The sequence below is a fragment of the Sphingobium chlorophenolicum genome, assembly GCF_000722875.1.
GTDB lineage: Bacteria > Pseudomonadota > Alphaproteobacteria > Sphingomonadales > Sphingomonadaceae > Sphingobium > Sphingobium chlorophenolicum.
Genome location: NZ_JFHR01000044.1, coordinates 1 through 46,581, shown reverse-complemented (window position 1 = coordinate 46,581; position 46,581 = coordinate 1). Strand labels below are relative to the sequence as shown.

Sequence of the window (46,581 nt, the reverse complement as noted above, 5' to 3'; positions counted from 1 at the left end):
TTTTGGGTTAGGGGTGGGCGCGAGCGAAGCGAGCTTCTGACTTAGCCGTTGCAAAACGACGCAGATGTCACGCCAACCCCCCCCTAACCCCCTCCCGCCTGCGGGAGGGGGAATGCGGTATACACCACGCTAAGGCCTCACCCTCAGCGTAGCCGCAGGCGCTTCGCTGGTCAGCGGCGTCACCTTCCAGACGATCCGCTTCCCCTGCGGCGTGCTCTGCGCGCCGTCCTCCTGATTCTGGCTGACGATCTCCGCATCGGTGGTGAGTGTGAACACCCCATCCAATGCCTTCGCCGCATCCTCGCCCGCACCGCCGCCGCCCATCGGATTCTGGCTCTTGTCATAACCGTTGGAATAGCCCGGCGCCTTCACCCGCACCCGATCCTCCCCGCGCAGTTCCACCGCGACGAAGGGCAACACGATCTGCGCATCGCTGTTGAAGGGAAAGAGAAAGGCGTGGGTCAGCCTGCCGCTGATCGCATAGTCGATCTCGAACCGGTGATTCCCCATATAGCGGGCTGAACGAAACCCCTTTTCCCTGGAAAGCGCCGCCGCAATGGCCTGCATCTGCTGCTCGTCGCCCTTGTCGCCCTTGGCGTCGAACTGCTCCCCCTGCTCCTTCGATTGAAGCGCGGTGCGCAGGCTGCTCTGCTGGTCCTTGGGCGGTGCGCCGTCGATGGGATCGTCGCCGGAGGGCATGGAGCCAAGCCCCTTGCCGACATCCGACGCCAATATCTCCCCCTTATAGGTGAAGCTGAAACTCCGGTCTGCGCGGATATCCAGCGTCGATTCGAACTTGCCCGGCGTCACCAGACAGGCCGAGAGCAGCAGACTGACCGCCAGCACCCCGGCAACGCGAAGAAAAGCGGCCATGCCCACCCCCTATAATCCCCTACCGGCTGGCAGCCGCATAAAGAGCGATCGCCGCCGCATTGGACACGTTCAGGCTTTCCATGCGCGGACTGATCGGCAGTTTAGCCAAAATGTCGCAATGCGCCATGCTGTTGTGCCGTAGCCCTTCGCCCTCGGCCCCCAGCACCAGCGCGACCCGCGACGTGCCAATGGCCTCGCCCAAAGACTGGTCCGCCTCGCCATCCAGCCCGATGCGCCAGTAACCGGCTTCGGCAATCTCATCCAGCGCGCGGGCCAGGTTCACCACCCGCACCCACGGCACGATCTCCAGCGCGCCGGAAGCCGACCGCGCCAGCACCCCCGATTCGGGCGGCGCATGCCGGTCCTGCGTCACGATGCACAGCGCATCGAACGCCGCCGCCGACCGCAGGATCGCGCCGACATTATGCGGGTCCGTCACCTGATCCAGCACCAGCACAGGCCGGTTGTCGTCCTGCCCAGCCTCCAGCACGTCGCCCAGCCACACATCGTCCAGCGGCTCCACCTCCGCCACGATGCCCTGATGCGGCGCGTCCGACGGTACCATGCGGCCCAGATCGGCCACATCGGAATAGACGATGGGCAGGACCGGCGGCAGGTCGAGCGCGTTCAGCGCGTCCCGCGTCCCCCATATCTTGCGCACCACCCGGTTGGGATTGGCCAGCGCGGCGATGACGGCATGCCGTCCATAAAAGCGGGGGAACTGGCCTTTGGCCTTCCCGGTGCGATTTCCTCTTTTCATGGGAAGCGCTCTTTTCACATTGAGCCATTGACAGGCAAGTCTCCTTTCGCCATTGGGTCGCCCTCCAGCCGATCGGGGCTTCCCCGAAACGGTGTGGCGACTGGACAGGTGGCCGAGTGGTTAAAGGCAGCAGACTGTAAATCTGCCCGGGTTTCCCGTACGCTGGTTCGAATCCAGCCCTGTCCACCATCGTCGCCCTCCGGCCGGATTGTCGGCCCCACGGCTCCGCCCATCTCTCCGCCGGTTGCATGCGCGCTTCGACGGGATAAGTGCGGTTCATCCGACATCTGCTACACTCCCCCCGATGACATTCGACCGCCGCGCCGTCCTGACCGCAGCCCTTTCCGGCTTCCTGACGCTCCCGCTTCCCCGCCGCGCCTTCGCGGCGAGCGAGGTGGAGCGCGTCGACGACCTGATCGCCCGCATGACCATAGAGGAAAAGGCGGGCCAGATGACCTGCCTTGCCGACAGTTTCCGCCCCTACAACCCGCCCAATCCGCAGGTCGGCATCCAGAATGAGAAGGATCTGGCCAACGAAATCCGCAAGGGCCGCGTCGGTTGCCTGTTCAACGGCATCGGCGTAGCGGGCGCCCGCCGCGCCCAGGACATCGCGCTCAAACAAAGCCGCCTCGGCATTCCCCTGCTGTTCGCGGGCGACGTGATCCACGGCCTCAAGACCATCTTCCCTGTGCCCCTCGCCGAATCGGCCAGCTTCGATCCTGCCCTTGCCGAACGCACCGCCCGCGCCATGGCGGTGGAGGCGACGGCGGCGGGCCTGCACCTGACCTTCGCGCCGATGGTCGACGTCGCCCGCGACCAGCGCTGGGGCCGGGTGGTGGAGGGGGCGGGGGAGGACGTCACCCTCGGCAGCCTCTTCGCCGCCGCCCGCGTGCGCGGTTTCCAGGGCCGCGACCTGCGCCGCGACGACTCCTTGCTCGCCTGCCCCAAGCATTTCGCCGCCTATGGCGCGGTCGCGGGCGGCCTGGAATATGGCAGCGTCGACATCAGCGACGAGACGCTGCGCGAAACCCATCTGCCGCCCTTCGGTTCGGCCTTCGCGGCGGGCGCGCTCACCACCATGGCGGCGTTCAGCGAAATCAACGGCGTTCCAGCGACAGCCGACCGCGATCTCCTCACAGACCTGCTGCGCGGCGAGATGAAATTCCGCGGCTTCGTCTTCTCCGACTATACCGCCGATGAGGAACTGGTCGCCCACGGCTTTGCGGAGGATGAACGCGACGCCACCCGCCTCGCCATATTGGCGGGCGTCGACATGTCGATGCAGAGCGGCCTCTATATCCGCCACATCCCCGATCTGGTGAAGAGCGGCGCGGTGCCGATGGAAACGGTCGACGTCGCCGTCCGCCGCATCCTTTACGTGAAGACCGCCATCGGCCTGTTCGAAAACCCATACCGCTCACTGAATGAGGAAGCGGAAAAGACCCGCATCTTCACGCCGTCCCATCGCGCCCTTGCCCGCGAAGCCGCCACCCGCTCCATCGTGCTGCTCCAGAACAGCGGCGTCCTCCCCCTCGATCCCGCCAAGGGCCAGACCATCGCCCTCATCGGCCCCTTTGCCGAGGACAGGATGAACGTCTACGGCCCCTGGGCCTTTTACGGCGACAAGGGGAAGGGCGTCGACATCGCCACCGGCCTGCGCGCCGCCATGCCGGACCCGGCCAAATTGCTGATCGCGCCGGGCAGCGGCATATTGACGCCCATCGACGGCGGCGTCGCAAAAGCGGTGGAAACCGCAAAGGCGGCTGATGTCGTCATCCTTGCCCTCGGTGAATCGCAGGACATGTCGGGTGAAGCGCAATCGCGCACCGCCATCGAAATTCCCGTCGTGCAGCAGGTGCTGGCCGACGCCATCGCCGCCACCGGCAAGCCCGTGATCGTCCTGCTCCGCCACGGCCGCGCCCTCGCGCTGCACGACGGCGTGGCCAATGCGCAGGCGATCCTGGCCACCTGGTTCCTCGGCTCCGAATCCGGCCATGCCATAGCGGACATCCTGTTCGGCAAGGAAAACCCCTCCGCCAAGCTGCCGGTCAGCTTCCCCTGGGAATCGGGGCAGGAGCCTTTCTTCTACGACCGCAAATCGACCGGCCGCCCGGTGATCGACAACCGCACCGAATATCGCTCCCGCTACGCCACCACCGACAATAGCGCGCGCTATCCCTTCGGCCACGGCCTCAGCTACAGCGAATTCACGCTCGACCAGCTCAAATTCTCCGACACCGCGCTTCGCTGGGACGCGGCCATCGGCATCACCGTGCGCGTCACCAACAAGGGGCAACGCAAGGGCAGCGAAGTGGTCCAACTCTACATCCGCGACCGCGTGGCGAGCCGCACCCGCCCCATCCGCGAACTCAAACGCATCGAGCGGGTCACGCTGGCGCCGGGGGAAAGCAAGACGTTCCGCTTCTCCCTCTCCCGCATCGACCTGGAATTCGTCGGCGCAGGCAACCGCCGCATCGCCGAACCGGGCGCCTTCGACCTGTGGATCGGCCAGTCGAGCGTAGGCGGCCTGCAAGGAACGTTCACCCTCTACGCGGAGGGTTAGCGATTTCAGGACTGATTGACGCGAACCCCGTATTCTCCCCCCGTTCGTCCTGAGTAGCCACTGAGCTTGTCGAAGTGGCGTATCGAAGGACCAGGCACAGCAGATGATCGAAACCCTGTCCTACACCCCCCAACCCATGCCATACCCCTCACCGGCTCTTTCCACCGTCAACCCATCCACCCCGCACCAGGCGGGCACCCTCCACGCACCCATTCCGCAAAAATTCTCCTATTGCGAAATCGATGCCCCCACTCCGCACCCACGCAAATGCGTGGGCCACAACGGCGTGAACTTCGCAACCACGGCCCTTGCTGCAAAACTCCACCTCCACGCCTTCACCACGCCTTGCCGCTCTGCTAGAGGCCCCCTCCATGCTCAACCTGAACGGCATCACCGTGCGCCTCGGCGGCCGCACCATCCTTGACCGCGCCAGCGCCGCGCTGCCGCCGCGCAGCCGCGTGGGCCTGATCGGCCGCAACGGCGCGGGCAAGTCGACCCTGATGAAGGTGATGATCGGCCAGCTCGACCCGGACGAGGGCAGTTGCGACATGCCCCGCGACACCCGCCTCGGCTATATCGCGCAGGAGGCCCCCAGCGGCACCGCCACCCCCTTCGACACCGTCCTCGCCGCCGACAAGGAACGCGCCGAACTGATGGCGGAGGCGGAACATACCGAAGACCCCGACCGCCTCGGCCATATCTACGAACGGCTGAACGCCATCGACGCCTACACCGCCCCGGCCCGCGCCGCCCGCATCCTGGTCGGCCTCGGCTTCGATGAGGAAATGCAGGGCCGCCCGCTCGACAGTTACTCAGGCGGCTGGAAGATGCGCGTGGCGTTGGCTGCGCTGCTTTTCTCCAACCCCGAACTGCTGCTGCTCGACGAACCGTCGAACCATCTCGACCTCGAAGCGACGCTCTGGCTGGAAAATTTCCTCAAAAGCTATCGCGGCACCGTGGTCGTGATCAGCCATGAGCGCGACCTGCTCAACAATGTGGTCGACTATATCCTGCATCTGGAGGGGGGCAAGGTCACCCTCTACCCCGGCGGCTACGACGCCTTCGAACGGCAGCGCGCCGAACGGCTGGCGCAGCAGGAAGCCGCCCGCGCCAAGCAGCAGGCGGAGCGCGAGAAGTTGCAGGATTATGTCGCCCGCAACTCGGCCCGCGCCTCCACCGCGAAACAGGCCCAGTCCCGCGCCAAGGCGCTGGCGAAGATGCAGCCGATCGCTGCGGCCATCGAAGACCCGACGCTGCATTTCGGCTTCCCCAGCCCGCCCGAACTGCGCCCGCCGCTCATCACCATGGACATGGCGGCGGTCGGCTATGACGAAACGCCGATCCTGCGCCGCGTCAACCTGCGCATCGATCCGGACGACCGGCTGGCGCTGCTCGGCCGCAACGGCAACGGCAAGACCACGCTCGCCCGCCTGATCGCCGCGCAGTTGAAGCCGATGGAGGGCGCGATGAACGCCTCGGCCAAGATGAATGTCGGCTATTTCACCCAATATCAGGTGGAGGAACTGGACGTCACCGACACGCCGCTCGAACATATGAGCCGCGTGATGAAGGGCGCCACCCCCGCCGCCGTCCGCGCCCAGCTAGGCCGCTTCGGCTTCTCCGGCGAACGCGCCACGCAGAAGGTCGGCAGCATGTCGGGCGGCGAAAGGGCGCGGCTGGCGCTGGCGCTCATCACCCGCGACGCGCCGCACCTGCTGATCCTCGACGAACCGACCAACCATCTCGACGTCGACAGCCGGGAGGCGCTGGTGCAGGCGCTGAACGAATATTCGGGCGCGGTGGTGATCGTCAGCCACGACCGCCACATGATCGAACTGGTGGCCGACCGCCTCGTGCTGGTCGACAACGGCACGGCCCAGCCCTTCGACGGCAGCCTGGAGGATTATACCGACATCATCCTGCGCAAGGCGGACGGCAACGGCGGCGGCGGGGATGCGCCGAAGGCCGACCGCAAGGCGGAAAAGCGCAACGCCGCCGAATGGCGCGAAAAGCAGAAGGCGGCGAAGAACGCCGTCAGCAAGGCTGAAAAGGAAATGGCCACGCTGAACGCCGAACGCAGCCGCATCGACAAGGCGCTGTTCGACCCCAAATCCGCCACCGGCGCGGAGGCGAAGATGACCATGACCGAACTGATGGTGAAGCGCGCCGACCTGGAAAAGAAGCTGGAAGCCGCGGAAGAAAGCTGGATGGAAGCCAGCGCCGCGCTGGAGGAACTCTAGGCACACCGCGCTCCTGCGAAGGCAGGAGCCCAGTTCTGACGTCACGGCATGCTTCAACCGCCCGAAGGTTCTTCCGTCAAAGGCCCCTCCAGCCCATCCGCCCCCGTCCGCATCTTCGTCACGATGTTCCAGGTGGCGATGAACAGCGCCGCGATCACCGGCCCGATGACGATGCCGTTGAACCCGAACAGGTCGATCCCGCCCAGCGTCGTGATCAGCACCACATAGTCGGGAATCCGCGTATCCCGCCCGACCAGCACCGGGCGCAGGATATTGTCCACCATCCCGATCACGAACAGCCCGCAAAAGGCAAGGATCAGGCCCTGCACCACCGCGCCGGTCACGAACAGATAGATGGCCACCGGCACCCAGACCAGTCCCGTCCCGACCGCAGGGATCAGCGAGAACGCCCCCATCAGCACGCCCCACAGCAACGCCCCTGGGAGTCCCAGCGCCCAGAACACCACGCCGCCGATGAGTCCCTGCACGATGGCGACGACGATGCTGCCCTTGATCGTGGCGCGGGTGACGATGACGAACTGCTGCATCAGCGCCTGCCGATAGGCGGTGCGCATGGGCGCCGCCCGGTCCATCATCGCCGCCAGTCTAGGCCCGTCGCGCAACAGGAAGAAGGTCAGGTACAGCATCACGCCCAACGCCATCAGGAAGCTGAACGCGCTCTGCCCGATCTGCAACGCCTGCGTCGCCACCGTGCGGAAACTGGACGCGATGCCTTCGCTCAGCATCTCGCGCACCGCCGCGAAATTGGTGATGCCCAGCCGCTCCAGAAATGCCGCGGCCCATCCGGGCAGGCTCGCCTGGAACTGGGCGAACATGCGGGCGAAATTAATCTCGCCCGACTGCACCTTGGCGGTGAAGATCGTCGCTTCCTGCACCAGCGCCGCCGCCAATATGAAGGCGGGGACGATCACCAGCGCGATGATCAGCAGCAGCGTCAGGGCCGCCGAACTGTTCCGCCGCCGCGGCATCATGCGCAGCAGCGCCTGGTTGACCGGCGCGAACAATATGGCGGCGATCACGCCCCACAGCACGGCGGCGAAAAACGGCTCGATCACCAGAGCGAAGGCGATCGAAACCAGAAGGACGAAGCCCAGGAAAACCCCGTCCTCTATATGCGCGGCTGGCGATTTTCTGTTGTCCATGACGTCGCTTTGGCAAAAATCCCGATGTAAATCTATCCGCCGGTCATTCCGTCGCGGCGCTGAAATCGAAGCTGACCGCCACCTTGGGATCAAGTCCCCCGCTGCTCTCCCCGTTGCCCACGCCAAAGGAGGCGCGCGCGATGGTGGCCGATCCGGCAACCTTCCGCGCCTTGCCCGTGCCGGACAGGGTGAAACGGATGCTCTGCGGCTTGCTCACGCCCTTCAGCGTCAGCGTGCCGGAAGCGCGATAGCTGTTCGCGCCGGTCTTTTCCGCGCCCTTGGCGGTGAAGATGGCCTTGGGATGGGCCGCCACGCCGAAAAATTCGTCGCCGGTCAGCATGCCGTCCTTGTAGCTGTCGCCGACGCTGGCGCTCGCCAGATCGATCTCCACGCGGATGTCGGCGCTGTCCGGATGATCCGGGTCCATCGCGATCTTCGCCGTCCATTTCGAAAAGCCGCCGCTGATCGTCTCGCCGCTATTGCCCACCGAAAAGCCGATATTGCCGCCCGGCCGCACCGCCCAGGAAGGCGGCGGCCCCGCAGCTTCTTCAGCTTCAGCCGCATTGTCCGCACCCTCCGGGGCGGTCGCGTTGGCGGCATTCCCAACGGCCTCGGCGACATTGTCAGGCGCTTCCTCCTCGACGGCGGCCGGTACGGTCGCGGCGGCTGCCGCCTTGGGCGCGGGCGCGGGCAGCACGATGCGTCCCAGCAGGAACCCGGCCGCGACCAGCGCGGGCAGGGCCGCCAGCAACACCGGCGAACGCGCCGGTATCATGCGCCACAACAGCCCGTCGCCGATCAGGAAATGATGCCGCAACGCGCCCGCGACATGCAGGGCGAACAGGGCGATGCCGATCCACGCCAGGATCGCATGCGCGCTATGGGCCGGATCGTTAACGCCCATCGGCAGCGGCAGGTGGGGCAGGGGAATGACGCCGAAGATCAGCGTCGGCACCTTCACCTTAGCGGTCGACACCAGCGCCCACCCCGTCAGCGGCCCCCCCAGCATGAAGACATAGAGACCGGCGTGCACCGCCTTCGCCAGCGCGCCTTGCCACCCGCCCTCGGTCGAGGCCGGACGCGGCTTCCAGTAACGCAGGACGATGCGCGCCAGCGTCAGCGCCAGGATGGAGATGCCGATCGACTTGTGCAACTGGAACAGGGAGAAACCGCGTGCGCCCAGATCCTCCAGCGCCCATCCCACGGCGATCTGGAAGGCCAGCAGGGCCGCGATGGCCCAGTGCAGGAAAATGGCAGTCCGACTATAGCGTTGCATGAAAACCCCGTCCGCGAATCCGGTGCGGAAACTATGCGGCAACCGCGCCGAAGTCCACCGGCCCCGGTGGAAACGATCCGTTACCGAACCAGAATGATCGCCTGCGCGCCTGTGTCAAAAAGGTCGCAGTTCGACCAATTTCCACCCGAAGATTGCATCCCCGCCGCGAGCGACTAAGAGCAAAGGGTAAACAGGACATATGGAAAGCAGGACATGGCCAAACCCGAATCCTGGCGCCTTCGCCCGGACGCTTATCGTTTCGTCACCAGCATCGATACCCGCTTCCAGGACATCGACACGATGGGCCACGTCAACAACGTGGCGATCTCCGGGATTTTCGAAACCGCTCGCATCCGCTTCCACCATCATCTCGGCCGCCATCCGCAGGAACAGGGCGTGCGTTGGCTGGTCGCCAATGTGAATCTCAACTTCGTCGAGGAATCGCATTTCCCCTATCCGTTCGAGGTGCATTGCGCGATCGGCCATATCGGCCGCACGAGCTGGACGATCAGCTCGGCCGGTTTCCAGAAGGGCGTGTGCGTCGCCACCGCCGACACCACGGTCGTGACCCATGGTTCGGAAGGGCGCCGCAGCATCGATGAAAGCCTGCGCGAAGCCATGGAGCGGAATTTCATCATCCGCCCGGAATAAGGATCAACGGAAGCCGTCCATGCGGCGGCTCCATTGAAAGGCGATGACCGCCGCCTTGGCCGGCTGGATCATCGCCACCGCGAGCAGGATCGCCAGCCCCGGCCACAGCAGCGCCTGCATGCCCAGCGGGATATCCAGCGCCGCATTCACCTCGATCATCAGGGGCACCAATATGTGCCCCAGCAGCAGGATCACGATATAGGCCGGGAAATCGTCCGCCCGCGACTGGTCCCACGCCTGCCCGCAGGTTTCGCAGGCGGGGCTTGGCTTCAGGAAGCGGGCGAACATGCGTCCTTCGCCGCATGCCGGGCAGTGCCCTCGCAGCGCCAGCCCCAATGCCGGCCGCAACGGCCGCGCCGCCTCATCACTGGTCGAACCGTCGGTCATGGTCCGATCCCTATGGCCGATGCCCGGCCCGCGCAACAGCGCATCGTTCCTCTTGGCCCTTCCGCCCGCGGCAAAGCCTGTTAAGAGGGCCGCCATGCGCCTTCCGGGACCGACCGAAGCCTTCGTCCTGTTCGACGACGCCCGCACGCGGGGGGCGGCGCCCGCGCGCCTTTATCGCGATCCCGTCTCGATCATCGCCGCCCACCGGCTGACGGAGGTACAGCCCGCCCTGGACCGTCTGGCCGAAGCGGCGGAGGAGGGCCTGCACGCCGCCGGCTTCATCGCCTATGAAGCGGGCCTCGCGCTGGAGGAACGACTTCACCCGCTGGCGGAACGGCACCGGCAGGACCAGCCGAAGACGCCGCTGCTCTGGTTCGGCCTGTTCGAAGGGGTGCGGCTGATCGATGCGGCGGACATGCCGGGCCTGCTGCCCGATCCCGCCGCCGGGGTCGACAGGCTCCAGCCGCTGATCGATGAAGCCGCCTACCGCGCCGCCTTCGCGCAGGTGCAGGATTATATCCGCGCCGGGGACATTTATCAGGTCAATCTGACCTTCCCCTGCGCCGCGCATTTCACGGGCGATCCGATGGCGCTCTACGCTGCGCTGCGTCCGCGTCAGCAGGCGGGCTATGGCGGCGTGCTGCACACGGGCGATCATGCCATCCTCTCCTTTTCCCCCGAACTCTTCTTCACCCATATGCGGGGTCAGTTGACCGCCCGCCCGATGAAGGGGACCGCCCCCCGCGACCCGGATCTGGTCCGCGACGCCGAACTGGTGCAATGGCTGGAGCGGGACGCCAAGCAGCGCGCCGAAAATCTGATGATCGTGGACCTGCTGCGCAACGATCTTTCCCGTGTCTCCCACGCTGGCACGGTCGCGGTGCCCGACCTGTTCAAGGTCGAAACCTATCCCACCGTCCACCAGATGGTGTCGACCGTGCGCGCCCGGCTGCTGCCCGGCCTGTCGCCGGTCGACGTGCTGCGCGTCCTCTTCCCTTGCGGGTCGATCACCGGCGCGCCCAAGGTCCGCGCCATGGAGATCATCGATGCGGTCGAAGCCTTTCCACGCGGCGTCTACACTGGCTCCATGGGGTGGATCGATCCTTCGGGCGACGCCGCCTTCAATGTTGCCATCCGCACCATTTGCGTCGAAGAAGGCAGCAGGGAGGGGCGCCTGGGTCTGGGATCGGGTATCGTCGCGGATTCGGAGGTCGCTTCCGAATGGGCGGAATGTCTGGCCAAGGCGCGCTTCCTCACGCCGGCCTGACGGACGATATCAAGGGAGTTGCAGGGTTTTTCATGGCATTGGCTGACGGACGGTTCGATCTGCTCGAAACCATGGCCTTCGACCCGGTCGAGGGCATCAGGTTGCTGGAATTGCATCTGGAGCGGTTGAAGACCAGCGCGGAGGCGCTCGATTTCGCGTTCGACCGCCATGATGTGCGCAACGAACTGCAAGCCGCGACCTTCCGCCTGAGCGAACGCAGCCGCCTGCGCCTGCTGGTGTCGCGGCGGGGCTCCATCGCCATAGAGGTGCGCGAGCATCGCACCTGGCCGCAAGCGATCATGCAGGTGGCGCTGGTCCCCCGCAATGCGCCTGCGGGAGATTCGCGGCTGGCGCACAAGACGACCGACCGGTCGATCTACCGCGACGCGTTGCAGCGCGGCGGCACCTATGAAGTGGTGATGACCGACGAACAGGGCTTCCTGACCGAGGGCAGTTTCTCCTCCATCTTCGTGGAGCGCGGCGACAAGCTGTTGACCCCGCCGCTGTCCCGGGGCGTGCTGCCCGGCGTGCTGCGCCAGAGCCTCATCGACATGGGGGAGGCGATCGAAACAGACCTGCGCCCCCGCGACCTGGAACAGGGCTTCTTCATCGGCAACGCCGCGCGCGGCATGGTGGCGGCCTCCCTAGTGCGCTAGGACCGATCGACATTCAGCCCATGGCGGCCTGCAAATGGCACTTTTCCGTGCTTCCGGTGCTCACGTACTTTGAGTACGCTGCGCTCCGGGTCACGAAAAACTACCATTTTCGGCTCGCCCTGAACTAAATGTCGATCGGTCCTAGGGACTATTGGCACCCCTACCCTCAGCATGACGGTTGTCATCATAGGCTGCGCTTACGCAATGGATGGCGGATATTTCCTCCCGGCCCCCCATAATCCGTCGTTACGGCCAATGGGTGCAAACTGGCCGGTTGCCCCTTCTTTCGTTGCGCACTAAGGAGCCTCGCGTCCGCTTCATTGCGGATCCAGGGACTCTAGAGAAAGATTGTCACAATGAGCCAGACTTCCGCTGCTCTCGGTCGCATCCAGCCCTCAGCCACCATGGCGATGAGCGCGCGCGTGAATGCGCTCAAAGCCGAAGGCGTGGACGTGATTGGCCTCTCCGCCGGCGAACCGGATTTCGACACGCCTGACTTCGTGAAGGAAGCGGGGATCGAGGCGATTCGCAAGAATCTCACCCGCTACACCGACGTGGACGGCACCGCCGACGTCAAGGAAGCCGTCGCCTTCAAGTTCAAGCGGGACAACGGCCTGATCTACAAGCGCAGCCAGATCAGCGTGAATTCGGGCGGCAAGCACACCCTCTTCAACGCGCTGGTCGCGACGGTCGACGCGGGCGATGAAGTCATCATCCCGGCGCCCTATTGGGTCAGCTATCCCGACATCGTGAACTTCGCGGGCGGCACCCCGGTCTTCATCGAAGGCCCGGCGAGCCAGGGTTACAAGATCACCGCCGCCCAGTTGGAAGCCGCGATCACGCCGCGCACCAAGTGGGTTATGCTGAACTCGCCCTCCAACCCTTCCGGCGCGGCCTATTCGGCGGCGGAACTGAAGGAACTGGGCGAAGTGCTGCTGCGGCACCCGCATGTGCTGGTGATGACCGACGACATGTATGAGCATGTCTGGTATGCACCGACCCCCTTCGCCACCATCGCGCAGGTCTGCCCTGACCTGTACGACCGCACGCTGACGGTGAACGGCTGTTCCAAGGCCTTTTCTATGACCGGCTGGCGCATCGGCTTCGCGGGCGGCCCTGAATGGATCATCAAGGCGATGGGCAAGCTGCAGTCGCAGTCGACCAGCAACCCCTGCTCGATCAGCCAGGCCGCCGCCGCCGCTGCGCTGACCGGCCCGCAGGATTTTCTGGAAGAGCGCAACGCCGCCTTCAAGAAGCGCCGCGACATGGTCGTCGCCATGCTGAACGATGCGCCGGGCCTGGATTGTCCGACGCCGGAAGGGGCCTTCTACGTCTATCCCGACGCCAGCGGCCTGATCGGCAAGAAGACCCCGAAGGGCGAGGTGATCGCCAACGACGAGGCGCTGATCGGCTATTTCCTGGACGAAGCGAAGGTTGCCGCGGTCCATGGCGCCGCCTTCGGCCTCTCGCCTGCGTTCCGCATCAGCTACGCCACTTCGGAAGAGGTGTTGAAAAAGGCCTGCACCCGCATCCAGGAAGCCTGCGCCGCCCTGAAGTAATCCACTAAATCCTCCCCATCGAAGATGGGGAGGGGGACCGTTGCGAAGCAATGGTGGAGGGGAAAGGCGCAAAGCTGTCCTTTGCCCCCTAACAAATTTGGAAACGGAAAATTTCCGCCGCGCCGTCTTGCAGATGAAGTCGCGGAGTTTATATCCCGTTTCGAACCAAAACTGGCTTTCCCCCGGTCGTCCATCGCCCCGAATGGCGCGTTGGTCGAAACTGCCGCCGCGCAGCGTTCATTCGGGATTAGGCCGCGCGACATTCATTTCCGCCAGATTGGCGGCCAAGACGACCGAAAGGCAGAACGCCATGGTGGCATTCTTGAAATCCGACCTGTTCCTGCGCTTTCTGGGCGGGTTCGTGATCGGCGTGATCGGCGTTTTCGTCCTGCAGCCCAATGACGATCATTCGGCGCTGACCAGTCCCGCCATGGCGGCTCCGGCCAGCGCGGATTCCGCCTCGACCGCTGGCGATGCGGCGCGCTGACGGCATAGCCTTGGCTTTTCTGGCGGCCCTGGCCGTCGCTTCGCCGCTGCGCGCCGAACGGCCGGTGCTTGCGCCTGTGCCGGCTGTCGACGCCACCCCTGGCCGCCAGCTTGAGACCGCCGTCTTCGCGGGCGGCTGCTATTGGGGCGTGGAAGGCGTCTTTTCCCATGTGAAGGACGTCCATCTTGCCGTTTCGGGTTTCGCCGGCGGTCCGCGTGGCCGCAAGGTCGATTATGAGCAGGTCAGCCAGGGCGACACCGGCTTCGCCGAGTCCGTGCGCGTCACATATGATCCCAGGCAGGTCAGTTATGGCACGCTGCTGCGCGTCTTCTTCTCGGTGATTGCCGACCCGACGACGCTCAACTATCAAGGGCCTGACCACGGCACCCAATATCGCAGCGCGCTCTTTCCGCTGAACGCCGAACAGGACAAGGCGGCCAGGGCCTATCTCAGCCAATTGGGCCAATCGAGTCTCTGGCCGGGGCCGATCGTCACCCGCGTCGAACGATTCACGGGTTTCCAGGACGCGGACCGCAGCCATCAGGATTTCCTGAGGAAGAACCCGCGCCACCCCTATATCCAGCGCTGGGACATGCCGAAGCTTGACGCCTTGAAGGCTATGTTCCCGCTGCTCTACAACGAACGCCCCTCCGCCTGATCAGGAATTTTTCATGAGCGACACGCACGGCCTCAAGCTTCTTTCCACCCTGCATGAAGACGGCCGTCTGGTCGTCGAACTGGCCGAAGAGACGCTCCCCGCGCCCAAGGGCGGCGACGTGCTGGTCCGGCTGGAAGCCGCGCCGATCAACCCCTCCGACCTCGCGCTGCTCTTCTCTGCCGCCGACCTCCAAAATGCCGATTATGGGGAAGGGCGGATCATTGCCAGGATGCCCGACGGCGCTCGCCGGGCGCTGGCCGGGCGGGTCGGCCAGCCCATGACCATCGGCAATGAAGGCGCCGGCACCGTCATCGCCGCGGGCGAAGCGCCCGAAGCGCAGGCCTTGCTGGGCAAGCGGGTCGCGGTGATCGGCGGCGGCATGTTCGCGCAATATCGGCTGATCGGCGCCGACGCCTGCATGACCCTGCCCGACGGCGCGACGGCGGAGCAGGGGGCTTCGGCCTTCGTCAATCCGCTGACCGCGCTCGGCTTTGTCGAGACGATGAAGCGGGGCGGGCATAAGGCGATCGTCCACACCGCCGCGGCCTCCAATCTCGGCCAGATGCTGGTGCGCATCACGCAGGAGGATGGCATTCCGCTGGTGAACATCGTCCGCAACGAAGCGCAGGCGGCGATCCTTCGCGGGCTGGGCGCCGAACATATCGTCGACAGTTCGAAGGAGGATTTCACCGCGCAGCTCCAATCCGCCATAGCCGCGACCGGCGCGACCATCGCCTTCGACGCGATCGGCGGCGGCGCCCTGATCAGCCAGATCCTCCATGCCATGGAACAGGTGGTCAGCAAGGATGAACCCTATAGCCGCTATGGCTCCAACCGGACCAAGCAAGCCTATATCTATGGCGGGCTGGACATGTCCCCGACCATCCTGACGCGAAGCTTCGGTTTCGCCTGGAATATCGGCGGGTGGCTGCTCTTTCCCTTTCTGCAAAGCACGGATGCCGAAACTCTCGAACGCCTGCGCCAGCGTGTGCGCGATAATCTGACCACCACCTTCGCCAGCCATTACAAGGCCCGCATCTCCCTGGCGGAAGCGCTGAAGCGCGACGCCGTGCTGGACTATAATGCCCGCCGCACTGGAGAGAAATATCTGATCGTCCCGCACTGAGCGGTTCGTCAAAGGACCGGATTCAGATAGAATTCTTTCAGCGCATGGGCGTCATACAAGGCGTTGTGCGGCATCTTGCTGTTGGCGGCGGCGCTGAAACCCGCGGCGTTGATCAGTTCCAGGCGAAGGCCGTTATGGTCGATGATCTCGCCCGGGCCGGTCACGAGCAGCGCGCAGAAATAAGCGAGGTCGTCCGGCCAGTCCGCCACGATCAGCGGATCGGGATCGTTCGCCAGATAGGCTTCCAGATGCCGCGCCGCGTCCACCCGGCTCAGTTGATGGTCGACGCCTTGCGGCACGAAGCGGAGATAGGGGATTACATTCTGCGCCACCCAGGGGTGGATGTCGTCGGGCAAGGGGAATGAGACGTAGAAGTCCTGGTCGCCATATTCCGGCGCGAGCGCGAGGCTGATCAGTTCGCCGCCAAAGCCATTATATTCAGTGTCGAGGAAATATCGCATGCTTCCCCCTTTGACGCCGCGATCCCCTGCCGTAAAGCCCGCCGATCAGGAATGACGACGGGCCGAGAGGTGCTGGCATGCAAACGCGTGAATTTATCGGATCGGCCCAGGTGTCCGGCGGGGCGGAACTCACCCTCTACCGGCGCGGCGGCGACTTCATGATCGTGCTCGACCGCAATGAGTTGATGAGCAGCCGGATGAGCGGGTCGGAGGAGGCGTTGGCCAATCTCACCTGCGACCGGCTGCGCGGCCGGGCGCGCCCGCATCTGTTGATCGGCGGCTATGGCATGGGTTTCACCCTGCGCGCCGCGCTGGCTGCGCTCGATGGCGGCGGGCAGGTCACTGTCGCGGAACTGGTGCCGGAGATCATCGAATGGGCGCGGGGACCGATGGCGGAACTCGCGGCGGGGTGTCTGGACGATCCCCGCGTGCGTCTGCTGCAAGCTGACGTTGCCGATGTGATCGCCGCCGGTCGCGGAACCTATGACGCGATCCTGCTCGACGTCGACAATGGGCCGGACGGGCTGGTGCGGCAGGCGAACGACCGCCTCTATTCCGCGCAGGGCATATCGGCGGCCATGGCGGCGCTCAAGCCGGGCGGCATCGTGGCGATCTGGTCCGCAGGGCCGGACCCAGCCTTCACCCGCCGCCTGTCCCGCGCCGGTTTGTTGGTGGAGGAGGTCGTCGTGCGCGCCCGCAGCAATGGCAAGGGGCCACGGCACGTCATCTGGTTCGCCACGAAGCGAGGGGCCTGAGCGCCTATTCGGCCTCGCGCCATTGCCCCTGCGCGATGCCGTCCAGCGTCCAGTCGCCGATGCGCCATCGCACCAGCCGCAATGTCGGATGCCCCACCGCCGCCGTCATCCGCCGCACCTGCCGGTTGCGCCCTTCGCGGATCGTCAGTCGCAGCCAGCAATCGGGCACGCTCTTGCGGAACCGGACAGGCGGATCGCGCGGCCACAGCGCCGGATCGCCGATGCGCTCCACCTGCGCGGGCAGGGTCGGGCCATCCTTCAGCTTCACGCCGCGCCGCAACGCCTCCAGCGCGGCCTCGTCGGGATCGCCCTCGACCTGCGCCAGATAGGTTTTCGGCGTCTTGAAACGGGGATCGGCGATCCGCGCCTGCAACCGGCCGTCATCGGTCAGCAGCAGCAGGCCCTCGCTGTCGAGGTCGAGCCGACCGGCAGGATAGACGCCGGGCCGGTCGATGAACGCCGCCAGCGTGGGGCGCGGCGGCCCGGTGCTTTCATCGGTGAACTGGCACAGCACGCCGTAAGGCTTGTTGAACAGGATCAGCGTCATCGCCGATCAATCCCCTTCGTCGAACGCCAGGCTGCCCTGGTCGATCAAGGCGGCGATCAGCCCGATGACCTCCGCCGATGCGGAAAGGCCGGGGTCCACGACCAGACTTGACCCCGCGCATAATTTTTCGGCCAGCCCGGCCAGATCGCCCGCGCAGTCGAAACAATGGCCGTCCACGAACAGCAGAATGACCTGCTCCCCTTGCCGGATGAAGGAAAAGCGACTGGCCGGGTTGCGGCTCAACGGCACGCCCTGCGCCAGCAGCCCGCGCACCTCTTGCGTGTCGACAGCCTCCTCCGGCCGCCAGTCTGTTTCGGCATATTTGGGCAGGCTGTTGTGCAGGCCGAACCAGCGGGCAAAGGCATCGCGGTCAGACAGCGCCTCCATCACCATGGCGTGCAGCCGGTCGATGGCCGGAGCTGCGATTTCGCCGGGATTGCTCTGTATTGGGAGGTCGGGATCGGCATACCGATCCTCATCCCCCAACCCGTCGACCTGATGCTCGCACCAGCCTTCGACCAGTTCGGCGCGGGACGGTGCGCGGAAACCGATCGAATAGGTCATGCAATCATCGCCGACCGCCACGCCGTCATGCGCAAAGCATGGCGGTACATAGAGAATATCGCCGGGTTCGAGAATCCAGTCGCCGGTCGCTTCGAAATCAACGATCAGGCGCAGGTCGTCATGCGGCAAAAGGGGCGTCGCGGCATCGCACCGCGGCCCCACCCTCCACCGGCGCTGGCCCAGCCCCTGCACCAGAAATACGTCATATTGATCGAAATGCGGCCCGACCCCGCCGCCATCCGTGGCGTAGCTGACCATCACATCGTCTATGCGCCAGTCCGGCACGAAACGGAATGGCTCAATCAGCCCCGCGACTTCGGGTGAATGATGGTCCACCGCCTGCACCAGCAGCGTCCAGGAGCCGTTGAGCTTGCTGAAGCGATCCTCCGCCAGCGGGCCGCTTTCCATCGCCAATCCGCCTGCATACCGCGTGACGAGGCGCGATTCCACATCCTCTTCGCAGGCCAGCCCCGCCAGTTCGTCAGGGTCCAACGGGTTGCGCCATGCGTTCCACGGATTGCGGATGAGCAGGGGTCGCTTCTGCCAATATTCGCGCAGGAACAGATCGACGTCGAAGTCACGGATTTGCATGACCCGCCCATGCGCCCGCGGGCAGCCGCTGTCAAAGGCGCGGTATTGCTTTGCGGAAGTGGCGACCCCGACAGGATTCGAACCTGTGACCATTCGCTTAGAAGGCGAATGCTCTATCCAGCTGAGCTACGGGGCCGTCGGCGCGTTCGATAGCGGGCCTTCGCCCGGCTTGCAATCATGGGCGGCATTGCATTTGCGCGTCGGGCCGATATGCAGGGCGCATGACCGATGCGGGGGTAAGAAAAATCGATGCCTATGCGCTGGGCGCCCGCCCATTGCGCTATTTCGATTTCTGCATGGCCGGTTTCGTCGCCATATTGCTGCTGTCCAACCTGATCGGCGCGGCCAAGCTGTCGACGCTGGGCGGCTTCACCTTCGGCGCGGGCATCCTCTTCTTTCCGCTTGGCTATGTGCTGGGCGACGTGCTGACCGAAGTCTATGGCTATGCGCGGGCGCGCCGCTGCGTCTGGGCGGGCTTCGGCGCGATGCTGTTCATGGCGCTGATGAGCTGGGTGGTGGTGAAGCTGCCCCCGGCGGAGGGTTGGCCTGACCAGAAAGCCTATGAGGCGGTGTTCGGCAGCACCTGGCGCATCGTCTTCGCTTCCGTCACCGCCTTCTGGGCGGGCGAGTTCGCCAACAGCTTCGTCCTCGCCAAGATGAAATTGCTGACGCAGGGCAGGCATCTATGGATGCGGACCATCGGTTCGACGGTGGTGGGGCAGGGTGTGGACAGCCTGCTCTTCTATCCGCTGGCCTTTTACGGTGACTGGACCAACGCGCAGGTCGCGACCGTGATGGTCACCAACTGGCTGATGAAGGTGACATGGGAAGCCGTGCTGACGCCCGTGACCTATGTGGTTGTCGGCCGCCTCAAGCGCGCCGAGGGGCTGGATGTGTTCGATGAGGGCACGAATTTCACGCCGTTCCGCGCAAGTCTCTGATCTTTAGGATAACGGAAACGCATCCAAAACCGTCATGCTGAACTTGTTTCAGCATCCATCGTGCCCCAAGCGCCGTGGCTCAATCTGGAGAAATGGATGCTGAAACAAGTTCAGCATGACGAGGAGGGGGGGCTTAGCCCTGCTCACCCGGATAACGCGCTCTCACGAAATACAGTCCGTCCGGCGGCGCATTTAGCCCCAGCGCTGCCCGATTCCTCGCATCCCGCGCCGCCTCCAGATCACCGATGGACCAGCGTCCCATGCCGACCAAGGCAAGGCACCCCACCATCGACCGCACCTGATGATGCAGAAAGGACCGCGCCTCTGCATATATGGCCAGCCGGTCGCCGGATCGCTCCACATCCAGCCGGTCCAGCGTCTTCACCGGACTTTCCGCCTGACAGTGGGCGGAGCGGAAGGTGGTGAAGTCATGCCGCCCAATCAGAAGCTGCGCCGCCTCCTGCATAGCATCGGCATCGAGCGGCTGGATCACCCGCCAGACCAGCCCATTTTCCCAGGTCAGCGGCGCGCGGCGATTGGCGATGCGATAGACATAGGACCGCCCGACGCAGGAAAAGCGGGCATGCCAGTCGTCCGGCACCGCCTCGCAGGCCAGGATCGCGACGGGGTGGGGCCGAAGGCGCGCATTCAGCGCCTCCATCAGGCGAAAGGGCGTCATGTCCTTCGCAATGTCCGCATGGGCGCGCATGGCAATCCCGTGCACGCCCGCATCGGTGCGGCCCGCCGCATGTATCACGGCTCGCTCGCCGGTCATCGCGAAGATCGCGTCCTCAATCGCCTGCTGGACGCTGGGGCCGTGCGCCTGCCGCTGCCAGCCCATGAAAGGACGGCCATCAAATTCCACGGTGAAGGCGAAGCGGGTCATGCGGATCAGGCGTCGACCCGGCTGCCCGCAGGCATTTCATAGCCGCGCAGCAATTCCCCCGCCGACATCGCGCCCTTGCCCGCGCGCTGGATCAGTGTCGGGCGGATCGCGCCATGGCCGCAGCCGATGAGCAGGCTGTTGTCCAGCAATTCCCCCGGCGGGCCTTCATGCTCCTCGACATGGGCGGCCAATATGCGGAAACGTTCGCCGCGATATTCGAAGAAGGCGCCGGGGAAGGGGTTGAAGGCGCGCACCTGCCGTTCGACCTGATGGGCGTCGTGGCCGAAGTCGATGCGCGATTCCGCTTTGTCGATCTTGGATGCGTAGGTCACGCCCTCCTCCAACTGCGGCACGGGCGGATGCTGGCCGATATCGTCCAGCACCTCCACCATCAGTTTCGCGCCCGCTTCGGCGAGTTCCTGCGTCAGCGCGCCAGCAGTCTTGCCTTCAACCGGGGTGACATGCTTAGCGCGCATCGGGCCGGTGTCCAGCCCCGCCTCCATGTCCATGATGGTGACGCCCGTGACATTGTCGCCCGCCAGGATGGCGCGCTGGATCGGCGCTGCCCCACGCCAGCGGGGGAGAAGGGACGCATGGATGTTCATGCAGCCCAGGCGCGGCGCATCGAGGATCTGGCGCGGCAGGATCAGCCCATAGGCCGCGACCACCGCGATATCGGCGTTGAGCGCGGCAAATGCGGCCTGCACGTCCGCGTCCTTCAGCGAGACCGGCGTGCGCACTTCGACGCCCATCTCTTCCGCCTTCGCATGTACGGGGGAGGGGCGCAGCGCCTTGCCGCGCCCGGCCGGACGCGGCGGCTGGCTGTAGGCGGCGACGATCTCATGCCCCGCCTTGGCCAGCGCGACCAGGGCCGGAACGGCGAAATCGGGGGTTCCCATATAGACGATACGCATGGCCGCACCTCAAACCCCTTGTGTCCACGACTTGCAAGCCCTTATTCCGGTTCCATGGCTTCTCCCGAAATCGAAGCGCTGACGCAGGCGCTCTCCCGCCTGCCCGGACTTGGCCCGCGATCGGCGCGGCGGGCCGTCCTGCATCTGCTCAAAAAGCGCGAATCCGCGCTGGAGCCGCTGTTGCGCGCATTGGACGCGGTGAACGACCGGCTGGTGACGTGCGGCATCTGCGGTAATGTCGACACGGTCGACCCTTGCGGCATCTGCGCCGACCCCCGGCGGGATGCGCGGGCGCTCTGCGTGGTGGAGGATGTGGCGGACCTGTGGGCGCTGGACAAGTCGCGGCTGTTTCCGGGACGCTTCCACGTGCTGGGCGGGCGCTTGTCGGCGCTGGAGGGCGTGCGGCCGGAAGATCTTTCCATCGACGCGCTGGTGACGCGGGTGGAGGCGGGCGGCGTAGACGAGGTGGTGCTGGCGATGAACGCCACGCTGGAGGGGCAGACGACCGCCCATTATCTGGCCGAACGGCTGGAACGCTTTCCCGTGCGCCTCACCCAATTGGCGCATGGCGTGCCGGTGGGGGGCGAACTGGATTATCTGGATGAAGGCACGCTGGCGCAGGCGCTGCGGGCGCGGCGGCCGCTGGGCTGAATCGACGGTCGCTTGAATTTTGCCTGCCGCCGGATTATTTTGGCTGCATGGCCATTTTACCGATCCTGGAGGCGCCTGATCCGCGCCTACGTACCATTTCGTCTCCGGTGGAGGCGATCGATGACGATTTACAGCGTCTGATCGACGATATGCTGGAGACCATGTATGACGCGCCTGGCATCGGCCTGGCCGCGATCCAGGTCGGCGTGCCCAAGCGGGTGCTGGTGATCGATCTTCAGGAACCCGAATCGGATGAGGAAGACGCGCCGTCGGTCAAAAAGCCGATGGTGTTCATCAATCCGGAAATCCTGGAAGGATCGGAGGATTTGTCGGTCTATAATGAGGGCTGCCTGTCAGTCCCCGACCAATTTGCCGAGGTGGAGCGGCCCGCGAGCATCCGGGCGAGCTGGATGGACCGCGACGGTCGGATTCATGAAGAGCGGCTGGAAGGGCTGCTCGCCACCTGCCTCCAGCATGAGATGGATCATTTGCAGGGCGTACTGTTCATCGACCATCTGTCGCGCCTGAAGCGGGACATGCTGATGAAGAAACTGACCAAGGCGCGCAAGGCGGCCTGATCCTCGCGCCGTGTCAGATGAAAAAGCCCCGGCCGGAAGGCTGGGGCTTTTTTCTTTCGGTGGCTGCTTTTGGCCAATCGGCGCAGAAATCCGCATCGATCAGACCGGCCGGTGCCCCTTGCGCCATTTGGTGAACAGGTGGCGCGCCAGCATCGCGGGCGGCATCCGCAGCCAGTGCGAGCGGAGATAGAAGGCGAAACGCAGCAGCTTGCGCCGTTCCCGGCCCCATCCGTCCCGCGCCAACAGCCGGGCCGCGACGATCCGGTCCCATGCCGTCAACCGCGCACCTTTACCATAGAGCGCCGCCGCCAGCCGCTTTGCCTGCCGCACATGGGGCCTGAGGCCATGCCGAGCCGCCCGCTCATCCAGCGCGGCGGCATCCACCCCGTCCAGCAGGCAATATATGTCCCACAGATTGCGCAGGCCCCCGGCCAGATCGCCGTCCGCCAGCAGATGCGCCGCCGCATGGCAGATCCTGTCCTCCGGCGAGAGCATGCATAACTCATTGGTGATGGGAACCGCGTCCGCGATCATCGCCGCCGCGTCCGGCGTCTGCCGCGCCGTCAGGGGCAGGACGGTGTGATGCACGTCGATCATCCGGTCCCGCCCCGCATGGATCATCGGCGGCAGTTCGTGCATCCATTGCCGGTAATAGGCGTCGTCATAGGGATCGTCCTTCACCCACTCCCACCCGGCATGGAGCAGGGCCTGCTCGACCGGGTCCATCGCCTCGCGGGGCACCAATATGTCGAGATCGCCGATGAAGCGCCCCTGTCCGGCCCGCAATCCCGCCGCCGCATAGGCCGTGCCCTTGAGCAGCACGACCGGCATATCCAGGCCCGCCAGGGCTTCGGCGGCGCGATCCGCCTCCCACAGCGCCTGCCGCGCCTCTCGATCCGCGTCCAGTCGCGCATCGTCCAGGATCGGACGCACCGCGCCGGGCACCGTCCGTTTCCCGATCCGGAAGGCCAACGTACCGATCAGCCGCTCCGCCCGCGCCGCGGCGATCAGGGCATTCCACCCCTGCGCATCGAGCGTCGCGACGCTGCCGGGATCGCGCAAGGACCGCACCAGCAACGGGGCGCTCATGCCGGTTCCTCCCACAGCCGCTCCACCAGGGCGATGGCTTCCTCCCCTGAGGAAAAATCGATGGCCCGCGCCGGAACATTCCGGACGAAATGGGTCAGGGCGTCAAAGCCCGGTTCCCCCAGGGCGACATAGTTGGTCGATGCCTGGGTCAGCCGCATGAAGACCTCCCCCTGTCCGACGGCGCGGACATCCGTCTGATGGCCGAAGCGGGGGAAGAGCAGCAGCGCGGGCATCGCGCCTTTGTCCATGCGCCGGATGGCGTCGCCGTTCGGAACAAGGTGGCGAATATCCCCCTTGGCCGTACCGGCGAGCAGCGGACCCATGCGATCTTCCCGTACTTCCGCCGCCAGCACGTCGATGGCGCGGTTCTTCAGCGAGACGAGACGCGGGAAGGGGAAAACCATGCCGGTCGCCAGGTCCAGCAACGCGAACTCGTCGCCCATCAGCCGCCAGCCCCGCTCGCCCAGTTGCGCGGCCAGGGTCGACTTGCCGGACCCGGATTCGCCGGTCATCACCAGCGCCCGTCCGTCCTTTTCCACGCTGGAGGCATGCAGCAGCAAGTGCCGCCGCCAGCCGAGCGCCATTTGCAGGTTCATGCCCATTTCCGCTGCCAGCAGCCCATGGGAAAGGCTCATCGGCGCGGCGTCGGCCAGCCCGTGATCGCCGGTGATGAAGATGGAGGGGCGCAGCCAGCGCCGCAGCGGACCCGCCGGTTCCAGCCGCACGGTGAAATCCGCCACTTCGACCGAAGGCGCGGGATAATCGGCATAGAGCGCCGCCAACGCCTCCACCGGCTGACGCCAGGCCGATCCGATGCGGAAGGTCGCGGGACCGATCTTCAGGGATAGCGCATGCTTCACGCCAGGCGGACCAGTCCCAGGGCGGCCAGTTCGGCAAGATGCGCCTCGACCAGCGGCACAGCCTCCTCCGCCGCGCCCAGATCGTAGAGCCGGGCCAGTTCGGCATGGACTTCGCCCGCCGTCAGCGCCGCGCCGTTGTCCAGCGCCGCCAATATCTCCGGCACCGGGCTGATCACCATATGGGTCTGTCCCGAAGGGCGGTGGTAGAGCAGCGCCATATCCTCCAGCACGCAGGCCGCGATGGCGTCCGGGCTGTCCTGGCAATAGCGGGGCGGCATGGTCACGAATAAGCCTTCGGATGGAATGTCGCACCATCCTTAGGGCAAAGGAGTAGCCAAGTGCCTAACGCGGCAGGCAATTTTGCGGAGCGGGCAGAAAAAGGCAGGCCGGAAATCGCTTCCGCTCAGCGCGGCATTTGCAGCGATGCGTAGCAGGTGAAGCCGCTCGTCCCCGACTGCAGGCGGCGGATATAGTTCAGATAGGCCTGATTCTGTTCATAGCCGGTGCCCGGCAATCGGCCGCCGCGCATGGCCTGGCGCACCTGATCGCCGGTGAAGCCCTGCCCCGCGCCGGGGAAGGCGCCCTTTGTCCCGGCGGGCACGACCTGGCCGTTGGCGGCGATATATTGGCCCGAACGGCCCTGATCGGGAACCGGAATCGTGCAGTTGAGGACCGACGCCGCCGTATTCGCCAGCGCCGGACGGATAGAAACGATGGCCGATGCCGCAACCGCCCCGCCCATCAGCAACTGACGTCGCGTGGGCACGGCAAGGTCCGGCCCGTCGTCCCGCGACTCGGCGTTGTTCCCAGAGGGCAATGGCTCGCTCATGTCATCCTGATCCGCTATCGCGCTTGCCAAACTGTAAAAATTGCACGCTATTGCGACGGTCTTTGCAGCAAATGCGTCAAATTTCCAGCTTGGTAACCATGAATCGCCTGACTGCTTCCCAGATCACAACCTCGCTCGCCGTCCTGCTGCTGGCCAGCGGCGGCGCGTTGATGATCGGCGCGGGGCCGCTCGATATCGTCCTGCCCGTGCTGGCGGGGCTGGCGGTGTTGGTCATCGCGGCGGGGGGAGAGCAGGAACAGACGGAAGAATCGCCCGCGACGGCCGTGGAAGTCGCCGATATCTTCGCCCATCCCGACGTCCGCAGCCTGCTGGAGGGCATTTCCGATCCGTTGATGCTGATCGAGCGGGGCCGGATCATCTCCGCCAACCGGGCCGCGCAGCGCCTGCTGGGCGCGCATATAGAGGGGGAGGATGTTCGCATCGCCATCCGCCATCCCGCCGCCGCCGAACGGCTGGCCAGCCTGGCGCCGATGGCCGAACCGGTGATGATCGAACTGGTCGGCCTGGGCACCCGCGAGCAGCGCTGGCAGATGCGGATTGCGCCGGTGGGCGAGGACGATCATGTCCGGCGGCTGGTTCATCTGGCCGACCATAGCGGCGCCCATGCGGCGGAAAAGATGCGCGTCGATTTCGTCGCCAACGCCAGCCATGAACTGCGCACGCCGCTGGCCGGGATATTGGGCTTCATAGAGACGCTGGCCGACCCCGATCTGGGCAAGGATGACGAGACGCGCCAGCGTTTCCTGAAGATCATGGATGGCGAGGCGCGGCGGATGCAGCGGCTGATCGACGATCTCATCTCCCTTTCCCGCATAGAAGCGGAGAAATATCGCGCGCCCGACAGCGCGGTCGATCTGTCCGGACTCGTGGCCGAAGTGGTCGGCGTGTTCCGCACCAGCCATGGCGAACGCGGGCGGGAGGTGGAGATGGACATAGCGCCGGACATGCCCGACGTTCAGGGCGACCGGGCGCAACTGTCGCAATTGCTGCACAATCTGATCGGCAATTCAGTCAAATATGGCAAGGCGGGCACGCCGATCCGCGTGACGCTGAACGACGGGCCGAGCGGCATGACGCGGCTTACCGTCGCGGACGAGGGGGAAGGGATCGGCCCGGATCATCTGCCGCGTCTGACCGAACGCTTCTACCGCGTCGATTCGGGACGCAGCCGCGCCATTGGCGGCACCGGCCTGGGGCTGGCCATCGTCAAGCATATCGTGGAACGGCATCGCGGTCGGCTCGACATCGCCAGCGCGCTGGGCAAGGGCACCGCCATCTCCATATTGCTGCCCCGCGTCGTCGTGGAGGAAAAGGCCGCGGCGACAAAGGCCTGAAGAAAAAATCAGCGACAGACCCGGCTTCCGGGGTCACTGTCATAAAAGTGCAATCAGACTGTCACAAAGGCGCGATGTACCGAGGTTACGGCGCGTGCCCGAAGGGGGTGGCGACGGCGAATCGCGGCCCTTTGTCGAAGGAGATTTTCCGTGAAGCATATCGCCCTGTTTGCCGCGACCACCGTGGCCGCACTTTCCCTCGCTGGCTGCGGTCAGCAGCCCGGCGGCGCGGCCGGCGGCACCCGCGACCAAATTCGCGCGGTCGGCTCCTCCACCGTCTATCCCTTCGCCACCGCGATTGCGGAGATGTTTGTGCAGGGCAATCCGGGCATGAAGTCGCCGATCATCGAATCGACCGGCACCGGCGGCGGCATGAAGCTGTTCTGCCAGGGTGTCGGGGCGCAGTTCCCCGACATCGCCGATGCATCCCGCCGCATCAAGAAGTCGGAGTTCGAGGATTGCCAGAAGAATGGCGTCAAGGACATCATAGAGATCCAGGTCGGCGTCGATGGGCTAGCCTTCGCCGAATCGAAGAGCGGCCCCGGTCTCAAGCTGACGCCCAAGATCGTCTATGAGGCGCTGGCCGCCAATCCCTATGGCAAGGGCCCGAACAAGGCTCAGTCATGGAAGGATGTCGACCCCAGCCTGCCCGCCACGCCGATTTCCGTCTTCGGCCCGCCCTCCACCAGCGGCACCCGCGATTCGCTGGCCGAACTGATCCTGACCAAGGGCTGCGAGACCGATCCGGCGATGAAGGCGCTCAAGGAAAAGAGCGAGGACGAGTTCAAGGCCACCTGCACCCGCGTCCGCGAGGACGGCAAATATGTGGATTCGGGCGAGAACGACAATCTGATCGTCCAGAAGCTGGGCGCCAATCCCAACGCGCTCGGCGTGTTCGGCTACAGCTTCCTGGAGGAGAATAAGGACACGCTGAAAGACGTCTCCATCAACGGCGTCGAGGCGACCTACGAAACCGTGTCGACCGGCCAGTATCCCGGCGCACGCCCGCTCTACATCTACGTCAAGAAGGCGCATATGCAGGCCATTCCCGGCCTTCAGGCCTATCTCGCCGCCTTTGCCGCGAACTGGAATCCCGATGGCGCGCTGACCAAGCGCGGCATGGTCGCTGCGCCGGAGGATGTGCGCAAGGTGAGCGCCGAAACCGTCAAGTCGCTTGCCGTGCTCGACGGTTCGCAGCTCAAGTAAGACAGGCGATATGACAGGCCCCGCAATCTTCCTGCTGCTGGCTGGCCTGGGCGCCATAGCCTGGGTCAGCGCCCGCGCCCGCGCCCTGCGGCTGCAAAGCGCGGCGCGCGCTTCCGGCCGCCGCGACGCCGTGCATAGCCTGCCGGGCTATCATGGCTGGTATGTCGCGCTCTGGACGCTGGTGCCCGCCGGCATCTTCCTGGCGGTCTGGGCGAATGTCGCGCCGGGCCTCGTCATGCAGGACGTGCTGGGCAGCCCGGCGGCGCAGAGCCTGCCCGCCGACGATTTCTCGCGCTCCGCCGTTCTGGGCGAAGCGCGAGCCATCGCCACGGGAATGCAGACGGGGGCGTTCAACCCGCTCTCGCAGGGGTTGGTCGAACCTTACAAGGACGCCATCGGCAAATATGGGCTGGCGGGCGCGGCGCTCGCGCTGCTGCTGGCCTTTGCCGGGGGTGCCTATGCCTTCACCCGCGTCCGTCCGGATTTCCGTGCGCGCACGCGGGTCGAGCGGCTCGTCATGGCGACGCTGCTGATCGCCTCGCTGCTGGCGATCGTCACGACGCTGGGCATCGTCGCTTCGCTGCTGTGGGAAAGCTTCCGCTTCTTCTCCATGGTCAGCCCCGTCGACTTCCTGTTCGGCGCCAAATGGAGCCCGCAATCGGCCGCGCTCGGCTATGGCAATGACGACGCATTTGGAGCCGTGCCGCTTTTCTGGGGCACGATCTTCATCGGCGCGATCATCGCCATGGCGGTCGCCATCCCGCTCGGCCTGATGAGCGCCATCTACCTGACGCAATATGCCAGCCCGACCGTGCGCAAATGGATGAAGCCGACCTTGGAGATGCTCGCGGGCGTTCCGACCGTCGTCTACGGCTATTTCGCGGCGCTCACCATCGCCCCGGCGCTGCGCGACTTCGCGGTGACGATCGGCATCCACGGCGCCTCTTCGGAAAGCGCGCTGGCGGCGGGTCTGGTGATGGGCGTGATGATCATTCCCTTCGTCTCCTCCATGGCGGACGACAGCATCGCCGCCGTGCCGCAGTCGATGCGTGACGGCAGCCTGGCCATGGGCGCCACCACCAGCGAGACGATCCGCCGCGTGCTGATCCCCGCAGCGCTGCCCGGCGTGGTCGGCGGGGTGCTGCTGGCCGTCAGCCGCGCCATCGGTGAGACGATGATCGTGGTGATGGCGGCGGGTCTGGCCGCCAATCTGACGCTCAACCCCTTTGCCAGCGTGACGACGGTGACGACGCAGATCGTCCAGTTGCTGACCGGCGACCAGGAATTCGACAGCGCCAAGACGCTGGCCGCCTTCGCCCTGGGACTGGTGCTGTTCGTCGTGACGCTGCTGCTCAACATCGTGGCCCTGCGGGTCGTGAAGAAATATCGCGAGGCTTACGAATAATGACGACCCAACGCCTCCCCACCGACTGGAAGTCGGATGCCATGCGCAAGCGGATCGCGCGGCGCTATGCTTCCGAACGCCGGTTCAAGATGGCGGGCCTGCTGGCCGTGGCGCTCAGCGCCGCCTTCCTGGCCTTCTTGCTGTTCAGCATGCTGGGCAACGGCCTGCGCGGTTTCACCCGGACGGAGATCGCGGTGAAGGTCGATTTCCCCGCCTCTCCCTTGCTGCTCGACCCCAATGCCATCACCGACCAGGCGCTCGCCAATGCGAACCTGCCGATGGTGACAGGAGAGGTCGTGAAGAAGGCATTGGGCGCGAATGCCGAGGAATGGGTGTCGCCCACCGCCTGGACCGTGCTGCGCGACGCGATCAAGGCCGATCCGAAGATCCTGGCGCAGACGGTGACTATCGACCTGCCAGCCGCGACCGCCGTGGATCTGGCCGCCAAGAGCAAGGGATCGCCGGAAGCCGAGGCTGCGGTGGATCGGCTGGAAAAGGCCGGCCTGCTTCACACCGGCTTCAACTTCGGCTTCCTGACCGCCAGCGATGGCACCGATCCGACGCAGGTCGGCATCTGGGGGGCGTTCAAGGGGTCGCTGCTGACCATGTTGGTGACGCTGGCCTTGAGCTTCCCGGTGGGCGTGGCGACCGCCGTCTATCTGGAGGAATATGCGCGCAAGAACTGGCTGACCGACATTATCGAAGTGTCGATCAACAATCTGGCCGCCGTTCCTTCCATCATCTTCGGTCTGCTGGGGCTGTCGATCTTCCTCAATTTCCTGGCGCTGCCGCGCTCGGCGGCGCTGGTCGGGGGCATGACGCTGGCGCTGATGACCATGCCGGTCATTGTCATCGCGGGCCGCAATGCCATCAAGTCGGTGCCGCCCAGCATCCGCGACGCGGCGCTCGGCATCGGGGCAAGCCCGGTGCAGGTGGTGTTCCACCATGTGCTGCCGCTGGCGCTGCCCGGCATCCTCACCGGCACCATCATCGGCATGGCCCGCGCCCTGGGAGAAACCGCGCCGTTGTTGATGATCGGCATGCGCGCCTTCATTGCCACGCCGCCGGGCGGGATCACCGATCCGGCGACCGTGCTGCCGGTGCAGATTTTCCTCTGGTCCGACGAAGTCTCCAAGGGCTTTGTCGAAAAGACCTCCGCCGCCATCATCGTCCTGCTGGTTTTCCTGCTCGCGATGAACGGCCTCGCCATCTACCTGCGCAACAAGTTCGAAAGGCGGTGGTGACCGCGATGACAGCCATGATGCATGAACAACAGACGCTGACCCCTGCGGGCGAAACCAAGATGCCAGAAACAAAGATGACCGCCCGTGACGTCAAGGTCTTCTATGGCGAGAAGCAGGCGATCAAGGGCGTGTCGATCGATGTCGACATGGACAATGTCACTGCCTTCATCGGCCCGTCGGGCTGCGGCAAGTCGACCTTCCTGCGGACGCTGAACCGCATGAACGACACAGTCGCCTCGGCACGTGTCGAGGGCACGATCACGCTGGACGGCGAGGATATCTACGCCCCCAGCATGGACGTGGTGCAACTGCGCGCCCGCGTCGGCATGGTGTTTCAGAAGCCCAATCCCTTCCCCAAGTCGATCTATGAGAATATCGCCTATGGCCCGCGCATCCATGGCCTGGCCCATGCGAAGGCGGACCTTGACGTGATCGTCGAAAAGTCGCTGCGCCGCGCAGGGCTGTGGGACGAGGTGAAGGACCGGCTGCACGACAGCGGCACCGCCTTGTCCGGCGGTCAGCAGCAGCGTCTCTGCATCGGCCGCGCCATCGCGGTGGAACCTGAAGTGATCCTTATGGACGAGCCTTGCTCGGCGCTGGATCCCATTGCGACGGCGAAGATCGAGGAACTGATCCACGAACTGCGCGGCCGCTACGCCATCGTGATCGTGACGCACAACATGCAGCAGGCCGCCCGCGTATCGCAACGAACCGCCTTTTTCCATCTGGGCGAACTGGTCGAATATGGCGTGACGTCGGACATCTTCACCAATCCGAAGCAGGAACGGACGAAGGATTATATCACCGGTCGCTACGGCTGATCCGGGGGAGAAAAAGACAATGGCTGAACATACGATCAAGGCGTTCGATCAGGAAATGGACAAGCTGCGCGGCCTGATCGCCGAAATGGGCGGTCGCGCGGAATCGGCCATCGAAAAGGCGATGCTGTCGCTGCAACGCCATGACAAGGCGCTGGCGGCAGAGGTCGTTGCCGACGACAAGCGCATCGACGCCATAGAGGCGGAGGTGGAGAAGCTCGCCATCGAGATCATCGCCCTGCGCGCGCCGATGGCCAACGATCTGCGCGACGTGATCGCCGCCCTCAAGATCGTCGGCGTGGTCGAACGGATCGGCGATTATGCCAAGAATATCGCCAAGCGCGTTCCCCTGATCGCCGCCAACCAGCGGACGCAGGAACCCATCGCGCTTCTACCCTCGATGGGCCAGGTCGCGACGGAGATGGTGCAGGATGCGCTGAACGCCTTCGCCGCCCGCGATGCGGACTTGGCCGTCGCCGTGGTCGAACGCGACACGGTGGTGGACGATTTCTACAACAGCGTCTTCCGCACGCTGGTCACCTTCATGGTCGAAAATCCCAAGACGATCAGCGAATGCGCGCATCTGCTGTTCATCGCCAAGAATATCGAGCGGATCGGCGACCATGCCACCAACGTGGCGGAGATGGTCTATTACGCCGCGACCGGCCAGACCCTGCCCGACCGCGAGCGCGGCGGCGCGCAGAGCCAGGAGGACTGATATGGCGCGGGCCAGGATGCTGCTGGTGGAGGATGACGCGGCGCTGGCCGAACTGCTCATCTGGCACTTCAAGCGCGAGGATTTCGACGTCGCCCATACGGTGGACGGCGAGGAAGCGCTGTTGCTGGCGCAGGAAAATGTGCCCGACATCGTGCTGCTCGACTGGATGGTGGAAAGCCTGTCGGGCATCGAGGTCTGCCGCCGCCTGCGCCGCATGAACGGCACGGCGAACGTGCCGATCATCATGCTGACCGCAAGGGGCGAGGAAGAGGATCGCGTGCGCGGGCTGGAAACAGGCGCCGACGATTATGTGACGAAGCCCTTTTCCCCCCGTGAACTGGTGGCGCGGGTCGGGGCGGTGCTGCGGCGGGTGCGTCCGGCGCTGGCGGGGGAAACGCTGACCTTCTCGGACGTGGAGATGGACACGGTGGGGCACAAGGTCCGTCGCGGCGGACAGGTGATCCCGCTGGGGCCGACCGAGTTCCGCCTGCTCAAGCATTTCCTGGAGCATCCGGGCTGGGTCTTCTCCCGCGAACGGCTGCTGGACAGCGTGTGGGGGCAGGACAGCGACATCGAACTGCGCACGGTGGACGTGCATATCCGCCGCCTGCGCAAGGCGATCAACGGGGACGGGCGTTATCACGACATCATCCGCACGGTGCGCTCAGCGGGCTATGCGCTGGATACGGATGGAGTGGCGTGACCACCTTCTAGATTCCTTCGCCCTCAATCCCGCTTCAATATGTTCGTCGCCAGCACCGTCATGGCTTCGCTGGCCGTGGCGATGACCTTGTCGGCCTGCGGCGCCCAGAAGGGGCTGTGCAGCGAAGGCAGGCTTATCTCGCCAGCCGCCGCCTTCGCCATATGTTCGGCCGGCACGCCGCCGACCCAAAAGATGAAGCTCTCAATGCTCTTGTCCGCACGATAATAGCGGCCGAAATCTTCGCCCGCCATGGACGGCTTGGTCTCGCTGACCGTGCCCGCAGGGAAATGCGCCTTCAGCACATCCGCCATCCGATTGGCGAAGGCGGGCGGATTGTAGGTGGAGGGGGTGAATTCATCCTTCACAGTGACCACCGGCATCCGCTCGTTGGCAACGCCCGCCGCGCTCGCTTCGCCCCTGGCGATGCGCTCTATGCCCCGGATCAGCCTTTCCCGCGTCTCGTCCGAATAGCTGCGCACGGTCAGCAGCAGCTTCGCGTCGTCCGGAATCACATTATGTTTCGCGCCGCTAACGAAGCTGCCGACCGTCACCACGGCGGGGTCGAACGGATCCTGTTCCCGGCTCACCAGCGTCTGTAGCGACGTCACGATCCGCGCCCCCAGCACGATCGGATCGCGTGTCGTCTGCGGATAGGCGCCATGGCCGCCCGTGCCCCGCACCAGCACATCTACGCTGTCCACATTGGCCAGTGCGAAGCCGGGCGTATAGCCGATCTTTCCCGCCTCCAGATTGGCCGCGTCGTGGAAGGCGATGGCGTGGGTCGGGCGCGGGAAGCGGGTATAAAGTCCATCCTCCAGCATCAGCCGGGCGCCGCGTCCCACCTCTTCGGCGGGCTGGAGGATCATGACCAGCGTGCCCTTCCACCTGTCCTTCATCGATGAAAGTAGTCGCGCAGTTTCGATGAAGGCAGTCATATGCGTGTCATGGCCGCAGGCGTGCATCACCCCGGTCTCCGTCCCGTCAGCGGTCTTCGCCTTGACCCTGGACGCGAATTCCAGCCCCGTCTGCTCGGTAACGGGCAGGCCGTCCATATCGGCGCGGATCAGCAGCACTGGCCCCGACCCGTTCTTCAGCACCGCGACGACGCCGGTGCCGCCCACCTTTTCAGTAACGTCGAACTTCATCGCCTTCAGGCGGCGGGCGAGTTTCGCGGCGGTGGACGCTTCCTGCTCCGACAGTTCGGGGTTGGCATGCAGGTCGCGGTAAAGCGTCATCAGCCCATCCATGTCCTGCGCAATGGTCGCGGCGATTGCATTGGGCGGGGCGGCACCCGCACCGGTCTGCGCATGGGCGATGGACGTGAAGCTGGCGGCGGCCATGACGGCCGTCAACGCATGACGCATTGCGATGGATCTCCCTGATGGACGCAGGAACCATAAGCGGAGGGTTGGGCAAAAGCAAAACGCCCGCCATTGCTGACGGGCGCCTGCCGATGCCATGGGAGCGGCGATCAGAAGTGGAAGATCACGCCAGCCGTCGGCCGGAAGCTGTCGAAATCATAGGTTTCGGTCTGGAAACGCAATCGGATGCCGCTGTTGCCGGTGATGCCGCCCAGGCCGATATCCTTCGGCCCCACCTCGACGCCCAGGCCGTACATCCAGTCCTTGCGGTCGGGCCAGGCGCCCTTGCCGTTGACCCACTGATAACCGGCGGAGGCGAAGAGCATGCCGCTTTCCCCGGCGCGCGCGCCGAAGCGGCCCTTGACGCCATATTCCCAGTCGATGTCGCTGAAACCCTTGGTCGCATTGCCTTCGACGCCGACGAAGACGGGGCCGAGCGGCACGTTGACCCCCGCTACGCCGCTGATGATGGCGCCGTTCATGATGGTTTCGCCCGGCACGCTGCCGAATTCGGTGCGCCGGTCGAACGTATGATAGCCGCCCAGAACGCCAACATAGGGCTCGACCCCGAAGGCGCTGGTGCCGTCGGGGGCCGTTTCATCCTGCGCCGATGCGACGGAAGGCAGGGCCGCAACAAGTGCGGCCGCGACAAGATATTTCTTCATGAGGAGTCCCTTTTTCCAGTTTGATGATTGGCTGGTCGAGGGGATAACCTGCGCGGATTGCGTCAGGTTTCCTCAATGAAAACAAATCCTTCCGACTGTTCCCTATAGGACACAATCCATGTTAAGGATGGATGGGCTATTGCGCCGTCCAACCGCCATCGATGCTCATGTTCGCGCCGGTGATATTGGCGGCGGCGTCGCTGCACAGATAGAGGGCCATCGACGCCACCTGTTCGACCGTCACGAACTGCTTGGTTGGCTGTCCCGCCAGCAGCACGTCGTTCATCACCTGCTCCCGCGTCATGTTCCGCGCCTTCATCGTGTCGGGAATCTGGTTTTCCACCAGCGGCGTCCACACATAGCCGGGCGAGATGCAGTTGGCCGTCACCCCGAAGGTCGCCAGTTCCAGCGCCAGCGTCTTGGTCAGGCCCGCCAGCCCATGCTTCGCCGTCACATAGGCGCTCTTGAAGGGCGACGCAGTCAGCGAATGCGCTGAAGCCGTCTGGATGATCCGCCCCCATTTCTTCTGCTTCATATAAGGAATGGCGAGGCGGGATGTGTGGAAGGCGCTGTTGAGGTTCAGCGCGATGATCAGGTTCCATTTGTCGACCGGAAACTCCTCGACCGGTGCGACATGCTGCATCCCGGCATTATTGATGAGGATGTCGACGCCGCCGAATGCGTCGGCGGCTTCCTGCATCATCGCCTCGATCTGGTCGGTCTTCGTCAGATCATGGCCGCTATAGAGCGCCTTCCCCCCGCTCAGCGCCTCCAGCCCGACCCTTTCCTTCTCGATGGCGTCCGCGTCGCCGAAGCCGTTGATCACCACATTGGCGCCTTCCCCGGCCAGCGCCTTGGCATAGGCCAGTCCGATGCCGGACGTCGATCCGGTGATAAGGGCGGTCTTGCCGGACAGGGACTTGCTCATGCCTGCTTCTCCTTGAGATGGTCGGGGGCGTCGAGGTCGAAGGTGGAGCTTTTCCCGTTGACGATGTTGCGGGCGATCAGGTCGCCCTTGTGCATCACTTCCTCCACCGCATCCCGGCCCTGCGACCAGTGGTCCAGCATGGTCGAGCGGGAAAATTCGAAGTCCCGCGCCCCGCTTTCCCAGGCGCGGCTGCGGTAGATCAGGTGGACGATATTGACCGATCCGGTGTCGAGGAACTGCCGCAGCCGTTGCGCATCGGCATCGTCCCGCAATTCCGGCGGCAGCTTGTCGAGCAGGGCGCGGATCGCCTTATGCTCCTTGCGCAGCCGCAGATACTGGTCCGTCACCTGTCGGGTACGGCTGGAATATTGAATGTCCTTGGTCCGGGAATAGACGTCGGTCATCTGCCGGGGCATCGGCCCCTCGGCGGGGAACAGGTCGACCTGGAACACCAGCATGTCGTCGCTCTGATGGTCCAGCACATGGGCGAGCGGCGTGTTGGACACGATGCCGCCGTCCCAATACCAGCGCCCGTCGATCTCGATGGGCGGCAGGCCGGGGGGCAGGGCGCCCGACGCCATGATGTGCCGCGCATCGATCCGCGTGTTGCCGCCGGGGCCGCGCGTGTCCCAATAGGCGAAATTGCCGCTTTCCACGTCCACCGCGCCCACCGACAGCCGCACCGGCCCATCGTTCAGCAGATCCCAGTCGACGCAGGCGTCCAGCGTCTCCTTCAGCGGCGCACTGTCGTAGAAGCTGATCGCGCCTGGCGTCCCTTCCGGCATCAGCGGCGCGGGCCAGAGGCGCGGACGGAACATGCCCGGCACGCCGAAGGTCGCGACCGTGCCTGCCGCCATCAAATGAGCCGCCTCGCGGATATGGTCGATTTCCGGCAGCACGATATTGGGCATGCCCCCGGATACGGTCAGCCAGAATTTCTTCAGCCGGGCCAGGCGCTTGTGCGGCGGATTGCCCGCGATGATGGCGGCGTTGACCGCGCCGATCGAAATCCCCGCGACCCAGCTTATGTCGATCCCCAGTTCATCGAGCCGCTGATAGACGCCCGCCTGGAAGGAACCGAGCGCGCCGCCGCCCTGCAGCAACAGCGCGACTTCACGGGGGAGGGGCAGCGGCATATTGGCGCGGTGGCGCGGATGGGTTTCGGTATCGGCCATGTCGCAGCGCAATATAGAGTTCTCCTGACGCATTCCAACTGAATGTGGCGTTACAATTGGTTCATAGGAACGTTCAGCGGTCACCGTTCCCACAACCCAAGGAATGGATTAGGCAAAGGATGGAAGGAGAGGCATGACATGCGGCTCGACGACGAACGGGAAAGCACGAATTTCGAGGTTCAGGACGGCCGGGGCGGCGGTCTGGGCGGCGGACTCGGTGGTGGATTGGGCCTGTTGCTGCCGCTGATCGGCAGCTGTTTCGGCTGCGGCGGGATCGTGGTGGTGCTGATCGTCTTGGCGGTGATGGGGGTCAATCCGCTGAGCCTGATGAGCGGCGCCGGCCAGATGCCCCAAAGCGGAAAGGTGAGTCGCGATGCGGCGAAGCTGACCGACATCCAGCATTGGTCGCTCAAGGTGCTGGGGTCGACCGAGCGGGTCTGGGAACAGGCCTTTCAGGAGGCTGGCCAGCAATATCGACCGACGGTCCTTTCCTTCTATTCGCAGAGCGGATCGTCGGGCTGCGGCGCGGCGCAGAGCGCGATGGGGCCTTTCTATTGCCCCAATGACGGGAAAGTCTATCTCGACACGGATTTCTTCACCGAATTGCAACAGCGCTTCGGCGCGCCGGGCGACTTCGCCCAAGCCTATGTGATCGCGCATGAGGTCGGCCATCATGTGCAGGATCTGGAAGGCACTTTGGGCCAAGTGAACAAGCAACAACGCGCCGTCAGCGAGGAAGAGGGCAACGCGCTGCAAGTGCGGGTGGAATTGCAGGCGGATTGCTATGCAGGCGTCTGGGCGAAGCGTACCGGCCTGATGGAGCCGGGCGATCTGGAGGAAGGCATGAAGGCTGCGCAGGCGATCGGCGACGACACGCTGCAAAAGGCGGCCGGACGGCGGCCCGTGCCGGAAAGTTTCACCCACGGCAGCAGCGAGCAGCGCATGAATTGGCTGCGCAAGGGGCTGGACAGCGGCGATCCCGCGCGATGCGATACGTTCAAGGGAGCATAAAAATCCTCCCCATCCGGAGATGGGGAGGGGGACCGCGCGAAGCGTGGTGGAGGGGAGGGGGCACGACCTCCGAATTTCCCCTCCACCACTCGCTTCGCGAGCGTCGAAGAGAGTCACGTGCCTCTCTTCGACCCTCCCCACGCTGCGCGCAGGGAAGATCAAATTACCTCAAAAACCTAATGCCGATCCAGCTTCGCCAGCAAATCCAGCATATCCTCCGGCACCGTTTCCCGCCCGGCGCGGAAGGTGGAGCGCAGCGCATTGCCGATGCCCTCATGGGGCTGCGGCATGCCGATATCCAGGACGCGGCGGATGGCGCCATCCTGTATCCGGGCCGACCGGCTGAAGGGTTTGCGTTGCATTTCCATGTCCGATTAACTTCCAAGCGGCGGAAAAGTTTCTGGCATTCATCGCAAACGCACGCGATATCGGCTCCATTATGGGAGAGTATAGGTGACGGACGGTTTGGCGGCTGCGGCAAGGATGCGGGCGCATTCGCCTTTTCTGGCACGGCAGATGGATCGTTTCCCCGACGTCGCCAGCCTGTTGGAAATGGGGGATTTCGAAGCCGCTTGGGCCGCCGCGCAGCAGGTCGCCGGGCTTCACGACGGCATAGCCCGCTCCCTGAGGCGCCGGCGCGGCGCGATGGCGCTGGTGACGGCGGCGGCGGACCTTGCCGGCGCCTGGGGGCTGGACCGGGTCACGCGCACCCTGTCCGGCTTTGCCGACCAGGCGCTGGAGGAGGCGCTGGCCGCCGCCATGGCGGAACGCTATCCTGACGCGGAAAACCGCGGTTTCGTTATCCTCGCGCTCGGCAAACATGGTAGCCGGGAACTGAATTATTCCTCCGATATCGACCCGATCCTGCTCTACGATCCCAAGACCCTGCCCCATGGCGAGCGGGAAGACCCGGCCGATGCGGCGGTCAGGATCGGGCGGCGGGTCAGCGAATTGCTGAACGCGCGCGACGGCGACGGCTATGTGTTCCGCGTCGACCTCCGCCTGCGGCCTTCCCCGGAGGCGACGCCCATCGCCCTGCCGGTGGAGGCGGCTATCGGCTATTATGAATCGACGGCGCTCGGTTGGGAACAGGCGGCCTTCATCCGGGCGCGACCGGCGGCGGGCGACATCGCGCTCGGCGATTATTTCATGCGGGCGATCCGGCCTTTCGTCTGGCGGCGGAGCCTGGATTTCGGGGCGATCGACGCCATCACCGACATTTCGCGCCGCATCCGCGACCATTATTCGCAGGGGCAGGCCTTCGGGCCGGGCTATGACCTGAAGCGCGGGCGCGGCGGCATCCGCGAAGTCGAATTTTTCGCGCAGGTGCATCAACTCATCCATGGCGGGCGCGACCCTTCGCTGCGATCCGGCAATACGCGGGAAGCATTGCAGGCGCTTGCGGCGGCGGGCGTGTTCGAAGCGGAGGTCACGGCAAGGCTGGACGAGGCCTATGTCCTCTTCCGCACGGTCGAGCATCGCCTGCAAATGGTGGAGGACCGCCAGACCCATGAACTACCCAAATCGGCGGAGGCGATGGACAATGTCGCCATGCTGCACGGGCTGGAGGACGGCGAAGCGCTGCTCGACCTGCTGCGTCCGCAAGTGCAGTGGGTCGGCGGCAATTACGACCGGCTGACCCCGGCGGCGGACCAGGAATCCCTGTCCCATGACGAGGACAGGCTGAAGGCGCAGCTTTCCGAACTGGGCTTCGCCGATCCGGAAACGCCGCTGGCGCGCATCGCCCGCTGGCGTTCGGGCACGGTCCGGGCGCTGCGCAGCGGTCCCTCGCGGGAAGCGCTGGAGGAATTGCTTCCCGGCCTGATGCGCACGCTGGCCGCCGCGCCCGATCCGGCGCGGGCGCTCAACCGGCTGGACGATCTGATCGGGCGGCTGCCAAGCGCGATCAATTTCTTCAAGCTGTTGGCGGCGCGCCCCGGCCTTGTGGAACTGCTGGCGGAATTGCTCAGCCATGCGCCGACCCTGGCTGATGCGCTCGGGCGGAGGGCGGAATTGCTGGACGGCCTGATCGACACATCCGCCTTCGATCCGCCGCCCTCCGTCGCGATATTGGCGGAACAATTTGCCCGGCTGGAGGCAGGCGAGGATTATCAGGCCCTGCTCGACCGGGTGCGCCAGCGGGTGAACGACCGCCGCTTCGCACTGGGCGCGCAGATCATCCGGGGCGGCGATCCGCTGGAGGCGGGCAGGGGTTATTCCCGCGTGGCGGAGGCCGCCATAGAGGCGCTCACAACCGCCACCGTCGCGGAATTCGAGCGCACTCATGGGAAAGTGCCCGGCGGCGAGATGGTGATATTGGCGCTGGGCAGGCTGGGCGGCGGAGTGCTGACCCATGCGTCCGACCTTGATCTGGTCTATATCTTCACCGGCAGTTTCGAAACCGAATCCGACGGCGCGAAGCCACTGGGGGCGACCCAATATTTCAACCGCCTGGGCCAGCGCATCACCAACGCCCTGTCGGTGCAGACGGCGGCGGGGCCGCTGTATGAGGTCGATACCCGCCTCCGCCCGTCGGGCGCGCAGGGCCTGCTCGTCGTCAGCCTCGACAGCTTCGCCCGCTATCAGCGGGAGGAGGCCTGGACCTGGGAGCATCTCGCGCTCACCCGCGCCCGTCCCGTCTTCGGATCGGATGCCGCGCGCGCCGCCCTCAACGCGATCCTGACCGAAACGCTGGAGCGTCCCCGCGATTTCGACGAACTGGCGCGCCATGCGGTGAAGATGCGCAGCGACATCGCCAAACATAAGCCGCCCGCAGGCGATCTCGACGTGAAGCTGGTGTCGGGCGGTCTGGTCGATCTGGAATTTCTGATCCACGTCACACAGTTCCGTCACAATATGGCGTTCGATCCCGACCTGCGCGCCGCGCTGGAGCAATTGGTGGCGGCAGGCCATCTGCCGGGCGAGCTGATCGCCGCGCACGACCTCATCACCCGCTTTCTCGTCGTTTCCCGCCTCGTTTCGCCCAAATCCACCGAGCCGCCCGACGCCACCCGGCCCTTGGTCGCCCGTGCCTGCGGCGTCGAAAGCTGGGACGCCCTGCTTGAAAGCTACGCGCAGGCCCGGCAAAGGGTCGGTGACGCATGGGCGGCGCTGGCCGCCCCCTTCAAGGAGGAATGACGATGCTGGACGTGGGCGATGCGGTGCCGGAAGTGGGCCTGAAGGACGCGGACGGCGCCGATTTCACCCTGGCGCGCTACAGGGGCAATCCGCTGGTCGTCTATTTCTATCCCAAGGCGGATACGCCCGGCTGCACCAACGAGGCGAAGGATTTCACCGCGCTTGCCGCCGATTTCGCGGCATTGGGCGTGCCGGTGGTCGGCATATCGAAGGACAAACCGGCCAAGCTCAAGAAATTCGCGGAGAAATATGACCTGACCGTCACGCTCGCTTCAGACGAGCCGGGCGACATGTGCGAAGCCTTCGGCACCTGGGTCGAAAAATCGCTCTATGGCCGCAAATATATGGGCATCGAACGGGCGACCTTTCTGGCCGGGGCGGATGGCAAAATCCTGCGCGTCTGGCCGAAGGTGAAGGTAAAGGGCCACGCCGTCGAGGTGCTGGAAGCCGTAAAAGCGCTTTGAGCTTGCCCGATTCCATCGACAGCGTGGGCGCGGCCTGCGCCCATGTGCTGATGACGCCCGATCCCGTCGCCAAGCTGATGGCGGCGCGGGCGGCGGCGCGGAACTGGCGGCTGGGACGGCTCGCGCATCGCTTCGACACCGCCATGCCGGACCGGCCTGCGCGCCCTGAAAAGCCCGAACTCCTGCCACCCAACCGGATGCCGAAGCGCGGCAGGATCGGTTCGGAACGAGCGCGGATCGCGATGCTGCACGCGCTTGCCCATATCGAATTCGTCGCGATCGACCTCGCCTTCGACCTCATCGGGCGTTTCGGCGGGGAATTTCCGCCGGAATTCACCGATGAATGGATGCGCGTGGGCGCCGATGAAGCCATGCATTTCGCGTTGCTCGACCGGCGGCTGCGTCAATTGGGCAGCCATTACGGCGCGCTCCCCGCGCATGACGGCCTGTGGCAGGCGGCGGACGAAACGGCGCATGACGCGCTCGCCCGCCTCGCCATCGTGCCGATGGTGTTGGAGGCGCGGGCGCTCGACATCACGCCCGCTACCATAGAGCGGTTCGAAGGGGCGGGGGATGAAGCGTCCACCCGCATGTTGCGCCGCATCATGGCAGACGAGATTCGCCATGTCGCGGCCGGGACGACTTGGTTCGGCCATGCGACGAAGCGATTGGGCGTGGACCCGGCAAATCATTACCAAATCCTTGTGAAACGGCACTTTCGCGGGGCGTTGAAGCCTCCGTTCAACGACTCGGCGCGCCGACAAGCCGGTTTAACGCGGGAATTTTACGCTTCGCTTGCACAATAGGGCCGGACATGTCCTCTTGTGGACAGCGGGTGGCGGCATCAGCCGCATTTTGGTTAACGTGGGGATAGCCGAGGGGCGCAAAGCCTCCGGTCAAGAGTCGGGGTCGGCGATGTTGGTTCTTCATTCTGAAAATGCGTGCGCTGCGCGATGGTTCCGTTCCGCGCTTAAAATTGCTGGATCGATGGGTATGGCGGGAGCGCTCTGCGCAGCCGTCCCGGCCCAGGCCAAGGCGGACGAAGACGATCCCTATGGCGATGCGTCGGAAATCAACACCAGCGCGCTCGGCCCGGCCGATGTCGGTTTCTCCAACCTTTTCTCCAGCCTCCAGCGGCTTGATGGCCAGACCAAGTCGGCCAATTACATCCCCTCCGGTCGTCCGGTCGAGAAACTCTCCCTGACCTCCAATTTCGGCGTCCGTTCCGACCCCTTCAACGGCGGCACCCGGATGCACAAGGGCATCGACATCCCCGGTCCCCTCGGCACGAAGATCTACGCCACCGCCGACGGCATCGTCAGCCGCGCCGGTTGGGCCAGCGGTTACGGCAACCTCGTCCAGATATCGCATGGCGGTGGCATGGAAACGCGCTACGGCCATATGTCGAAGCTGCTGGTCGCCTCCAACAGCTATGTGCATCGCGGCCAGTTGATCGGCCTGATGGGCTCGACCGGCCGCTCGACCGGCAGCCACCTCCACTATGAAGTGCGCGTCGACGGGCAGGCGATCAACCCGATCCCCTTCGTCGCCGGTCCCGATTATCTGGTGGCGATGAACACCAAGCCGCCGATCGCCATGGGCGGCCCGACCAAGGCCCAGGAAAAGGCCGCCGAATAAGCGCCGCTTTCATCCCCCTTTCCAAAGGCCCGGCATGCGAAAGCTTGCCGGGCCTTTTGCTTGATCCTATCTAAAGCCCATGACCGATATCGACCTGACCTCGTCCGCCGCAGCCCGCGTCGCCGACATCGCTGCCAAGCAGGGCAAGCCCGCCATCCTGCGCCTTGCGGTGGAGGGCGGCGGCTGTTCGGGCTTCCAATATCGCTTCGGCCTGGCCGATGGGGTCGAAACGGGCGATATCACGGTCGAGCGCGACGGCGTGACGCTGGTGGTCGATGACGTCAGCATCGACCTGGTGCGCGGATCGGCGGTGGATTTCGTCTCCGATCTGGGCGGCAAGGCGTTCAAGGTCACGAACCCCAACGCCACCGCCGGTTGCGGCTGCGGCACCAGCTTTTCGGTTTAAAATCGGTCCTGCCCTTGTCGACGGGGGCTGTTTCTCTTTAGGGATGCGCGCAAGGAGATTTCGTCCATGCGCATCGCCACCTTCAACATCAACGGGATCAAGGCGCGCCTGCCGCGCCTGCTGGAGTGGCTGGACGAGACCCGCCCCGACATCGCCTGCCTTCAGGAAATCAAGACCTCCGACGAAACCTTCCCCGTCAAGGACATAGAGGATGTCGGCTATGGCGCGATCTGGCATGGACAGAAGGGGTTCAACGGCGTCGCCATCCTCGCCCGCGGCGAAACCCCGGTGGAGGTTCGCCGAGGACTGGAGGGTGAGCCGGAGGACGAACATAGCCGCTATCTCGAAGCCGATGTGAAGGGCCTGCGCGTCGCCAGCATCTACCTGCCCAACGGCAATCCGCAGCCGGGGCCGAAATTCGACTATAAGCTGCGCTGGATGAAACGCCTACGCGACCGCGCCACGGAAATCTGGGCGGAGGAAGTCCCCGCCATCCTTGCGGGCGATTACAATGTCATCCCACGCGACAAGGACGTCTATTCGGTCAAGGCCATGGCGGACGACGCGCTGATGCAGCCGGAAAGCCGCGCCGCCTATCGCCGCCTGCTGGGCGACGGCTGGACCGACGCCATCGCCTCGCGCCATCCGGCGGGCGGGGTGTGGACCTATTGGGACTATCAGATGAACGCCTGGCCCCGCGATGCAGGGTTCCGGATCGATCATCTGCTGCTTAGCCCGGGCGCCGCCGACCGCCTGATCGATGCGCAGGTCGACAAAGATTTCCGGGGACGGGAAAAGGCGAGTGACCACGCCCCGACCTGGGTGGAATTGTCGTAACCTCCTTGGACGACGGCTTTTGGCAAGAGCGGACATCAATTCCTCCCTACGCGCAGCGTGGGGAGGGGGACCGCCGCCGAAGGCGGTGGTGGAGGGGAAATACCCAGGTCGTGCCCCATTCCCCTCCACCAGCCTGCGGCCGGTCCCCCTCCCCATCTATCGATGGGGAGGAATAGGATAAGTCCGCTTCCCACCCTTCACCGCCTCCGCCACCTCTATCCCCGGTAACGCCGCAGGATCAGCCATATCCTGCCCGATCCATCCGCCGCCCTGCTTGAAATAAGCGACATGATGCCCGCGCTGGAAACTGGCGCCGTCCCACACCACCACCTGCAATTCGATCTCGTCATGACGGTGGACATGCAGCCAGTTGAAGCTCTGCGGTTCGGCATTGCGGAGCCGGGTGGATGTCGCCGTCCCCGCCTGAATCACCAGCGCCCCGCCCGCATGAGCCACCATCTTCTCCGCCGCCTCCGCATAGGTGCGGTGGAAATGGCCAGCCAGCGCGACATGGATGCCAGCCGACGCCGCCGCCCGCACCGCATCCTCATGCCGTCCGACCGCTTCGCTCAATTCGCCGCCCTTGCCGATGGGCATGGCGAACAGCGGATGATGGGTGACGAGGATGCGCGTCTTCCCCGGAGCCACCCGCGCAAACCGGTCCCGCAGCAGGCGCATCTGGTCATGATTGAGCCGCCCGCCCTTGATCGTCAGCGATCGCGCCGTGTTGAGGCCCAATATCGCCACCTCATCATTCTCGAAAAAGGGGCAGAGATCGTTGCTGATACTGCGCTTGTAGCGGCGCAGCGGGGCCCCGAAGCGACGGGCGAGGTCGTAGAGCGGCACGTCATGATTGCCCGGAACGACCAGCAATTTCATGCCCGCCGCGCGCAGCCGGTTGACCCAGGCGCTGGCCTGCCGGAACTGGTCGCGCCGGGCACGCTGGGTGAAATCGCCGCTGATGACGACCAGATCGGGCTGGCGCTGTTGCAGCCAGGCTTCGGCGGCGGCGGCGATCTTGGGATCATGCGCGCCGAAATGCATGTCGGACAGATGGGCGATACGGGCCATGTCCCATGAACGTGCGCGGCCCGTCCTTGGTTTCGGACCCCGAAGGCGATTTGCGTGTTGTTGAGGCATGGAAACGAAATCCCCACATCCCGGCGACCTGCCGCGCGAAGCGGCGTTGATCGTCAATGTCCACTCGCGCCGGGGGGAGGCTTTGTTCAAGGACGCCAGGGCCTTGCTGGAGCAAGCGGGGGTTCGCTTGACCGCCGCCCATGCGGTAAGGGAGCCGGATCGCCTGCAGGAGACGGTCAGACAGGCAATCGCGCAGGGCGCGCCGATGGTGATTGTCGGCGGCGGCGACGGATCGCTGTCGGGCACGGTGGACGAACTGGTGGGCAAGGATTGCGTCTTCGGCGTCCTCCCGCTCGGCACCGCGAACAGCTTTGCGCGGACCCTGGGCATCCCCCTCGATCTGGAGGGAGCGGTCGCGGCCATTGCCAATGGCCGGAGACGGCGGATCGACCTTGGCATGATCGACCGGGATTATTTCGTGAATGCCGCGTCGCTGGGACTGTCGCCCAGGATCGGGGAGACGGTGCCGCACAGGCTGAAACGCTATCTGGGGCGGGCGGGATATCTGCTCTGGGCGGTCAAATGTTCCATCGGGTTCCGCGCCTTCCGGCTGGTGCTGCACGATGGAGCGCAGGAACGGCGCCTATGGTCGACGGAGGTGCGCATCCTGAACGGTCCCTATCATGGCGGTGTTGAACTGTCCGATCGGGCTGACGTGGATACGGGGGAGATCGTGATCCAGGCGGTAGTGGGACGCAGCCATGCGCGGCTCGCCTGGGACTGGTACGCCAAATTCTTCAGATTGCGCGACCGCGACGCGCAGACGGAGGAATTTCGCGGCCAATCCTTCCGCATCGAAACGCTGCCGCCGCAACGCATCTCCATCGATGGGGAGGTGCTGGCGAAGACCCCTGCAACGGTCAGGATCGCGCCCGGAGCGGTGGATGTGGCTGTGCCCTGATCCTTCTCCTCCCGCAGGCGGGAGGGGCCAGGGGTGGGCAATTCGAATTGACGGGAAATGGCCATTAGCGGACGCTCTTAATCCTCCCTACGCGAAGCGTGGGGAGGGGGACCGCCGCCGAAGGCGGGGGTGGAGG

Annotated in this window: 48 protein-coding genes and 2 tRNA genes; 29 read left to right on the top strand and 21 right to left on the bottom strand. The window is 65.1% G+C overall.

Translation table 11 applies throughout. The annotated features are described in order from the left end of the window. Window positions 1-129 precede the first annotated feature (129 nt). Window positions 130-873, bottom strand: a complete 744-nt coding sequence (locus BV95_RS16680; RefSeq protein WP_037454490.1) for a hypothetical protein — start codon at window positions 871-873, stop codon at window positions 130-132. A 19-nt stretch (window positions 874-892) separates the two neighbouring features. Continuing rightward, window positions 893-1,633: a 23S rRNA (guanosine(2251)-2'-O)-methyltransferase RlmB gene (gene rlmB / locus BV95_RS16675; protein WP_037454486.1), complete on the bottom strand. Its 741-nt coding sequence runs from the start codon at window positions 1,631-1,633 to the stop codon at window positions 893-895. A gap of 102 nt (window positions 1,634-1,735) precedes the next feature. On the opposite strand from rlmB, the gene BV95_RS16670 reads away from it, so the two are divergent. The 3 genes from BV95_RS16670 (at window position 1,736) to BV95_RS16660 (ending at window position 6,436) form a co-directional block, all read left to right on the top strand. After that, window positions 1,736-1,822, top strand: a tRNA-Tyr gene (locus BV95_RS16670). A gap of 115 nt (window positions 1,823-1,937) precedes the next feature. Beyond that, window positions 1,938-4,196, top strand: coding sequence for a glycoside hydrolase family 3 N-terminal domain-containing protein (locus tag BV95_RS16665; RefSeq protein WP_037454483.1), 2,259 nt, complete (start codon window positions 1,938-1,940; stop codon window positions 4,194-4,196). Between the two features lie 371 nt (window positions 4,197-4,567). Next, the gene (locus BV95_RS16660; RefSeq protein WP_037454481.1) at window positions 4,568-6,436 is read left to right on the top strand and encodes an ABC-F family ATP-binding cassette domain-containing protein; all 1,869 of its coding nucleotides are present in this window, start codon (window positions 4,568-4,570) and stop codon (window positions 6,434-6,436) included. Window positions 6,437-6,489: 53 nt separating this feature from the next. Here BV95_RS16660 and BV95_RS16655 read toward each other — a convergent pair whose 3' ends face one another. After that, entirely contained in the window at window positions 6,490-7,599 is a 1,110-nt protein-coding gene (locus tag BV95_RS16655; RefSeq protein WP_037454478.1) for an AI-2E family transporter, read from the bottom strand. 43 nt (window positions 7,600-7,642) lie between these two features. After that, entirely contained in the window at window positions 7,643-8,875 is a 1,233-nt protein-coding gene (locus tag BV95_RS16650; RefSeq protein ID WP_037454500.1) for a YceI family protein, read from the bottom strand. A gap of 213 nt (window positions 8,876-9,088) precedes the next feature. Here BV95_RS16650 and BV95_RS16645 point away from each other — a divergent pair, with 213 nt between their 5' ends. Next, window positions 9,089-9,526, top strand: a complete 438-nt coding sequence (locus tag BV95_RS16645) for an acyl-CoA thioesterase (protein WP_037454476.1) — start codon at window positions 9,089-9,091, stop codon at window positions 9,524-9,526. Window positions 9,527-9,529: 3 nt separating this feature from the next. Here the strand turns inward: BV95_RS16645 and BV95_RS16640 are convergent, their stop codons facing one another. Further along, window positions 9,530-9,913, bottom strand: a complete 384-nt coding sequence (locus BV95_RS16640; RefSeq protein ID WP_037454498.1) for a DUF983 domain-containing protein — start codon at window positions 9,911-9,913, stop codon at window positions 9,530-9,532. A 94-nt stretch (window positions 9,914-10,007) separates the two neighbouring features. On the opposite strand from BV95_RS16640, the gene pabB reads away from it, so the two are divergent. The 6 genes from pabB to BV95_RS16610 all read left to right on the top strand — a co-directional run bounded on the left by pabB (window position 10,008) and on the right by BV95_RS16610 (window position 15,666). Further along, window positions 10,008-11,180 carry an aminodeoxychorismate synthase component I gene (pabB, locus tag BV95_RS16635; RefSeq protein WP_037454474.1) on the top strand — a complete coding sequence of 391 codons (1,173 nt, stop codon included), beginning with the start codon at window positions 10,008-10,010 and terminating at the stop codon, window positions 11,178-11,180. 32 nt (window positions 11,181-11,212) lie between these two features. Continuing rightward, window positions 11,213-11,836 carry an aminotransferase class IV gene (locus BV95_RS16630; RefSeq protein ID WP_037454496.1) on the top strand — a complete coding sequence of 208 codons (624 nt, stop codon included), beginning with the start codon at window positions 11,213-11,215 and terminating at the stop codon, window positions 11,834-11,836. A 356-nt stretch (window positions 11,837-12,192) separates the two neighbouring features. After that, window positions 12,193-13,395, top strand: coding sequence for a pyridoxal phosphate-dependent aminotransferase (locus tag BV95_RS16625; protein WP_037454472.1), 1,203 nt, complete (start codon window positions 12,193-12,195; stop codon window positions 13,393-13,395). Window positions 13,396-13,705: 310 nt separating this feature from the next. Next, the gene (locus BV95_RS24380) at window positions 13,706-13,882 is read left to right on the top strand and encodes a hypothetical protein (protein ID WP_169804643.1); all 177 of its coding nucleotides are present in this window, start codon (window positions 13,706-13,708) and stop codon (window positions 13,880-13,882) included. Beyond that, window positions 13,869-14,540, top strand: a complete 672-nt coding sequence (gene msrA, locus BV95_RS16615; protein ID WP_037454467.1) for a peptide-methionine (S)-S-oxide reductase MsrA — start codon at window positions 13,869-13,871, stop codon at window positions 14,538-14,540. The genes BV95_RS24380 and msrA overlap by 14 nt, the downstream gene beginning before the upstream one ends. Before the next feature lie 13 nt (window positions 14,541-14,553). Next, window positions 14,554-15,666: a zinc-binding dehydrogenase gene (locus tag BV95_RS16610; protein ID WP_037454464.1), complete on the top strand. Its 1,113-nt coding sequence runs from the start codon at window positions 14,554-14,556 to the stop codon at window positions 15,664-15,666. Window positions 15,667-15,674: 8 nt separating this feature from the next. Here BV95_RS16610 and BV95_RS16605 read toward each other — a convergent pair whose 3' ends face one another. Next, a complete protein-coding gene (locus BV95_RS16605) occupies window positions 15,675-16,127 on the bottom strand; it encodes a hypothetical protein (RefSeq protein ID WP_037454461.1) in 453 nt (150 codons plus the stop codon). 77 nt (window positions 16,128-16,204) lie between these two features. Here BV95_RS16605 and BV95_RS16600 point away from each other — a divergent pair, with 77 nt between their 5' ends. After that, window positions 16,205-16,882 carry a spermidine synthase gene (locus BV95_RS16600; protein WP_037454458.1) on the top strand — a complete coding sequence of 226 codons (678 nt, stop codon included), beginning with the start codon at window positions 16,205-16,207 and terminating at the stop codon, window positions 16,880-16,882. Between the two features lie 4 nt (window positions 16,883-16,886). Here the strand turns inward: BV95_RS16600 and BV95_RS16595 are convergent, their stop codons facing one another. The 3 genes from BV95_RS16595 to BV95_RS16585 all read right to left on the bottom strand — a co-directional run bounded on the left by BV95_RS16595 (window position 16,887) and on the right by BV95_RS16585 (window position 18,720). Continuing rightward, window positions 16,887-17,429 (bottom strand): rRNA large subunit pseudouridine synthase E, encoded by a 543-nt coding sequence (locus BV95_RS16595; RefSeq protein ID WP_037454455.1) that lies wholly within the window; start codon window positions 17,427-17,429, stop codon window positions 16,887-16,889. 6 nt (window positions 17,430-17,435) lie between these two features. Next, a complete protein-coding gene (locus BV95_RS16590; protein WP_037454452.1) occupies window positions 17,436-18,584 on the bottom strand; it encodes a cupin domain-containing protein in 1,149 nt (382 codons plus the stop codon). Window positions 18,585-18,643: 59 nt separating this feature from the next. Further along, window positions 18,644-18,720 (bottom strand) — tRNA-Arg (locus tag BV95_RS16585). A gap of 85 nt (window positions 18,721-18,805) precedes the next feature. Between BV95_RS16585 and BV95_RS16580 the strand changes: the two genes are divergently transcribed. Beyond that, complete coding sequence (locus BV95_RS16580; RefSeq protein WP_037454449.1) at window positions 18,806-19,525, top strand: queuosine precursor transporter; 720 nt, start codon at window positions 18,806-18,808, stop codon at window positions 19,523-19,525. Between the two features lie 133 nt (window positions 19,526-19,658). Here the strand turns inward: BV95_RS16580 and truA are convergent, their stop codons facing one another. Further along, entirely contained in the window at window positions 19,659-20,411 is a 753-nt protein-coding gene (truA, locus tag BV95_RS16575) for a tRNA pseudouridine(38-40) synthase TruA (RefSeq protein ID WP_037454446.1), read from the bottom strand. 5 nt (window positions 20,412-20,416) lie between these two features. Next, window positions 20,417-21,325 carry a methionyl-tRNA formyltransferase gene (fmt, locus tag BV95_RS16570; protein WP_037454442.1) on the bottom strand — a complete coding sequence of 303 codons (909 nt, stop codon included), beginning with the start codon at window positions 21,323-21,325 and terminating at the stop codon, window positions 20,417-20,419. A 54-nt stretch (window positions 21,326-21,379) separates the two neighbouring features. On the opposite strand from fmt, the gene recR reads away from it, so the two are divergent. After that, window positions 21,380-21,976: a recombination mediator RecR gene (gene recR, locus BV95_RS16565; RefSeq protein ID WP_037454439.1), complete on the top strand. Its 597-nt coding sequence runs from the start codon at window positions 21,380-21,382 to the stop codon at window positions 21,974-21,976. A 47-nt stretch (window positions 21,977-22,023) separates the two neighbouring features. Beyond that, complete coding sequence (def, locus tag BV95_RS16560; protein WP_037454436.1) at window positions 22,024-22,554, top strand: peptide deformylase; 531 nt, start codon at window positions 22,024-22,026, stop codon at window positions 22,552-22,554. 99 nt (window positions 22,555-22,653) lie between these two features. Here the strand turns inward: def and BV95_RS16555 are convergent, their stop codons facing one another. From BV95_RS16555 to BV95_RS16540, 4 genes are all read right to left on the bottom strand, one after another. Beyond that, the gene (locus tag BV95_RS16555) at window positions 22,654-23,643 is read right to left on the bottom strand and encodes a nucleotidyltransferase domain-containing protein (RefSeq protein WP_037454433.1); all 990 of its coding nucleotides are present in this window, start codon (window positions 23,641-23,643) and stop codon (window positions 22,654-22,656) included. After that, window positions 23,640-24,503, bottom strand: a complete 864-nt coding sequence (locus BV95_RS16550) for an HprK-related kinase A (protein WP_037454430.1) — start codon at window positions 24,501-24,503, stop codon at window positions 23,640-23,642. Before BV95_RS16550 ends, BV95_RS16555 begins: the two co-directional genes overlap by 4 nt. Then, on the bottom strand, window positions 24,500-24,781 hold the full coding sequence (locus BV95_RS16545; RefSeq protein WP_037454427.1) for an HPr-rel-A system PqqD family peptide chaperone: 282 nt from the start codon (window positions 24,779-24,781) through the stop codon (window positions 24,500-24,502). The genes BV95_RS16550 and BV95_RS16545 overlap by 4 nt, the downstream gene beginning before the upstream one ends. A gap of 125 nt (window positions 24,782-24,906) precedes the next feature. Further along, on the bottom strand, window positions 24,907-25,332 hold the full coding sequence (locus tag BV95_RS16540; protein WP_037454425.1) for a hypothetical protein: 426 nt from the start codon (window positions 25,330-25,332) through the stop codon (window positions 24,907-24,909). A 98-nt stretch (window positions 25,333-25,430) separates the two neighbouring features. Between BV95_RS16540 and BV95_RS16535 the strand changes: the two genes are divergently transcribed. From BV95_RS16535 to phoB, 7 genes are all read left to right on the top strand, one after another. Beyond that, window positions 25,431-26,687 (top strand): ATP-binding protein, encoded by a 1,257-nt coding sequence (locus tag BV95_RS16535; protein WP_037454422.1) that lies wholly within the window; start codon window positions 25,431-25,433, stop codon window positions 26,685-26,687. 150 nt (window positions 26,688-26,837) lie between these two features. Next, window positions 26,838-27,893: a substrate-binding domain-containing protein gene (locus tag BV95_RS16530; protein ID WP_037454418.1), complete on the top strand. Its 1,056-nt coding sequence runs from the start codon at window positions 26,838-26,840 to the stop codon at window positions 27,891-27,893. Window positions 27,894-27,903: 10 nt separating this feature from the next. After that, window positions 27,904-29,298, top strand: coding sequence for a phosphate ABC transporter permease subunit PstC (gene pstC, locus BV95_RS16525; RefSeq protein ID WP_037454415.1), 1,395 nt, complete (start codon window positions 27,904-27,906; stop codon window positions 29,296-29,298). Beyond that, window positions 29,298-30,542 (top strand): phosphate ABC transporter permease PstA, encoded by a 1,245-nt coding sequence (gene pstA, locus BV95_RS16520; protein ID WP_037454412.1) that lies wholly within the window; start codon window positions 29,298-29,300, stop codon window positions 30,540-30,542. Before pstC ends, pstA begins: the two co-directional genes overlap by 1 nt. A gap of 14 nt (window positions 30,543-30,556) precedes the next feature. Then, window positions 30,557-31,363, top strand: coding sequence for a phosphate ABC transporter ATP-binding protein PstB (gene pstB / locus BV95_RS16515; protein ID WP_174544427.1), 807 nt, complete (start codon window positions 30,557-30,559; stop codon window positions 31,361-31,363). A 19-nt stretch (window positions 31,364-31,382) separates the two neighbouring features. Further along, entirely contained in the window at window positions 31,383-32,078 is a 696-nt protein-coding gene (phoU, locus tag BV95_RS16510; RefSeq protein WP_013847489.1) for a phosphate signaling complex protein PhoU, read from the top strand. Between the two features lies 1 nt (window position 32,079). Then, window positions 32,080-32,781, top strand: coding sequence for a phosphate regulon transcriptional regulator PhoB (phoB, locus tag BV95_RS16505; RefSeq protein ID WP_037454408.1), 702 nt, complete (start codon window positions 32,080-32,082; stop codon window positions 32,779-32,781). Window positions 32,782-32,804: 23 nt separating this feature from the next. Here the strand turns inward: phoB and BV95_RS16500 are convergent, their stop codons facing one another. The 4 genes from BV95_RS16500 to BV95_RS16485 all read right to left on the bottom strand — a co-directional run bounded on the left by BV95_RS16500 (window position 32,805) and on the right by BV95_RS16485 (window position 36,910). Continuing rightward, window positions 32,805-34,145 (bottom strand): amidohydrolase, encoded by a 1,341-nt coding sequence (locus BV95_RS16500; RefSeq protein ID WP_037454405.1) that lies wholly within the window; start codon window positions 34,143-34,145, stop codon window positions 32,805-32,807. Between the two features lie 107 nt (window positions 34,146-34,252). Next, window positions 34,253-34,807, bottom strand: a complete 555-nt coding sequence (locus BV95_RS16495) for a hypothetical protein (protein WP_013847478.1) — start codon at window positions 34,805-34,807, stop codon at window positions 34,253-34,255. Window positions 34,808-34,943: 136 nt separating this feature from the next. Then, window positions 34,944-35,735, bottom strand: coding sequence for a 3-hydroxybutyrate dehydrogenase (locus BV95_RS16490; RefSeq protein WP_037454401.1), 792 nt, complete (start codon window positions 35,733-35,735; stop codon window positions 34,944-34,946). Further along, complete coding sequence (locus BV95_RS16485; protein WP_037454398.1) at window positions 35,732-36,910, bottom strand: patatin-like phospholipase family protein; 1,179 nt, start codon at window positions 36,908-36,910, stop codon at window positions 35,732-35,734. Before BV95_RS16485 ends, BV95_RS16490 begins: the two co-directional genes overlap by 4 nt. Before the next feature lie 138 nt (window positions 36,911-37,048). Between BV95_RS16485 and ypfJ the strand changes: the two genes are divergently transcribed. Then, window positions 37,049-37,921: a KPN_02809 family neutral zinc metallopeptidase gene (ypfJ, locus tag BV95_RS16480; protein ID WP_037454395.1), complete on the top strand. Its 873-nt coding sequence runs from the start codon at window positions 37,049-37,051 to the stop codon at window positions 37,919-37,921. Between the two features lie 176 nt (window positions 37,922-38,097). On the opposite strand, the gene BV95_RS16475 is transcribed toward ypfJ, so the two are convergent. Beyond that, window positions 38,098-38,289 carry a hypothetical protein gene (locus tag BV95_RS16475; protein ID WP_037454390.1) on the bottom strand — a complete coding sequence of 64 codons (192 nt, stop codon included), beginning with the start codon at window positions 38,287-38,289 and terminating at the stop codon, window positions 38,098-38,100. A 115-nt stretch (window positions 38,290-38,404) separates the two neighbouring features. Between BV95_RS16475 and BV95_RS16470 the strand changes: the two genes are divergently transcribed. The 6 genes from BV95_RS16470 (at window position 38,405) to xth (ending at window position 44,404) form a co-directional block, all read left to right on the top strand. After that, a complete protein-coding gene (locus BV95_RS16470) occupies window positions 38,405-41,059 on the top strand; it encodes a bifunctional [glutamine synthetase] adenylyltransferase/[glutamine synthetase]-adenylyl-L-tyrosine phosphorylase (protein WP_174544428.1) in 2,655 nt (884 codons plus the stop codon). 2 nt (window positions 41,060-41,061) lie between these two features. Continuing rightward, window positions 41,062-41,523 (top strand): thioredoxin-dependent thiol peroxidase, encoded by a 462-nt coding sequence (gene bcp / locus BV95_RS16465; RefSeq protein ID WP_037454384.1) that lies wholly within the window; start codon window positions 41,062-41,064, stop codon window positions 41,521-41,523. Next, a complete protein-coding gene (locus tag BV95_RS16460; protein ID WP_037454382.1) occupies window positions 41,520-42,329 on the top strand; it encodes a ferritin-like domain-containing protein in 810 nt (269 codons plus the stop codon). Before bcp ends, BV95_RS16460 begins: the two co-directional genes overlap by 4 nt. A gap of 109 nt (window positions 42,330-42,438) precedes the next feature. Beyond that, complete coding sequence (locus BV95_RS16455; RefSeq protein ID WP_338057866.1) at window positions 42,439-43,161, top strand: M23 family metallopeptidase; 723 nt, start codon at window positions 42,439-42,441, stop codon at window positions 43,159-43,161. Between the two features lie 79 nt (window positions 43,162-43,240). Next, entirely contained in the window at window positions 43,241-43,567 is a 327-nt protein-coding gene (gene erpA, locus BV95_RS16450) for an iron-sulfur cluster insertion protein ErpA (protein WP_013847469.1), read from the top strand. Window positions 43,568-43,633: 66 nt separating this feature from the next. Beyond that, window positions 43,634-44,404 (top strand): exodeoxyribonuclease III, encoded by a 771-nt coding sequence (gene xth, locus BV95_RS16445; protein ID WP_037454374.1) that lies wholly within the window; start codon window positions 43,634-43,636, stop codon window positions 44,402-44,404. A 156-nt stretch (window positions 44,405-44,560) separates the two neighbouring features. On the opposite strand, the gene BV95_RS16440 is transcribed toward xth, so the two are convergent. After that, on the bottom strand, window positions 44,561-45,475 hold the full coding sequence (locus BV95_RS16440) for a metallophosphoesterase family protein (protein WP_037454372.1): 915 nt from the start codon (window positions 45,473-45,475) through the stop codon (window positions 44,561-44,563). A gap of 67 nt (window positions 45,476-45,542) precedes the next feature. Here BV95_RS16440 and BV95_RS16435 point away from each other — a divergent pair, with 67 nt between their 5' ends. After that, on the top strand, window positions 45,543-46,445 hold the full coding sequence (locus BV95_RS16435) for a diacylglycerol/lipid kinase family protein (RefSeq protein ID WP_037454368.1): 903 nt from the start codon (window positions 45,543-45,545) through the stop codon (window positions 46,443-46,445). Window positions 46,446-46,581: the final 136 nt, after the last annotated feature.

What these genes read in the sequence shown, in the direction of transcription:
- BV95_RS16680 (WP_037454490.1), bottom strand. Translation starts at nt 873, where the DNA reads ATGGCCGCTTTTCTTCGCGTTGCCGGGGTGCTGGCGGTCAGTCTGCTG.
- rlmB (WP_037454486.1), bottom strand. Translation starts at nt 1,633, where the DNA reads ATGAAAAGAGGAAATCGCACCGGGAAGGCCAAAGGCCAGTTCCCCCGC.
- BV95_RS16665 (WP_037454483.1), top strand. Translation starts at nt 1,938, where the DNA reads ATGACATTCGACCGCCGCGCCGTCCTGACCGCAGCCCTTTCCGGCTTC.
- BV95_RS16660 (WP_037454481.1), top strand. Translation starts at nt 4,568, where the DNA reads ATGCTCAACCTGAACGGCATCACCGTGCGCCTCGGCGGCCGCACCATC.
- BV95_RS16655 (WP_037454478.1), bottom strand. Translation starts at nt 7,599, where the DNA reads ATGGACAACAGAAAATCGCCAGCCGCGCATATAGAGGACGGGGTTTTC.
- BV95_RS16650 (WP_037454500.1), bottom strand. Translation starts at nt 8,875, where the DNA reads ATGCAACGCTATAGTCGGACTGCCATTTTCCTGCACTGGGCCATCGCG.
- BV95_RS16645 (WP_037454476.1), top strand. Translation starts at nt 9,089, where the DNA reads ATGGCCAAACCCGAATCCTGGCGCCTTCGCCCGGACGCTTATCGTTTC.
- BV95_RS16640 (WP_037454498.1), bottom strand. Translation starts at nt 9,913, where the DNA reads ATGACCGACGGTTCGACCAGTGATGAGGCGGCGCGGCCGTTGCGGCCG.
- pabB (WP_037454474.1), top strand. Translation starts at nt 10,008, where the DNA reads ATGCGCCTTCCGGGACCGACCGAAGCCTTCGTCCTGTTCGACGACGCC.
- BV95_RS16630 (WP_037454496.1), top strand. Translation starts at nt 11,213, where the DNA reads ATGGCATTGGCTGACGGACGGTTCGATCTGCTCGAAACCATGGCCTTC.
- BV95_RS16625 (WP_037454472.1), top strand. Translation starts at nt 12,193, where the DNA reads ATGAGCCAGACTTCCGCTGCTCTCGGTCGCATCCAGCCCTCAGCCACC.
- BV95_RS24380 (WP_169804643.1), top strand. Translation starts at nt 13,706, where the DNA reads ATGGTGGCATTCTTGAAATCCGACCTGTTCCTGCGCTTTCTGGGCGGG.
- msrA (WP_037454467.1), top strand. Translation starts at nt 13,869, where the DNA reads ATGCGGCGCGCTGACGGCATAGCCTTGGCTTTTCTGGCGGCCCTGGCC.
- BV95_RS16610 (WP_037454464.1), top strand. Translation starts at nt 14,554, where the DNA reads ATGAGCGACACGCACGGCCTCAAGCTTCTTTCCACCCTGCATGAAGAC.
- BV95_RS16605 (WP_037454461.1), bottom strand. Translation starts at nt 16,127, where the DNA reads ATGCGATATTTCCTCGACACTGAATATAATGGCTTTGGCGGCGAACTG.
- BV95_RS16600 (WP_037454458.1), top strand. Translation starts at nt 16,205, where the DNA reads ATGCAAACGCGTGAATTTATCGGATCGGCCCAGGTGTCCGGCGGGGCG.
- BV95_RS16595 (WP_037454455.1), bottom strand. Translation starts at nt 17,429, where the DNA reads ATGACGCTGATCCTGTTCAACAAGCCTTACGGCGTGCTGTGCCAGTTC.
- BV95_RS16590 (WP_037454452.1), bottom strand. Translation starts at nt 18,584, where the DNA reads ATGCAAATCCGTGACTTCGACGTCGATCTGTTCCTGCGCGAATATTGG.
- BV95_RS16580 (WP_037454449.1), top strand. Translation starts at nt 18,806, where the DNA reads ATGACCGATGCGGGGGTAAGAAAAATCGATGCCTATGCGCTGGGCGCC.
- truA (WP_037454446.1), bottom strand. Translation starts at nt 20,411, where the DNA reads ATGACCCGCTTCGCCTTCACCGTGGAATTTGATGGCCGTCCTTTCATG.
- fmt (WP_037454442.1), bottom strand. Translation starts at nt 21,325, where the DNA reads ATGCGTATCGTCTATATGGGAACCCCCGATTTCGCCGTTCCGGCCCTG.
- recR (WP_037454439.1), top strand. Translation starts at nt 21,380, where the DNA reads ATGGCTTCTCCCGAAATCGAAGCGCTGACGCAGGCGCTCTCCCGCCTG.
- def (WP_037454436.1), top strand. Translation starts at nt 22,024, where the DNA reads ATGGCCATTTTACCGATCCTGGAGGCGCCTGATCCGCGCCTACGTACC.
- BV95_RS16555 (WP_037454433.1), bottom strand. Translation starts at nt 23,643, where the DNA reads ATGAGCGCCCCGTTGCTGGTGCGGTCCTTGCGCGATCCCGGCAGCGTC.
- BV95_RS16545 (WP_037454427.1), bottom strand. Translation starts at nt 24,781, where the DNA reads ATGCCGCCCCGCTATTGCCAGGACAGCCCGGACGCCATCGCGGCCTGC.
- BV95_RS16540 (WP_037454425.1), bottom strand. Translation starts at nt 25,332, where the DNA reads ATGAGCGAGCCATTGCCCTCTGGGAACAACGCCGAGTCGCGGGACGAC.
- BV95_RS16535 (WP_037454422.1), top strand. Translation starts at nt 25,431, where the DNA reads ATGAATCGCCTGACTGCTTCCCAGATCACAACCTCGCTCGCCGTCCTG.
- pstC (WP_037454415.1), top strand. Translation starts at nt 27,904, where the DNA reads ATGACAGGCCCCGCAATCTTCCTGCTGCTGGCTGGCCTGGGCGCCATA.
- pstA (WP_037454412.1), top strand. Translation starts at nt 29,298, where the DNA reads ATGACGACCCAACGCCTCCCCACCGACTGGAAGTCGGATGCCATGCGC.
- pstB (WP_174544427.1), top strand. Translation starts at nt 30,557, where the DNA reads ATGATGCATGAACAACAGACGCTGACCCCTGCGGGCGAAACCAAGATG.
- phoU (WP_013847489.1), top strand. Translation starts at nt 31,383, where the DNA reads ATGGCTGAACATACGATCAAGGCGTTCGATCAGGAAATGGACAAGCTG.
- phoB (WP_037454408.1), top strand. Translation starts at nt 32,080, where the DNA reads ATGGCGCGGGCCAGGATGCTGCTGGTGGAGGATGACGCGGCGCTGGCC.
- BV95_RS16500 (WP_037454405.1), bottom strand. Translation starts at nt 34,145, where the DNA reads ATGCGTCATGCGTTGACGGCCGTCATGGCCGCCGCCAGCTTCACGTCC.
- BV95_RS16495 (WP_013847478.1), bottom strand. Translation starts at nt 34,807, where the DNA reads ATGAAGAAATATCTTGTCGCGGCCGCACTTGTTGCGGCCCTGCCTTCC.
- BV95_RS16490 (WP_037454401.1), bottom strand. Translation starts at nt 35,735, where the DNA reads ATGAGCAAGTCCCTGTCCGGCAAGACCGCCCTTATCACCGGATCGACG.
- BV95_RS16485 (WP_037454398.1), bottom strand. Translation starts at nt 36,910, where the DNA reads ATGGCCGATACCGAAACCCATCCGCGCCACCGCGCCAATATGCCGCTG.
- ypfJ (WP_037454395.1), top strand. Translation starts at nt 37,049, where the DNA reads ATGCGGCTCGACGACGAACGGGAAAGCACGAATTTCGAGGTTCAGGAC.
- BV95_RS16475 (WP_037454390.1), bottom strand. Translation starts at nt 38,289, where the DNA reads ATGGAAATGCAACGCAAACCCTTCAGCCGGTCGGCCCGGATACAGGAT.
- BV95_RS16470 (WP_174544428.1), top strand. Translation starts at nt 38,405, where the DNA reads ATGCGGGCGCATTCGCCTTTTCTGGCACGGCAGATGGATCGTTTCCCC.
- bcp (WP_037454384.1), top strand. Translation starts at nt 41,062, where the DNA reads ATGCTGGACGTGGGCGATGCGGTGCCGGAAGTGGGCCTGAAGGACGCG.
- BV95_RS16455 (WP_338057866.1), top strand. Translation starts at nt 42,439, where the DNA reads ATGTTGGTTCTTCATTCTGAAAATGCGTGCGCTGCGCGATGGTTCCGT.
- erpA (WP_013847469.1), top strand. Translation starts at nt 43,241, where the DNA reads ATGACCGATATCGACCTGACCTCGTCCGCCGCAGCCCGCGTCGCCGAC.
- xth (WP_037454374.1), top strand. Translation starts at nt 43,634, where the DNA reads ATGCGCATCGCCACCTTCAACATCAACGGGATCAAGGCGCGCCTGCCG.
- BV95_RS16440 (WP_037454372.1), bottom strand. Translation starts at nt 45,475, where the DNA reads ATGGCCCGTATCGCCCATCTGTCCGACATGCATTTCGGCGCGCATGAT.
- BV95_RS16435 (WP_037454368.1), top strand. Translation starts at nt 45,543, where the DNA reads ATGGAAACGAAATCCCCACATCCCGGCGACCTGCCGCGCGAAGCGGCG.